This is a genomic window from Rhodoblastus acidophilus, assembly GCF_900187365.1.
In the GTDB taxonomy this organism is placed as follows: Bacteria; Pseudomonadota; Alphaproteobacteria; order Rhizobiales; family Beijerinckiaceae; genus Rhodoblastus; species Rhodoblastus acidophilus.
Genome location: NZ_FYDG01000012.1, coordinates 55340 through 102316 on the forward strand (window position 1 = coordinate 55340; position 46977 = coordinate 102316).

Below are 46977 nucleotides of genomic sequence, written 5' to 3' on the forward strand. Positions count from 1 at the left end.
CGAATGGCGTGCTCTCCTTGGCAGTAAACGGATCAGTCCGGATGGGGCCGGGGCGCCTAAAGCGAAAATCCCCGCGACCGAAACCACGAGGACCGAACCGGAAGGTTACATTGTGGCGATTTGCCAAGAAGTCAACGCGTTTTGCACGATGACCGAAATATTTTGACCTGGATCATGCTTGAGCGTCACACTGCGCCAAAATGACGCGCATAGGTCGCCAAGGTCAGCGCGCTCATGCGTTCCGAGGAAAAAGCCCGCGCATTTTCGGTGGCGCGCAGGGCCATGCGCTCGCGCCGCGTCGCACCGAGCCGCAGGGCCTCCTCGGCGGCGCGAGCGAGAGACGACGGCGAATCCGGGGCGATGATCCACCCGGTTCGCTTGGCCGGATCAACCTGTGGCGGCGCCAGTACGGTTTCCACGCTTTGGTCCGCCGCGCTTTGCAGAACCGCCGTCGGCGCGCCGAGCGCCTGCGTTTCAACGGCCACGCGGGGGTCGGCCGCAGGCGTGGCGACCAGAACGCTGGCGACGCACGCGACGGCTCTGTCGCCGCCGGCCACGCGCATCACATGTCGATCGAGCCCCATTTGACGCGCCTCGGCCTCAAATGGCCCGGACGTCAGGTCAGCGCCCTCGACGTCCCGCCAGACGAAGCGCGCTTCCTGCGCCTCGTTCTCGAAGACATTCCGCTTGGCCAATTGCTGGGCCGCCGCCAGGAAGAATTTTTGGCGGTCCCCGGGCAGGTCGAGTCCCACCACCAGCCGCTCATGCGGACGAACGCCCCAGCCCTCGCGCAGCTTTCTGACGCGTTCGGAATCGATCGCCTGCGCCGCGCAGGCGCGAAGATCGACGCCCCGCAGGCCGCGGACAAAGCGCCGGGCGAGATGCGGCCAAGCGGCCTCGGCCCCATCCAGCGCCTCCTGACTGAAGAATATGAGGGTGTCGGCTTCGATCGCGGCCGGGCCAAAATCCTCGGCGATCAAGGGAATTCGCAACCGACGCGCCGCATGCAGCGCCGCTGCGAAGCCAGCCTCGCCGCGCACGTGGATCAATTCCGCCCCTTCGCTTTGCGCCAGGGCCGTGAGACGGCTGCGGTTGAATGACAAGGTGAGAGGATTGCGGGGCGTGAGGTCGAACGGCAGGAAGACTCCGCCGCGCGCTTGCAATTCGCTGACCAGCGCGCCTTCGCCGCCGGCCACCAACGCCCGCGCGCCCGCCTCCTCAAGGGCCGCCGCGATTTCGATGCAGGCGGAGGCGTCCGGTCCGGGCTCGAGCGTGGCGATCAGTTGCAGGATCGTGCGCCCGGCCAGAAGCTGATGATCAGCGTTGTCCTCGTCGCCCCATGGCGTCATAAAGCCTCTCCGGCTAGACCCGAGCGCGACAAGGGATCGCCGCTGTCCGGGCTCCTGCGTAAACACACAAGGCTAACCATGAATTCGTTACCAACGCATTCATGGCCGGGGAAACACATCGGACGCACGGGATGACTCATGACACAAGCCCCGCAGTTCTTCTCTCCTGAACCTGGACAGCCGCGCCTGGCTTTTCTTTCGCGGGCGGGCGCCGTTGGACCCGGCCTGTTCTGGCTTGGCGGTTACCGCTCGGACATGCGGGGATCGAAAGCGACATTCGTCGACGGCTTTGCAGCGGAACGTGGCAAGCCCTGCCTGCGCTTCGATTATTCCGGCCATGGCGAATCGGACGGCGAATTCACCGATGGGACCATCGGGCTTTGGGCCGACCAAGCCTGCCAGATTTTTCGCGCTCTCACACAGGGGCCGCAAATCGTGATCGGCTCGTCCATGGGCGGGTGGATCGCGCTGTTGCTGGCGCGCGCGCTGGCGAGGCTGGGAGAGACCAGCCGCCTGGCGGGCATGATCCTGATCGCGCCGGCGCCGGATTTTTCCGAAGAACTGATCTGGCCCAATCTTCCGGATCCGGTGCGCCAGACCCTGGCGCGCGACGGCGTCTGGCGCGACGAGCAAAATGTCTTCACCAGAGAATTCTTCGAGGACGGGCGGCGAAACGCGGTTCTCGGCGGCGAAGTCCGCACAGGGTGCCCGGTCCGCATTCTCCAGGGCATGAAGGACGAATCCGTGCCGTGGCGCCATGGGCTGAAGCTGCTGGAGCACCTCGCCGCCGATCCCGCGACGCTGACCCTGATCCGTGACGGCGACCATCGCCTCTGCCGTGCTCAAGATCTGGAGTTGCTGCGGGAAGCGCTGGCGCAAATGGATGGCGGCGCGGCGCGATAAAGAGTTTGTTAAGGTAAAAATGTTGTCCTTGTAGCAACGGGGTGGCGCCGGACCGCGCCGCCGCCGAGCATGCGATCGATTTGGCGCAGCGAGGGACGACATGTTCATCGAAGGACAGTCGCAACGGGTCGTGCTCGAATGGAGTCTTCCCATCGTGCATGATTGTCTGAGGGAATTTTACGTCCAGTATGTCCCTCTGCGCTCGGCCAGCTTCAAGCAACTCACTCAGCTTCACTTCACGCTTTGGGCCTCGCTTGTGCGGGGCGACTTTGAAGCCGCCCGGGCGGACGAAGCGAAGCTGGCGACTACGGCGGCCAGCCTTGGGCTTGACGTCGCCGTTTGCGGGGCCGCCAATCGGTACGTCGCGGCCGAACTGCTCGATCTGTCGCTTCGCCGCTTCCGCCGCATGCCGGAAGAGTCGAAAACGAACAACCAGACTCTGCTCGCCATTCTCATGCATTTGAACCGGAACGCCGCGCCTTCCCACGCCTCCGCGACGGCCTTCAGGCAGGCGGCGTGACATTTTCTTGAAAAAGCCGCCCTTACGCTGTTGACATGAACCGCCGCCCCCCATAGAAGACGCCTCGGGCCCAGGTGGCGGAATTGGTAGACGCACCAGCTTCAGGTGCTGGCGTTCGCAAGGACGTGGAGGTTCGAGTCCTCTCCTGGGCACCAACTCTTTTTCATAGGGAGTTGGCGCCGCCCTCTCCTAAATCGATAACTTTGTCATTCTACCGCTGTTCTCGGCGGCGTTCGGGTTTGACCTTCGAGCCTCTTCAAACGGCCATCGCCAGTTCTGGCGCCGCATCAACGGATCGATGGGCCATGCCCAGACGAACGAGGGGCGCAACGACCATTGGCGCCAGCGACGGGCGATCCCCCGACGATCCTCCCGAGAATTCATGCGCTCTCCGCGAATCGCCCTGCGTCCATTGGTCGCTTGACCCTTTGATGACAGGAGCGTAATCGCCGCTGCGGGACACCTCGCCCCAACGCGAGGCGCCCATCTGTGAGGATGGCCCATGCAAAAACCCGCCGCTCTGCCGAAAAATCCGAATTTTTCCTCCGGTCCCTGCGCCAAACGCCCGGGATGGTCGTTCGAAGCGCTCAAGGACGCGCCGCTCGGCCGCTCGCACCGCGCCAAGGTCGGCAAGGCGAAGCTGAAGCTCGCCATTGAGCTCACCCGCGAGGTTCTGCAGGTTCCCGCTGATTATCGCATCGGCATCGTGCCGGCGTCCGACACCGGCGCCGTCGAAATGGCCATGTGGTCGCTGCTCGGTTCGCGCCCCGTGGACGCGCTCGCCTGGGAAAGCTTTGGCGAAGGCTGGGTTACCGACATCCTCAAGCAGCTCAAGCTCAAGGATACGCGCGTTCTCAAGGCGCCCTATGGCGAAATCTCCGATCTCGCCTCGGTGAATTTCGACAATGACGTGATCTTCACCTGGAACGGCACCACCTCCGGCGTGCGCGTCCCCAATGGCGATTGGATCGCGGCCGATCGCAAGGGTCTGACCTTCGCCGATTCGACCTCCGCCGCTTTTGCGCAGCGGCTCGACTGGCAAAAACTCGACGTCGTCACCTTCTCCTGGCAGAAGGCTCTGGGCGGCGAAGGCGCGCATGGCGTGCTGATCCTGTCGCCCCGCGCCGTCGAGCGTCTCGAATCCTATACGCCGGCCTGGCCGATGCCGAAAATCTTCCGCATGACCAAGGGCGGCAAGGTGATCGAGGGCATTTTCCAAGGCGAGACCATCAACACGCCCTCCATGCTCTGCGTCGAGGATTATATTGACGCGCTCAGCTGGGCCAAGGGCCTGGGCGGTCTCGACGGCCTCGTCGCCCGCGCCGACGCCAACACCAAGGTTCTGGCCGACTGGGTCGCCAAGAGCGGCTGGGCGGCCTTCCTCGCCAAGGATGCGTCAATCCGCTCCAACACGTCGGTCTGCCTGAAGGTGATCGATCCCGCGATCGCCTCCCGCTCGGCGGAAGATCAGGCGGCTTTCGCCAAGAAGCTGGCGGCGTTGCTGGAGAAGGAAAAGGCGGCTTACGACATCGGCGCCTATCGCGACGCCCCTCCCGGCCTGCGCGTCTGGTGCGGCGCGACGGTCGAGGCGTCGGACGTGGCGCTGCTCACGCAATGGCTGGATTGGGCCTTTGCGACCGCCAAGGCCGAACTCGCTGCCTGAGGGCCTCGCCCTCCCATGATCTGCCAGCCCCGCTTTGGATGACGCCCGGAGCGGGGCTTTTTGCTCAAGCATTCCCGATGATGAGGACTGTTCGATGGCCCCTCGCGTTCTGATTTCCGACGCTCTCTCTCCGGCTGCGCTGGCCATTTTCAAGGAGCGCGGCGTCGAGGTCGATTTCCAGCCGGCGCTCGGCAAGGACAAGGAAAAACTCGCCGCGATCATCGGCGACTATGACGGGCTGGCGATCCGCTCGGCGACCAAGGTCACGCCGAAAATTCTCGAAAACGCGAAGAATCTGAAAGTCGTGGGACGCGCGGGCATTGGCGTGGACAATGTCGACATTCCCGCCGCCACCGCGCGCGGCATCATCGTGATGAACACGCCCTTCGGCAATTCCATCACCACCGCCGAACATGCGATTTCCCTCATGCTGGCGCTCGCCCGGCAGATCCCCGCGGCCGACGCCTCCACGCAGGCGGGCAAATGGGAGAAGAATCGCTTCATGGGCGTCGAGATCACCGGCAAGGTGCTGGGCGTGATCGGCTGCGGCAACATCGGCGCCATCGTCGCCGACCGCGCGCTCGGCCTGAAAATGCGCGTGATCGCTTTCGACCCCTTTCTGTCGGCGGAGCGCGCCAAGAACATCGGCGTGGAAAAGGTCGAACTCGCCGATTTGCTGGCGCGGGCCGATTTCATCACGCTGCACACGCCGATGACGCCGCAGACGAAGAACATTCTTTCCGCCGAAAATCTCGCCAAGACCAAGAAGGGCGTGCGCATCATCAATTGCGCCCGCGGCGGTCTGGTGGACGAGGCGGCCCTGCGCGCAGCTCTGGACAGCGGCCATGTCGCCGGCGCGGCCTTCGACGTGTTCGTCGAGGAGCCCGCGACCAGCAATGTCCTGTTTGGCCATCCCAATATGATCTGCACGCCGCATCTCGGCGCCTCCACCAACGAGGCGCAGGAAAATGTCGCGCTGCAGGTGGCGGAGCAGATCGCCGATTATCTGACGCGCGGCGCCATCACCAACGCCATCAACTTCCCCAACATCACGGCGGAAGAGGCGCCCAAGCTGACGCCCTTCATCACGCTGGCGGAAAAGCTCGGCTCCTTCGCCGGGCAGATGACCGACGTCGGCGTGAAGAAACTGACCATCACCTATGAGGGCGCTGTCGGCGAACTCAAGACCAAGGCGTTGACCGCCGCCGCGCTGGCGGGATTCCTGCGTCCGATGCTGACCGACGTGAATGTCGTGTCCGCCCCGGCGGTCGCGCGCGAGCGCGGGATCGTGATTGACGAAACCGTCCGCGCGGCCGAAGGCGATTATGATTCGCTGCTCAGCCTGTCGGTCGAGAGCGAAGGCGGCGTGTTTTCGCTGTCCGGCGCCGTGTTCAATGACGGCAAGCCGCGTGTCGTCTCCATCTCCGGCATTCGCGCCGAGGCCGAGTTCGCGCCGTCCATGATCTTCGTCTCCAACGCCGACAAGCCCGGTTTCATCGGCCGGTTCGCCAGCCTGTTGGGCGAGGCCGGCGTCAATATCGCGACTTTTGCGCTCGGACGCGACGCCGAGGGCGGTTCGGCCATCGCTCTGGTGGCGATCGACGGCGGCGTGCCCGAAAAAGTCTTCGCCGGAATTTCGGAGCTTCCTGGCGTCAAGCTGACGCGGGCCCTGAAATTCTAAGGCGACCCCGCGGCGCCGTCACAACGCGCCTCACTTGACTTCCCGCGCGGAAATCGACAGGTTCCGCGCGCTTTCCGGCGCGGCGACGCCAGCGTTTCCGGGTCTCCCGCAAGGCTAAAAGGCAAATGGCTTCCTACCTCGATTTCGAAAAACCCGTCGCCGAACTCGAAGCTCGGGTCGAAGACCTGCGCGCCTTGTCCGAGAAGAAGGATTCGCCGAATATTGGCGAAGAACTCGCCAAACTCGAGGCCAAGGCCGCCAAGGCGCTCGCCGATCTCTACGCGACCCTGACGCCCTGGCAGAAGACGCAGGTGGCGCGGCATCCGCAACGCCCGCATTGCGTCGATTATGTCGCCGGGCTGATCGAAGATTTCACGCCGCTGGCGGGCGATCGGAAGTTCGCCGAGGACGAGGCCATCCTCTGCGGCCTCGGGCGCTTTCGCGGCCAGTCGGTCGCGGTGATCGGCCAGGAAAAGGGGTTCGACACCAGTTCGCGCCTCAAGCACAATTTCGGCATGGTCAAGCCGGAAGGCTACCGCAAGGCCGTGCGCATCATGGAACTGGCCGACCGGTTCGGGCTTCCCGTCGTGTCCTTTGTCGATACGGCCGGCGCCTTTCCCGGCGTCGAGGCTGAGGAGCGCGGACAGGCGGAGGCCATCGCCCGCGCCACCGAGGCCGCGTTGGTGCAGGGCACGCCCAATGTCGCCACCGTGATCGGCGAGGGCGGCTCGGGCGGCGCGCTGGGCATCGCCGCCTGCAACACGGTCCTGATGCTGGAGCACTCGATCTACACGGTGGCTTCGCCCGAAGCCTCGGCTTCGATTCTCTGGCGCGATTCGAGCCGTGCTCAGGACGCCGCGACCAGCATGAAAATCACGGCGCAGGATCTGATGAAATTCGGCATTATCGACGGCATCATCGCCGAACCGGTTGGCGGCGCCCATCGCGACCCCGCGGCGGCCATTCGCTCGGTCGGCGACGCCGTGGCCAGCGCCCTGGCGCGTTTCGCCGACATGACGCCCGATGAGGTGCGCGCGACCCGTCAGGAGAAGTTCCTGGCGATCGGGCGCAAGGTCTGATTCCCGCCGCATTGCCGTGTATGCTTACAAGCCGTTTGGCTTAAGGATTCCTTCACCATTTATGGGAATTCCCTCCCGGTCCGGTAAGGATGAGGTAAGTTTAAGAGCGGTAAACCTTCTGACGCGACGCGCCGCAACTGACCTTCGTCCAAAACGAAACAACCGATGGCGTACGAAGGACGTGACGGCGCGCGCGGGGATGGACTGAACATGAGCGCAGGATTTTTCCGTCTTTCCGGCCACCCGCCGATGTCGCGCGGCGCGGCCCTGTTTGGGCTGGGCGCGTTGAGCGCGCTGTCCGGCTGCAACACCGTCGGAGGCAACGACCGCGCCATGCAGGCGCTTTCGAGCGAGACCGTGGCGCTGCTGGCGGAAAAGGGCGTGTCCGCGGACGCGCCCATGCTGATTCGCGCCTACAAGAAAGAATCCGAGCTGGAAGTCTGGAAAATGCGGGGGGACGGGACTTATGTCCTGCTGAAAACATTTCCGATCTGCCGCTGGTCGGGCCAGCTCGGCCCGAAGCGCCGCGAAGGCGACCGGCAATCGCCGGAGGGATTCTATTCCATCACGCCGGGGCAAATGAATCCGAACTCGGCTTATTATCTGTCCTTCAACGTCGGCTATCCCAACGCCTATGATCGCGCGCATGGCGCGACGGGCGGGGCGGTGATGGTGCATGGCGTCTGTTCGTCCGCCGGCTGTTTCTCGATGACGGACAAGCAGATCGCCGAAATCTACGCGCTCGCGCGCGAAAGTTTTTCTGGGGGCCAGCGCGCCATCCAGATGCAGGCGCTGCCGTTCCATTTGAACGCGACCAATCTCGCCAAATTCCGGATGGATCCGAACATGCCATTCTGGAAGGAGCTGAAGAAAGGCGCCGATCATTTCGAAGCGACCCATCGCGAGGTGAGCGTCGGCGTCTGCGACGCGCATTACGTATTCGGGATGAAGCCCGCCAATGGTCAGCCGCTCGACGCCGAAGGACCTTGTCCCGCGCTGGCGGCGGCCGAACCTGAAGTCGAATCGCTTGTGGCCCAGCGCGAACGCGCCGACGAAATTCAAGTCGCGGCTTTGGTGAAACAGGGCGAACGCCCGGTGCGGCTCGTCTATAAGGATGGCGGGCAAAATCCGGTTTTCGCCAACATCGCCGAGCACGAAGTCAGCCGTCCCGATGCGCTGACCGAACCCGTGGAAGTGGCGCTCGACGCCGGCAAGGGCGACAAGGCGCGGGCCGCGCCTTCGGCCTTGACGATGAAGATTGCGCAGCAGACGCAAACGAGGATGGAGAGCGCCGCCAAGCCTGCGGTCGTTTCTCCTGTGGCCGCACACGCCAAAATGGCGACGGCGCCGGTCAAGCTCCCGTCCGAGAAAGCTGTGTCGGCACACCCGCAGGCGGTCAAGCCGATGATGAAGACGATCAGCGCAAAGTCCGAACCGACGAAGAAGATCGCCCGGATCGAAGCGCACGCCGAGACGCGTTGAGCCGAATGGCGCCGGAAAAACCCGACCTACGGCGCCTGCTCGCGGTCACGCCCAACCTGCACTGGCGCTATTCCGGCGTGACCTCCACCATTCTGGCGCTGGCGCCGCATGTGGCGCGCCTCGCGCCGGTGGCGTGCGTCGGCGCGCACCTTCCCCCGGAAACGCCCAAAATCTCCTTCTGGCAAATTTTGTCACGCGGATGGTCGCGGCCGCCGTGCGGCGGCCATCGGCTCTGGCACGCCCGCCGCAACGACGAAATCATCGTCGGCCTGCTGTTGAAACACGTCCTGCGCCAGCCGTGGAAAATCATTTTCACCTGGGCTGGCCAGCGTCGGCAGAGCCACTTCACACGTTGGATGCTGCGCCGCATCGACGGGGTGATCGCGACCTCGGAGGCTTCGGCTTCCTACTTGGAAGTCCCCTGCATCGTCATTCACCATGGCGTCGACATCGGGCGATTTCAGCCTTTGGCCGATCGCGCCGCCGAATGGCGCAAGGCCGGGCTTCCCGGACGCTTTGGCGTCGGCTGCTTCGGCCGCATCCGCGCGCAAAAGGGCACGGATGTGCTGGTGGAGGCGGCGCTGCGGCTGCTGCCGAAATATCCCGACGCGACGCTGCTGCTGACCGGCCTGATCACCCCCGAAAATGAAGACTTTGTCGCCGGACTGAAGGCGAAAATCGCCGCCGCCGGATTGGAGCCGCGCATTCTGTTCCTCGGCGAGCAGCCGCGCGAGAAGATGCCGCACTGGTTCGCGCTGGTTACGCTCTATGTCGCGCCCATGCGCTGGGAGGGTTTCGGTCTGACGCCGCTCGAAGCCATGGCCAGCGGGACGGCCGTAGTCGCCACGCGAACAGGCGCCGCGGCGCAGCTGGTGGCCGATGGCGACACCGGTTTTCTGGTTCCGCCGGACGATGTCGACGCGCTCGCGGCGGCCATGGAGCCCTTGCTCGCCGATCCCGATAAAGCCGCGGCGATGGGCGCGCGCGCGCGCGAAAAGGCGCAGGCGCGCCATGACATCGCGCAAGAGGCGGGAAAAATCGTCGCCTTTTACGCGCAAATCCTCGGCGTCAGGCTCACCGCCTGAATTTTACACTCAAAAAAATTGCGCTGAAACTCTCCCGTCAGGAGAATTTCAGCGCCAACATCAGCAAACCAGCAGACGCGCGTCCTGAATTATTCCTCGACGGCGGCGTCCCCGTTGATTTTTGCGATGAGGGTCGGCGAGGCCTTAAACGTCAGCACCCGTCGCGCCGTGATCTTGGCTTCGACGCCCGTGCGGGGATTGCGGCCGACGCGTTCGCGCTTGGAGCGCACCGCGAAGGCGCCGAAAGCGCGCAGCTTGACCGGATCGTCGCGCACCAGCGCGCCGACGATTTCATCGAGGGTCATCTCGAAAATTTCACGAGCCTGCGCGCGCGATAATGTCGGGCAAGCATTATAGACGGCGTCCAGCAATTCGACGCGGGTCACGGTCCGACTTTCTTCAGCCGGCGCCGAAACGGCGGCCTTCGTGGACGCGACAGACTTGGCGGAATTATATTGATCCATTGTTCCCTCCGGCCAGGACGTCGGCGGAGTCCCTTCCGGTTAACATCTGCGAAGCAGCTAACAAATCTGACCGTTAGTCCGCCTGCTGCGGATGCGAAAGTGGCGTTGGTCACTTGTGTTAAATGACATAGGTCAAGTTTCTTCCACCTCCGGAACGCGACCTTGTTCGCAAATGGTTTCCATTGCAAGCGCCCAAAGCAAAAGGCCGCCTGTTAAGGCGGCCTTTCTCAAAATTGAAAGCGAATGTCGCTCAGAAGTCCATGCCGCCCATGCCGCCGCCGGGAGGCAGAGCCGGACCGGCGTCTTTCTTCGGGGCCTCGACAATGATGGCTTCGGTGGTGATCAGCAGGCCGGAAACCGAAGCGGCGTCCTGGATCGCAGTGCGCACAACCTTGGTCGGGTCAATGATGCCCTTCTTGACCATATCGACATACTGACCCGACTGGGCGTCGAAGCCGAAGGCGTAGTCATTGGATTCCAGCAGCTTGCCGACAACCACTGCGCCATCGGCGCCGGCGTTGTCGACGATCTGGCGGGCCGGAGACTGGATCGCCTTGCGAACGATGTCCACGCCCGTCTTCTGGTCGGCATTGGTGGTCTGGACCGCGTCGAGCGCCTTGATGGCGCGCAGCAGGGCCACGCCGCCGCCCGGCAGCACGCCTTCTTCCACCGCGGCGCGGGTGGCGTTCAGCGCGTCTTCCACGCGGTCCTTCTTTTCCTTCACTTCGACTTCGGTCGCGCCGCCGACGCGGATGATGGCGACGCCGCCCGCGAGCTTGGCCAGACGCTCCTGCAGCTTCTCACGGTCGTAGTCCGAGGTGGTTTCCTCGACCTGCGCCTTGATCTGGGCGATGCGGGCCTCGATGTCCTTCTTCTCGCCGAGGCCGTCGACGATCGTGGTGTTCTCCTTGTCGAGGCGAACCTTTTTGGCGCGGCCGAGCAGGGCGAGGGTGACGTTCTCGAGCTTGATGCCAACGTCTTCCGAGATCACCGTGCCGGCGGTCAGGATGGCGATGTCTTCCAGCATGGCCTTGCGGCGGTCGCCGAAGCCCGGCGCCTTGACGGCGGCGATCTTGAGGCCGCCACGCAGCTTGTTGACGACCAGGGTGGCCAGAGCCTCGCCTTCGACGTCTTCAGCGACGATCAGGAGCGGCTTGCCGGTCTGGACGACGGCTTCGAGAACCGGCAGCAGCGGCTGCAGGGTCGAGAGCTTCTTCTCGTGGATGAGAATGTAGGGGTCTTCCAACTCCGCGATCATCTTCTCGGCGTTGGTGACGAAGTAGGGGCTGAGGTAGCCGCGGTCGAACTGCATGCCTTCGACGATGTCGGTCTCGGTCTCCAGGCTCTTGGCCTCTTCAACCGTGATCACGCCCTCGTTGCCGACCTTCTGCATCGCCTTGGCGATTTCCTGGCCGATGAAGGTGTCGCCATTGGCCGAGATGGTGCCGACCTGGGCGATCTCGTCGTTGGAGGTGACCTTCTTGGAGTTCTTCTTGAGGTCGGCGACGATGGCTTCCACAGCCAGGTCAACGCCGCGCTTCAGATCCATCGGATTGAGGCCGGCGGCCACAGCCTTGGCGCCTTCCTTGACGATGGCGGCGGCCAGCACGGTCGCGGTGGTGGTGCCGTCGCCGGCGATATCGTTCTGCTTGGAAGCGACTTCGCGGACCATCTGGGCACCGAGGTTCTCGAACTTGTCGGACAGTTCGATTTCCTTGGCGACGGTCACGCCGTCCTTGGTGATGCGCGGGGCGCCGAAGGATTTTTCGATCACGACATTACGGCCCTTCGGGCCGAGCGTGACCTTCACCGCATTGGCGAGGACTTCCACGCCGCGCAGCAGGCGGTCGCGGGCGTCGGTGGAAAAGCGGACGTCTTTAGCAGCCATGTTTAGCTCCAATAAGAATGATTGAGGGGAAGGATCAGCCGATCAAGCCGGGTGTAATCAGGCGATTACACCGAGGATGTCGGATTCCTTCATGATCAACAGGTCCTGGCCGTCGATCTTGACTTCGGTGCCCGACCACTTACCGAACAGCACGCGGTCGCCGGCCTTGACGTCGAGCGGAGAAAGCTTGCCAGCATCGTCACGGGCGCCGGGGCCGACGGCGACGATTTCGCCTTCCTGCGGCTTTTCCTTGGCGGTGTCCGGGATGATGATGCCGCCCTTGGTCTTCTCTTCGCCATCGAGGCGCTTGACAACGACGCGGTCATGGAGGGGACGGAAGGCCATGATAAGGTCCTTTGTTTGTTTGATCCGCCGGCCGACAGGCCGGGGTGAAAGGGAAGGCTTGTTAGCACTCACTTCGAACGAGTGCTAACAAGCGTCCTCTAAATAGGAGCGGGTCCGGGTGGAGTCAAGGCTGGGGCGCAGCGCTTTTTGACGACGTGCGCTCGCGGCGCTAGGACTGCAGGGCGACAGCGAGGGAGCAAGCCGTGGCCGCCGGGACACAACAACAAAAACAGGGCATTTTCGCGGCCCACCAGATTGCAGCCCTGGCGCGGGATGGCGCCATTCTGCCGTTAACCCCGTTCGCAGCCGATCAAATCCAGCCGGCGAGCCTGGATTTGCGCCTGGGGCGCCGCGCCTGGCGGATGCGCGCCTCTTTTCTGCCGGGCGGCAAAAGCCTCGGCGACGCGATCAAACGCCACGCGTTGCACGAGATCAATTTGAGCGCCGGCGCCGTGTTGGAGACGAATTGCGTCTATCTGGCGGAACTGTCGGAAAGCCTGGCGCTGCCCAAGGACATTTCGGCCGCCGCCAACCCCAAAAGCTCGACCGGCCGCATCGACGTCTTCACCCGGGTGATCGCCGACCGCGCCCGCGGCTTCGACACGATTGAGCCCGGCTATAGCGGCCCGCTGTATGCGGAAATCTCACCGCGCACCTTTCCCATCCTGGCGCGCGAAAATTCCCGCTTGTCGCAAATCCGGTTTCGGCGCGGCAACACAAAGCTGGACGGCGCCGGCCACGCCGCCTTGCACGCCCGCGAAAAACTGGTGTCCAACGCCAATCCCGATTTCGCCGGAGGCATTCCCGTCTCCATTGATCTCTCAGGGTTTGAGGGCGGACTGGTCGGCTATCGGGCCAAGCGCCACACGGGCCTGATCGACGTCGACCGGACCGCGTCCTGCGACGCCGCCGATTTCTGGGAGCCGATTTTTTCCCGCGGCGGCGGCGAACTGGTGTTGGACCCCGGCGAATTCTACATTCTCGCCTCCAAGGAGGCCGTGCGCGTGCCGCCGGACCATGCGGCGGAGATGACGCCGTTTGATCCGTTGGTTGGCGAGTTCCGTGTTCATTACGCGGGTTTCTTCGATCCGGGCTTTGGCGCCGAGGAAGCCGGCGGCGCCGGCGCCCGTGCGGTCTTGGAGGTCCGCTCGCACGACGTGCCGTTCATCCTCCAGGACGGACAGGCGGTCGGCTGGTTGGTTTATGAAAGAATGATGGAAACGCCCCACAATCTCTATGGCGCGCGTCTCGGCTCGAACTATCAAGCGCAGGGGCTGAAATTGTCTAAACATTTTCGCACACCCCGTTGAAGGACGGCGCGGAGCGGGTTAAGAGTGGGATTATTGCGGGCGTAGTTCAGTGGTAGAACGACAGCTTCCCAAGCTGTATGTCGTGGGTTCGATTCCCATCGCCCGCTCCAATCAAGCGAATAATTTCAATCGATTGTCGGCCTACCGCTGATCTATCCGGTCCTCCCGTTCCCCATTAATCGTTCGGCTTGCGATCCGCGCGATGCGCGGCCCTCAGATTCGCGACCTTCCGTAACGTCCCGATAGTCCCTCGAACGTATCGGGCCATCGTTGAAACTTGTGAATGCGCGGCCTGCGCCATGATGTCGTCTTGGTCCGCGTCGGCGTCATCATTGGCCGAAATGCCACTCGCGCGCGCGTCCATGTTCCAGACGCCCTTCATACCAATGACCCGCATGACCAGCGGGCAGAGCTTGAGGTCGTGCGCTGCGATCGCGCCGGTCTTTGTCGTCTGCTTGTACTCCTCGAAGTTGTCGCCCAGGCAGGCCATTGGACCGCCGCCGCCGGCCAAGGACGATACTGGCGACAAGGCCGGGCGCATTGCGCAACGGCACTCCCTTCAAGAACTGGCTTCGGCCGGGAGCCCTCGAGCAGATTCGGAAAACGCTCGCCCACTCCGACGACGGTTTGGCGGGGGTCGAAGCCGCCTGCGCCGAGGCGCCCGCCGATAACGTCCATTCCGCCGACGTCATTCTGAATTTGCTGGCGCGCCGCCGTCTCTGCTTACCATCGCCACGCCGGACGCGCTCACGCTCCAGCGCGCGCCGACTCGCCCGCCAGCTTTAGCAATGAGCTCCCGTGATCTGCACCACCCATCTCGCCTTCGGAGACGCCAAGATGACGACGCCCTTCTCGACCGCCTGACGCATCATTGCGACATCGTAGAAACCGGCAACGAGAGCTGGCGGTTCACGGATCACTCCTGACACCCCTACAGGCCCCGCGCGGGCGCGAGCTGTCGTTGAGCAACTGTGTGAACCCAGGAGCTCCCATTGCATGCAAACTGAGGTCCCGATTCCACGTTTATTGACAAGAAGCGCGTACGCCGTCGTGTTTGTTAGCATTGGAATCGAATGCCCGTCGGGCCGATATCGCCTCGTTTCGCATCGACGCCCTTGGCGGCTGGGTGCTTATCCACATGCACCGCCGTCTCATGTGATTAACTATCCATTAACCAACAGGAAGCGGGCGGGCGTGCATAGGCGCCATGATCTGTTCACACCCTCGCGCTTGTGCGTTGACTCCCGACCCTCTCAGGGAAGAGGGTTGGCAACTCGCCCAATCACAAAAGGGCAAATCCACAAAATATTGTTTTAGATAGATTAATTATGACTGTCTCGCGGCGTCGACTCTCTGGTCGGCGGGCGTATGCGCCCGGCCCGGTTGGGGATAGTTTGTGGACAGCGTTGGATGCCTCAAAACAGCCGCCATAAAAGAATTAACAAAATCTTAAAATCTTTCCTGAAGGATTTGTTAACCAAGCGGGATTGCGCCTCGCCTCCTTCGACCGGATCGTCGGATCCGCCGTCGTTTGGAAATTTTTTTCATCCTTCCGCCAAAAACGCTTGTGGTCGATGACCAGTGTCGTTATAGACGCCCTACCGGTGCTTCGCGGCGACGCGATAAACCCCAAGCCGGTACGGGGCCATAGCTCAGTTGGGAGAGCGCTTCAATGGCATTGAAGAGGTCGTCGGTTCGATTCCGTCTGGCTCCACCAAATTACTAAAATATCAATTGTCGTTTGTGAGTATGGTTGATTCCATCGTCGATTGATATTAAGTAGTCAGCCTCCCTCCTCATTGAGACGCCACTTCGCCGCTACAACCGATACGTTTAAAACTGATTGAACGTTACGGCGCGGGTGCAAGCGTCCATTCCTGAATATAGAGATATCTGTCGCATGCGCGAGATTAAACTTCACTCGTTGAAAGCCAAGTCGCCAACCGAGCTGCTCGCTTTTGCGGAGGAACATGAGGTCGAGAACGCCTCAATCATGCGCAAGCAGGAATTGATGTTTGCGATATTGAAGCAATTGGCTTCCCGAGAAATTGAAATTGTCGGAGAAGGCGTCGTCGAGGTTCTTTCAGACGGATTTGGCTTTTTGAGGTCATCCGATGCGAATTATCTCGCAGGGCCAGACGATATTTACATTTCTCCTTCGCAAATCCGGCGCTTCGGTCTTAGAACCGGCGACACCGTTGAAGGGCTGATCCGCAGTCCGAAGGAAGGTGAACGTTATTTCGCGCTCCTGAAGGTCAATTCGATTAATTTCGAAGATCCCGAGAAGGTGCGGCACAAGGTTCACTTCGACAATCTTACGCCGCTCTATCCGAATGAACGATTGAAGCTGGAACTTGAAGATCCCACACGGCGGGATCTGTCGGCCCGAATCATTGATATTGTCGCGCCGATTGGCAAGGGCCAGCGCGCATTGATCGTCGCTCCGCCTCGGACCGGCAAGACGGTGATTCTTCAGAATATCGCGCAGTCGATCACAACAAATCATCCCGAGTGCTACCTGATTGTTTTGTTGATTGACGAACGCCCGGAAGAAGTGACTGACATGCAGCGCTCGGTCAAAGGCGAGGTGATTTCCTCCACCTTCGATGAGCCGGCCGTTCGCCATGTGCAAGTCGCGGAAATGGTGATCGAAAAGGCCAAGCGTCTCGTCGAGCACAGACGCGATGTCGTCATTTTGCTCGATTCGATCACCCGTCTGGGCCGAGCCTACAACACGGTCGTTCCGTCGTCGGGCAAAGTCCTGACAGGTGGCGTCGATGCAAACGCGTTGCAGCGCCCGAAACGGTTTTTCGGCGCTGCGCGTAATATCGAAGAGGGCGGCTCTCTGACAATTATTGCGACCGCGCTGATCGAGACCGGGTCGAGAATGGACGAAGTGATCTTTGAGGAATTCAAAGGTACGGGCAATTCGGAAATTATTCTGGATCGCAAAGTGGCGGACAAGCGGGTGTTTCCGGCGATCGACATCACCAGGTCGGGCACGCGTAAGGAAGAATTGCTGGTCCCGACGGATCTCCTCAAGAAAACCTACGTCCTCCGGAGAATTCTCAACCCGATGGGCACGGTGGATGCTGCGGAGTTCTTGTTGGGTAAGCTCAGAGAAACGCCGAAGGGCAACAGCGCCTTCTTCGATTCGATGAACACCTAAAGAAGCAGAGAGATGCCGATGTTTCACGTGAAACATCGGCATCTCGTCCAAGGATCGGCATGGCCTCGACTGCGGCTGATGACACAATTTTCGCGCTCGCTACGCCGCCGGGCACCGCTGCGCTGGCCGTTATCCGTCTCTCCGGAATCCGCACCCAAGAAATCGTTTCTGCGTTAGCTGGCAGAGTGCCAGAACCGCGTAAGGCGACACTGCTTGCGCTCCGAGATCCCGTCTCGATAGAGGTTATCGACCGCGCTATCGTAACCTGGTTTCCATCGCCCAACAGTTTTACGGGCGAAGACTCCGCGGAATTTTCCATTCACGGCTCCAAGGCTGTGGTTGCGAGACTGATCGACGCGCTCGGCGCCTTTCCAGCGACGCGAATTTCGACCCGAGGCGAGTTCTCGCGGCGAGCGCTCGAAAACGGCAAGATGAACCTTATCGAAGTCGAGTCGTTAGCCGATCTCATTTCAGCCGAAACCGAGCAGCAGCGAAAATTAGGGATCGCCTCCCTCTCTGGAAAATTTCAGACTGTCGTCAATGGCTGGCGTGAGCAACTGCTTGCCATGGCTGTTGCAATTGAAGGCAGCTTGGATTTTTCTGACGAAGATGATGTCCTGCTTTATGAAAACGCTTTCATTGTTCAGACGACGGAACACCTCCTGTCTTCCATGTCTCGCTATATCGCAACCCACGCGCGCGGGGAGATATTGCGGAGCGGGTTGACCGTATTGATTTCTGGTCCGCCCAATGCGGGAAAATCAACTCTGCTCAATGAACTCTCGTGCCGGGAGATCGCGATTGTCTCCGACTTGCCTGGAACGACGCGAGACCTGATAGAAGTTCGTCTGGATCTGAATGGCTACCTCGTCAATCTCGTGGATAGCGCGGGGATTCGATCTTCTTCGGACAAGATTGAAGCTATTGGCGTCACGCGCGCCATCGAACGGTCGCGAACGGCCGATCTAATTCTTTGGCTTTGTGATCGTCGTGAAATCGTCCCTCCGCCTGCCGAATTTGCTGGCATGGCCGTTTGGAGGCTCTACACCAAGTGCGATAGCGGCCGCGAAGAATCTCTCGATGACCGTGCAGCGAAAGCGGACGACGTCACTCTGCCAATTTCGGTCCATTCCGGCTATCATGTGGACGAACTGCTCCGGCGCATGGAAAATTTCGTCGCAACCTCCTTCACGGCCGGCGACGATCATATTGCAGTAAACGAACGACAGCGGCTTGCTTTGCAAAGAGCGGTTGCCGCGCTCAAGGGACTTGGCGGCGCCGTTTCAATTCCCGAAGTCGTCGCAATGAGATTGCGGGAAGCGATATTTGAGTTGGAAGGACTCATCGGCAAGATTGGTGTCGAAGATGTTCTCGACGGAATATTCTCGCGCTTCTGCATAGGAAAATAGGTGGTCGATAGTGGCGGTTCGCGATTTCGATGTCATCGTCGTTGGGGGTGGGCACGCAGGCTGTGAGGCGGCGGCGGCAGCGGCTCGCGTTGGCGCGAACACAGCCATGTTCACCCAAAGGTTGACTGGCGTTGGTGAGTTGTCCTGCAACCCGGCAATCGGCGGGCTTGGCAAGGGGCATCTGGTGCGGGAAATCGACGCGCTCGACGGTTTGATGGCGCGGGCCGCTGACGCCGCTGGCATTCAGTTTCGTCTATTGAATCGTTCGCGTGGCCCAGCGGTCAGAGGTCCGCGCGCTCAGGTCGATCGCCGCCTCTACCGCGAAGCGATCATGGCGTTGTTGAATGACCAAGACAATCTGACAATTCACCAAGGCTCGGTTGTCGACTTCAAGCTTGTAGACAATCAGGATTTCCTCATCGTGCTCGAAGATGGCCGCAGCTTTTGTTGCGGCGCGCTTGTGATCACGACAGGCACGTTCTTGAACGGCAAAATTTTTATAGGCGAAAAGTCCTGGCCGGCCGGCCGCATGGGCGATTTGCCGTCGGTTTCCCTCGGCGAAAAATTGGTTCGGCTGGGCTTTAAGGTTGATCGTTTGAAGACTGGCACACCGGCCCGGTTGGATCGAGAGTCGATTGATTGGAACCGAGTCGGCGTCCAGCACGGCGACGAAGAACCCGAGCTCTTTTCCAGCCTGTCGAGCGGCGTCGCGAACCCGCAAGTTTCTTGTGGCGTCACTTACACCAATGCGGAAACTCACGAAATCATCAGACGCAACATTCACAGGGCGCCTATTTATTCAGGCCAGATCTCGGGGCGTGGACCCCGCTATTGCCCTTCGATCGAAGATAAAGTTGTTCGGTTCAGTGATCGCGAATCGCATCAGGTCTTCCTGGAGCCAGAAGGGCTAGATGATGGCGTCGTGTACCCGAATGGCATTTCGACCTCGCTGCCAGAGGACGTTCAAGCGGATTTTGTCCGAACCATACCGGGCCTTGAGCATGTGAGGATTTTGCGGCCGGGTTATGCCGTGGAATACGATTTCGTCGATCCCCGTGGTCTCAAGCCGACGCTTGAGACGAAATTGATCGGCAACCTGTACCTTGCCGGTCAGATCAACGGTACGACGGGATATGAGGAGGCCGGCGTGCAGGGGCTGGTCGCCGGTCTTAACGCCGCCTTGCGCGTCTTGAGGTCGGAACAGATCGTCTTCTCCCGGTCCGAGGGCTATCTTGGCGTCTTGATCGACGATCTGATCACGCAAGGGGTGACGGAGCCCTACCGGATGTTCACATCGCGGGCGGAGTTCAGGCTATGTCTTCGCTGCGATAATGCCGATGAACGGCTGACTCCCCGCGGAATGGAGATTGGGTGCGTTTCCGAAAAGAGGGCGGAGCATTTTCGTGCGGGTCAAGACCAGGGACGGCGACTCACGCAACTGCTGAAACAGCGAAGCCTATCGCCATCTGAAGCGAGGGCTGCCGGTTTGCCGATCAATCTGGATGGCGTCACCAGAACAGCCTTCTCGATTCTTTCGTATCCAGACGTACAATTTGGCCAATTGTGCGCCATTTGGCCCGAGTTGTGCGATTTCGACGCCAAGGTCGCCCAAAAGGTCGAAATTGACGCCAAATATTCAGTTTACCTTGAAAAGCAGAGCAATATGGCGGCGAGTTTGCGCCGTGACGAATCGGTTCAGTTGAGCGTGGATATGGACTACGACGCAATTCCTGGATTATCCAACGAGGTGCGTGCGAAGCTGCGGACCGTGCGCCCGGGCACGTTGGGGCAGGCGAGCCGCATCGAGGGCTTAACGCCAGCTGCGTTGGTGATCTTGCTTGCATGGACAAAGAGAAGCGAGCTTGCTGCGAAAGCGGCCGTGCAATGACGGTTTCGCATGCGCGGGCGTTGTCGCAGCTTGGGTTTGAGCTGGGTGCGGAGCAACTCGCGAAGCTTCGCATCTACGAAGACCTGTTAAAAAAGTGGCAAGGCACGTTGAATTTGGTGGGCCGCTCAACGCTCAATGAGATCTGGCCGCGCCATTTTATTGACTCTCTCCAATTGATTCCTTTGGCGGGAACCTGGGCTAACTGGATTGATATCGGAAGCGGCGCTGGCTTTCCGGGTCTTGTCATCGGCCTTGTGTCAGGAGAAAACGGAATAGTTCACCTCGTCGAATCGGATAAGCGAAAGGCTGCTTTTCTTGCCGAGGTTTCACGTGAAACCAATTCCGCGATCCAGATTCATGTTGGGCGCATTGAATGCGTTCTTCCGGAACTCGTTTCTTCCACGCATTTTGAAATCATTTCAGCGCGTGCGCTGGCTCCCATGAAGACTCTCTTGGATTATGCGCGACCGATCCTCATCAGGGGCGGCCGTGGTCTATTTTTCAAGGGGAAAGAACTGGCGAGCGAATTGACCAATCTGCCTGGGGACGATAGCTTCAGTTATGAAACGGTAAACAGCGTTACCGATCCAACTGCAAAAATCGTCATCGTACACAGCGTGAATAGCTGAACCGCGCCGCTTGGAGCGACAGATGGATAATCGAGACCGCATCCGAGTTATCGTGCTCGCCAATCAAAAGGGCGGCGTCGGAAAAACGACCACGGCGATCAATCTTGGCACCGCATTGGCCGCCATTGGCGAAACCGTTTTGATTCTGGATATGGACCCGCAGGGAAACGCATCTACGGGACTGGGAATCGACCCGTCGCAAAGGAAGGTGTCGACCTACGATGTGCTGACCGGGGTCAAAACGCTGGCGGACGCTATCCAGCCGACCGTGGTCCCGCGTCTTTTTATCGTGCCCTCCACGATGGATCTTCTGGGGCTGGAGTTGTCGATCGCCGATCAAGCTGACCGATCCTTCAAATTGAAGAATGCGTTGTCGGCTTTCTCGAATGGCGGCGGCAAGGCGATTTCGGAAAAAATCACATATGTTCTGATCGACTGTCCTCCCTCACTGAACTTGCTCACCATCAATGGACTAGCGGCAAGCGACAGTGTACTGGTGCCGTTGCAGTGCGAGTTTTTCGCCCTGGAGGGTCTTTCGCAGCTTTTGTCGACGGTTGAACACGTCAAGCGTAGCCTTAACCCGACTCTTACAATCCATGGCGTCGTTCTGACCATGTTTGACGGGCGAAACAATCTTGCGAGCCAAGTCGTCGCGGATGTGCGGTCTTTTCTGGGCAAGAAGGTCTACGATACCGTTATTCCGCGTAATGTGCGGGTCTCCGAGGCTCCGTCATATGGTAAGCCCGTACTGCTCTACGATTTAAAATGTAACGGATCGCAGGCTTATCTCAAGTTGGCCTCCGAGGTGATACAGAGAGAGCGCGAGTTGCGGGCCGCATGATCGGTCAATATGCGCCGCAAGACACCGACGAACTGAGGTGAAGTGATGATCGACGACGCGCGTCCTCGGTTGGGACGGGGGCTGGCAGCTCTTATTGGCGAAAATCTTCCCGTTGAGTCTGCGGCCGGACCTGTCGGTCAGCGAACCGCGCCTATAGAGTTTTTGCGCGCCAACCCTCGGAACCCGCGCCAGCATTTCTCGGACGAATCACTGCAGGAACTCTCAGAGTCGATCCGCGAGCGTGGGATCATTCAGCCGATCGTCGTTCGAGAGTTGGAAGCCGCAAAGAACATATTCGAGATCATCGCGGGTGAGCGTCGTTGGCGCGCGGCGCAGCGGATTGGGTTGCATGAAGTTCCCATCGTCGTGGTCGAGGCGGACGATCGTCTGTCACTCGAACTCGCGATTATCGAGAATGTGCAGCGAACCGACCTCAACGCCATCGAAGAAGCGGAAGGTTACGATCGTCTGATCGCCGAATTCGCCTATACCCAGGCCGATTTGGCGAAAATCCTGGGCAAAAGCAGAAGTTATGTGACCAACACGTTGCGGCTTCTGAAATTACCGGATTCCGTGCGGTCATATGTCGTCGATGGGCGAATTTCCGCAGGCCACGCCAGAGCGCTTCTGTCTTTGGACGATCCAACGGCCATGGTCGAACGGATCGTCAATGAGGGTCTGTCAGTCCGCGATGTGGAAAGGTTGGTTGCGGAGGGCGATGAAAAGAAGCCGCCGCGCCCCTCGGTTCCCAAGGCGCCCGATATCGTGCGGATAGAAAAAAACATTTCCGACGCCTTGGGCGTTGCGATCAATGTAAACGCACGAGGCGAATCCGGATCGATCAATATAAAATTCAAGTCGATTGAGCAGTTCGATTTAATCACCAAGAAACTTCTCGATTAGTACGGTATTTTTATGGCCGCGTCCGCTAAGTCGAAGCTCTGTAGTAGGAGCTTCGCAGGCATTCGCGGCTTTTGTTTTCGCAAAAATAATTACCGAGGCCTGAGGCTTGCCCTCAGGCCTGCATCTCGGCTCGGAGCCGCTATCCGGTCGTTGGGTGTGTCAAGCCAACGCTAATGCATGATTTCCTGCAGCGGTCGCAGTTCATTCCAACCAGAGCTTGATCGCGAGTGGCCAAGGCGCGTTTCGGCCATGCCACAGTTAGACCCGTCGGCTAACTTCTTGTGGCCTTATTAACCACTTAGCTCAATCAGCGAAAGTCACGAGCGCCTAGAGGCGCCGGCGACGGACGCCCATCGGCTCACCCTGGGGTGCCCGAAAGCGACTGGCGATGAGCGGGAGGTTCTTAAGCCGATGCAGTTCAGGTACAGGAAGAAAAAGCGTACGGACACAGGCACGGTCATTCTGCACTGGTTGTTGGCCGTTTCGCTTGCGCTTTCGGTGCTGACCGGATTGCGATTCGCCGTGGATATGCCCGACACCGGCTATCTGAGCATTGTCGCGCCCTATCTTCCGGTTTCGAAAATCTGGATCATTCACATCCTCGCCGGCGTCACGCTGATCGGCGTCGCCGTGGCTTATCTGCTCTATTTGCGAAACGCTGGTCTTTTCAGGCGAGTGGCTCTCGACCGCACGCGGCTCGCCGCGCTCAAATGTCCGGGTTCGGCGCGCTGGAGCACCGTCAACGTGCTGCTCTACTGGCTATTCTTCGCCAGCCTCGCCATCCAGATCGTCACCGGCGTGATCTTGCATCGCGGTTATGGCGGCGTGATCGTGACGCTGCATCTCTGGGCGACATGGGCAATTCTCTTCTACGCCGTCTCCCATGTGCTCGCGCATTTGGCGATGGGTGGATTGGGGCAGGTGCTGCGAATTGTGCGCCCTTCGCAGATCCCCGCCGCCGCCGACCACGGCTCGACCTCCTTGAGCGGCGTGGCCATGTTCGTCCTAAGCGCGTTGATTGGCGGCGCCGCAGCCATCGCTTATCTTTACGCCGACCACGCCTCTCGCGACGTGCTCTATGTCGGCCGCATAGACAAGCCCGCTGCGGCCGATCTCGGCCCCGATCTTTGGGGCCCAGCGTGGCGAGACGCGCCCGTTCTGCACGTTCACACCAACCAGGGCGTGAACCTCGACGGCTCCGGCGCCTCCTTGGTCGATATCCGCGCGCTGCATGATGAGGATACCGTCTATTTCGCCTTCACCTGGGAGGACCCGACCCGGTCAATGAAGCATGCGCCGCTGGTCAAGACACAGAATGGTTGGCGCGCTCTGTTCTCCGAATCACGCGACGAACGCGCGGCCCGGCGCCAAGCGGTCGTAGGCAAGTCGGAAGATATGCGCGCCGAGCAGACTAATTTCGAAGGCGCGCTCAATGAAGACAAGTTCGCTTTCATGCTCGCGAATGTGGAAAAGCCGTTCGGGCCCGGCGCGTTCCATCCGGGAACGCGCCCTCTGCCAGACAAGCCGCCGTCGGCGTCAGGACGCGGCATGCACTACACCGAGGACGGCAGCGCGGTGAACGTCTGGCTGTGGCGCGCGGGGGGCCTCGACTCCAGTCGTTGCGAAAACGACCGCGTCGGTCCCGCCACCCGGCCGACGGCAGCCGAACTCCACGGCGCCTCGCTGTACAAGGGCGGATTCGCGGCTAAGCCGGAACAGTCCGTCGCTTATGAAAATATCGCGCTGTCCTCGCCGCGCGACCCGCGCGCTCCGGCGCAGCCGCTGCGCCTGCCGCTCAACGTCGCCGCGACGCGCGTGGCGCTCGGGACGATTGATCTCGACCCGGACCACGGCGATGCGGAAAACGCGCGCTGGGCGATGCGCGAGGACGAGTCGGCGCCGTATTCGACCGAACTTGACGCCCGAATTCCGATTGGGACCATTGTTCCCGGCATGATCGCGATCGCGCCGCGCCCGTCGCAACCTACCGACGTCCTGTGCACGGCGCGTTGGGCCGCAGGCCGGTGGACGCTGCTGGCCCGACGCAAGCTCGACACCAAGCAGGGCGACGACGTCGTCATCGGCGACCAGACCTTCATGTGGGTCGGCGTGTTCGACCACACCCTCGCCAATCACACCCGCCATATCAGACCTTTCAAGCTGGAGATGAACTGATGAGCCGCCAGACATTTCAGGTCGAGATCGCCGACATGGGTTCGTTCCGCGCGCGCGCCGGAGAGACCCTGCTGGACGCCGCGCTGATGAGCGGGGTGGACATGCCGCACGATTGCCGCTCTGGAACCTGCGGCTCTTGCCGCTGCACCGTGTCCTCCGGTTCTGTCGAGGGTGGCGCGACCGATTCCCCCGGCGACGTGCTCGCATGCCAAGCCAAGGTCATGTCTGATCTTCAAATCGTCGTTGAGGAAACGCCGCCTGTCGAGAGTTTTTCCGCGACGGTGAAGGCGATCCGCGACCTGTCGGTCGACGTCGCCAAGGTCTCACTGGCCGTCAAGGGGCCTTTTGAAATGTTGCCGGGTCAGTATGTGCAGGTGAGGTTTGCCGGCTTTCCCGCGCGTTGCTACAGCCCGAGCGCGCCGCTTGAAGGTCCTCTCGAGCGCGGCGTGATTCGGCTGCAGATCAAGCGCGTCCGCAATGGCCGGGTGTCTTCGGCGCTCGGCCGCGAGATCCAGCCCGGCCACAAGGTCAAGGTGATCGGCCCCTATGGATCGGCGTGGCTGCGGCCGGGCCAAACCAACCGGCTGGTGCTGGTGGCGAGCGGCGCGGGCTTCGCGCCCATCTGGTCCATCGCCCATGCCGCCCTGTGTGAAATGCCGGATCGCGAGATTGTGGTGGTGGTCGGCGCCAACTCGGTCTCGGATTTTTACATGGCGCCGGCGCTGTGGCGCCTCGTCGCCTTCCCCAAGACGCAGGTGATTTCGGTGCTGCGCAACGCCGACCGGCGCCACCCTGACCTGCCCGTCGGTAGCCCGGTCGACCACTTGCCGGCGCTCAGGCCCGGCGACATCGTTTACGCCTGCGGCGCGCCGCGTATGGTCGAGGCGGTGGGCGCGGTCGCCCGCGCGGCCGGCGCGGCCTGCTATGCCGACCCATTTGTGCCCGGCCACGGTTCCGCTGCGGGGTTCTGGGAGCCGTTCGCGCGCGCCGTCGCGGCCCCGCTGCAAATGCTGCGCCGCTCTGGCGCGAGAGCCTCAACCACGGCCTGACAGAGGTGGACGTCGCGGCCGACCTCGGCTCCTCCGTCAGATAAATGACCGAACCCCGCCGCTCCGGCGGGGTTTTTCTTTAAGTGGAAATGGTTGGCGGTTTTTTCGGGCCAAAGACGTCGGCATCTATTCAGACCCGGGTGGGAGATTGGACGCCAGGATCACAACCGCATGGCGCCTGGTGCTTGCCACGGGCCGCGCGGCCTGGCTCTCCGATCCTTCTCCCGCGCGACGCGCCCCTTGCCGGGGTGGAGCGTTCGTCCGACGCGAAAAATGTCAACGCGAAAACTGCGTTTTCGAGACCAAATGTTCCGAAAAAGCGTGTGCGACATGCCGCGAAAAATCGAAAACCCCCTTGGCTCGCGCCAGGGGGGTCGCTGTCGCACCGCTTCCTGCGAAGCGGCTAGAGTTGTTTGAGGAAAGCGCGTCAGCCCCACATGTGGTGGAACGTGTGGTGCTGTCCCGGATCGAACGGGTGGAGAGCGTCGGCGATCGCAGGATGATGGGCGGCCGCCGGAGGGGTTCCAGCGCCTGCGCCGCCGGCGCCTACACCCGGGCCAGCGCCATGGCCGAACCCATGGCCGGCGCCCATTCCGCCAGCCGCCGCGCCCCCTGCCCCGGCGCCTCCTGCCGCCATTCCACCTCCTGCCGCCGCAGCGCCGCCATTGCCGGCGCCGCCCATGTCTGCGACAGCGGCCCCGGGGGCCGCGGTCAGGTCCGGCGAGGCGGCCATGTTGGCTGGAAGGCCCGTCGCTGTGCTCAACGCCTGGGCCGCGGTGGTCGCGTCGGTGTTGAATGTTCCACCGCCAACCGGAACATTGTTGCTGCTGACGTCCGCCGCATTGGCGGTCACCAGCGCCTTGTCTCCGGTCATCAGACCCTGGATCAGGGCGTTGACCTCGGCGCCGGTCGTGCTCTGGTTTCCCTTCAACTCGTTATCGAAACGGGCCGCGAAAATGCCGCCCTGTGAGGTGTCGAACGCCTGCGTATTGGTCTCGAAATTGTGCAACTGGCCGGTCAGCTTGGCGATGGCCGCCGCATTTCCCGAGCCGACGAGCGCCTCCGCCTGCTGGCCCAGCGAGTTGGACGCGGCGACGAAGCCCGCCCAGAAATTGGTCTGAGCGGCGTTGTCCTGATAAGGCGTCGTCGCCTTGGCCGCTTCGGGCGAGACCGACCAGACTTTGTCGGCCAGCGACAACAGAGCGTTGTCGCCCTGCACGATGTCGACGATGACGAGCAGATTGTCGTTCGGTCCGCGCGCGCGATCGAGCTGGAGCCGGCCTGGGAGTTATAGTTCTGCTCAAGACCAAGCTGGTTGGCGATGGTTTGGGCATGAACAGCCGTCAGCCCGTTGAAATCCTTCGCGTCATTTTGGATCAGCGTTTGCAGGCCGCTTTGAATGGTCGCGAGCTCGGCGTTGAGCGCGGGGGCGGTCGCCGCATTGACGCCGCCCAGCGATTTGCCGACGACATCGTTGAACAGCGCGCCGAGGTCGGCGAAGGTCGCGTGCGGCGCGGCGGCCGCGTTGTTCAGCGCGGTCGGGGCGGCGGTGACGCCGGCGTTGGCCAGCAGCGGATCCATCGCCGCTTGCGCGAGAATATCGAGATGCGCCGTCTGCGCCGCCGCGACGCCCGCCCCGTTGCCAATCGTGTTGGGCGCGGCGTTCAGGGCCGTGGCGATGTCATTTTGAATGGCCGTCGCTTGCGCGCTGTGGTCGTTGGCGAGGTCGGTCTTGATCGTGGCCAGATCGGCCTGGTAGCGCGCGAGCGATCCGGCGCCCTGGTTGCCTTCACTCGCGGTCTGCGACCAGAGACCGCCGTCGAGGGCGCGCGTGGCGTCGTTCAGGCTGGTGGCGAAAGCCGAAACGTCGATGTTCGTCGCAGGCATGGTGTTGGCTGCCAGATATCGAAGTCTCCACTTTATCGTTTGTTGCGCCAGAGCTTCGTGCGCGAGCCGAGCCCGCTGCGAGCATTGCGCTGGCTGAGGCGGACTCCGAACCGGGCCTGGCTCAAGGCGAAGTAATAGGCATAATTTCCATTCTGCATTACGAGCCATGTTTCATGGCTGTCGAATGATGAACGTTCATGCAGCGCTGATTAACGTTATATTATTTGCACAACGCATGTCTATTACATGCAGAAGACGCCACGCATGAGGACAACCGGAACACGCTTGGCACTTCAGAATCCTGCCTCTAGCGTGGCGTCGTTGTCTATATCTCAATGAAAATTAAGCCAAAATAACGGCGCAGCCGGTGGCGATTGCGGCGATATCCGGTTTGTTGCGCGGCTGTTCCGCGGCGGCGTCATTCGTAATTACGAAGCCGCCCGAAAACAATAAGGCAGTAAAGACAAATCAGACTTAATATCGCCGGTTTTTTCTTTGAATAGAGCCTCTGTTTCAATTGGGCGGGGGATGCGCATGTTCGACGGCGAAGCGGACGACCCGGTGGGCAATGGCCTGCGCGCCAGCGCGCGCCGCCTCGGCGGCGTCGCCGTCTTCAGCGGCGTGGTCAACCTGCTCACCTTGTCGGGGTCGATCTACATGCTTCAGGTTTACGATCGCGTGATCCCCAGCCGCAGCGTCGGCACGCTGGTCGGCCTGTCGGCGCTCGCGCTGGTCGCCTTCGCCGTGCAGGCCTATCTCGACGCGCTGCGCTCGCGCATGCTCGCCCGCGCCGCCGCTCTGTTCGACGTGTCTTTGCAGGAGCCGATCCACCTTGCGCTCGCGACGCTGCCGCTCCGGGGCGTGCGCCCGATCGTCACCCAGCAACCCCTGCGCGATCTCGACCAGATCCGCGCCTTTTTGTCGGGCATGGGGCCGACGGCCTTTCTCGACATGCCCTGGGCGCCGATTTTCTTGATCGCCTTGTTTGTCTTTCATCCCGTGATCGGCCTCGTCGCCACCCTCGGCGGCGCCGCGATCGTCGCCATGACCTGGGTGACAGAGCGTCAGAGCCGGGCGCCCTCGCTCGCCGCCACCGAGCGCAGCGCGCAGCGGCAGGTGCTTGCCGACGCCACCCGCATCAACGCCGACGTGATCCGCGCGCTCGGCATGACCCGTCGCCTCACCGCGCGATGGTCCGAGGTCAACGAGCGTTTCCTGCAGGAGAACCTGCGCGCCATGGACGTGCAGGCCAATCTTGGCTCCATCGCAAAAATGCTGCGCTTCGTGCTGCAATCGGCCATGCTCGGCGTCGGCGCCTATCTCGTCGTCAACGAACAGGCGTCGGGCGGAATCATGATCGCCTCCTCGATCATGATGGGACGCGCGCTGGCGCCGGTGGAAGTGGCGCTGGGCACATGGAAGCAGATGGTCGCGGCGCGTCAGGCGGTGAAGCGGCTGCGCGACGTCTTGCGTGTGGCGGCGACGCCGTCCGCCACCGTGTCCCTGCCGCGGCCGACGCGGGAGCTGACGGTCGAAATGCTCGCCGTCGCCCCGCCTGGAACCGACCGGCCGATCGTGTCGGACGTCTCGTTTTCGCTTTACGCCGGCATGGGGCTGGCGCTGGTCGGCCCGAGCGCCTCCGGCAAATCGACGCTCGCCAAGGCGCTGGTCGGGCTGTGGCCGCCGCGCGGCGGCGCCGTGCGGCTCGACGGCGCGGCGCTTGACCAATGGGCGCACGATGATCTCGGACGCTGCCTCGGCTATCTGCCGCAGGAGGTCGCGCTGTTCGACGGCACCGTGGCCGAAAACATCGCGCGCTTCGATGAAGCCGCGACGGCCGAGCAGGTCATCGACGCCGCCATGACCGCCGGGGCGCATGACCTGATCCTGCGCCTGCCGCAGGGCTACGCCACGCGAATCGGAGAGGGCGGCGCCGCGTTGTCCGGCGGCCAGCGCCAACGCATCGGGCTGGCGCGGGCGGTGTTCGGCGACCCTTTCCTGGTGGTTCTGGACGAGCCCAACGCCAATCTCGACGCCGCCGGCGAGGCGGCGCTGACCGGCGCGATCACTGCATTGCGCGCGCGCAACTGCATTGTCGTGGTCGTTTCGCATCGGCCCAACGCGCTGCAGGCGCTGGATATGGCCATGATCGTCATCGAAGGCCGGGTGCAGGCGTTTGGGCCGCGCGACGAAGTTTTCGGCGCGTTGCTGCGCGCGGCGAAGCCGGGGCCGAGCGCGGCCCAAACCATCAGGGGGGCGGCATGAACCAGATTTCGCGTTTGCCTCCACGGCCGTCCCTGCCGTTTGCGCCGCAGCCGACACGGCTGGAAATCGCCCGTCCCGTCGCGCCCCAGGCGCCTGCGAGCGGCCTCGCCTCGCAACTCGACGTCGCGTGCCGGCGGGAGCTGCGCGCCGGCATGCGCGTCATCGTCGCTGGAACGCTGATCGTCGGCCTGCTCGGCGGGTTCGCGCCGCTTGCGGGCGCCGTGATCCTCGCGGGCGCCCTGGTGTCGGAATCGCATGTGAAGAAGGTGCAGCACCCGACCGGCGGCGTCGTCGCGGGCGTCAGCGTCCGCGACGGCGACAAGGTCGAGGCGGGGGCTCCGCTGGTTCGCCTCGACGACACCTCCGCCCGGGCCAATTTGCAGGTCGTGGTCGGCCAGCTCGACGCGATGCGCGCGCGAGTCGCGCGCCTTGTCGCCGAGCGCGACGAGGCGGATATGCCCGAAACCATGGCGCCCGCCGACCGCGACGATCAGGAGGCGCCCGCGATCCTCGCGGCGGAGAAAAGTTTGTTTCGCGCGCGGCGGACTTCGCGCGTCGGCCAGAAGGATCTGCTGGTGGGCCGCATCGGCCAGCTGGAGGAGGAATTGCGCGGGCTCGACGCCCAGATGCAGTCGCAGATCGCGCAGAGGCAGTTGATCGACACCGAACTCAAGGGCGTTTCGACGCTTTATGAGAAGAAACTTGTGCCGCTGCCACGTCTCACCGCCTTGCAGCGCGAGGCGGCGCGCATCAATGGCGTGCAGGGGCAGCTGGTGTCGAATACGGCGGAGACGCGCGCAAAGGTCGATGAAGCCCGGCTGCAGGTGGCGCGACTCGACCAGGATTTCCGCACCGAGGTGATGAAGGACTTGCGCGAAAGCCAGGACAAGGAGGCTGAACTGGTCGAGCGCGCCGTGGCGGTTCGCGACCTGTTCGCGCGGCTGGATATTCGCGCGCCGGCGGCCGGGCGCGTGCATCAGCTCGCGCTCCACACCGTCGGCGGCGTGGCGGCGCCCGGCGAAGTTCTGCTGGAGATCGTGCCGGACCACGACGAGTTGCAGGTCGAGGCGAAACTGTCGCCGCGCGACATCGACCAGGTGCGGCTGGGACAAAACGCGCAAGCGCGCTTTCCGGCTTTCAATCAACGGACGACGCCGGAGCTTTCGGGCCAGGTCGTCTTCGTCTCCCCCGATGCGGCGCGCGATCCGCAAGGCGTGACATTCTATCAGGTGCGGATTGCGCTCTCCCACGAGGAAATCGAGCGGCTGGGCGGCCTGAAACTTGTGCCGGGCATGCCGGTGGAAGTTCTGGTTTCGACGGAGAGCCGCACCATGCTGAGCTATTTGTTCAAGCCGATCAGCGATCAATTGACCCGGGTTTTCCGCGAGCGCTGACGCGGACATAAAGAGTTCTTTATATGTTTATTGCCAATGGTTGCGCGCGCTGCTATATCCGAGCCGCAGCCGAAGGATTTTTCTTATGTCCCACCCAACTCACGATTATGTAGTTCGCGATATCGCGCTCGCCGACTGGGGTCGGAAGGAAATAGCGATCGCCGAAACCGAAATGCCCGGCCTGATGGCGACGCGCGCGGAATATGGCGCGGCGCAGCCGCTGAAGGGCGCCCGGATCGCCGGTTCGCTGCATATGACCATTCAGACGGCCGTGCTGATCGAAACCCTGCAGGCGCTGGGCGCCGACGTGCGCTGGGCCTCCTGCAACATCTATTCGACGCAGGATCACGCCGCCGCCGCCATTGCGGCGAAGGGCACGCCGGTGTTCGCCATCAAGGGCGAGAGCCTTGAGGAATATTGGGAATACACCCACAAGATCTTCGAATGGGCCGACGGCGGTCAGCCCAACATGATCCTCGATGACGGCGGCGACGCCACGCTGCTGATTCATCTCGGCTTGCGCGCCGAGCAGGGCGACGTCGCCTTCCTCGACACCGCGAGCAATGAAGAGGAAGAAGTCCTCTACGCCGCGATCAAGAAGCGGCTCAAGGCCAATCCGGGCTTCTACGGGCGCAACGCCGCGTCCATCAAGGGCGTGACGGAAGAGACGACGACGGGCGTTCATCGCCTTTACATCATGCAGAAGGAAGGCCGCCTGCTGTGGCCGGCCATCAACGTCAACGATTCCGTCACCAAGTCCAAGTTCGACAACCTCTATGGCTGCCGTGAGTCGCTCGTTGATGGCATCCGCCGCGGCACCGACGTCATGATGGCCGGCAAGGTCGCGATGGTCGCCGGCTTCGGCGACGTCGGCAAGGGTTCTGCCGCCTCGCTGCGCAACGCCGGCTGCCGGGTGCTGGTGTCCGAAATCGACCCGATCTGCGCGCTGCAGGCGGCGATGGAAGGCTATGAAGTCACCACGATGGACGACGCCGCGCCGCGCGCCGACATTTTCGTGACCGCGACGGGCAATGTCGACGTCATCACGGTCGACCACATGCGCGCCATGAAGGACCGCGCCATCGTCTGCAACATCGGCCACTTCGATTCCGAAATTCAGGTCGGCGGGCTGCGGAACTTCCAGTGGCACAACGTCAAGCCGCAGGTCGACGAGGTCGAGTTCTCCGATGGCAAGAGGATCATCCTCCTGTCCGAGGGACGCCTGGTCAATCTCGGCAACGCCACGGGCCATCCGTCCTTTGTCATGTCGGCAAGCTTCACCAACCAGACGCTCGCCCAGATTGAGTTGTATACCAAGGAAGGACAGTACGAGCGTAAGGTCTACACGCTGCCGAAGGTGCTCGACGAAAAAGTCGCAAAGCTGCACCTCGAAAAAATTGGCGTGAAATTGACCGAAATGACCAAGGCGCAATCGGATTATCTGTCCGTGCCGGCCCAAGGGCCTTTCAAGCCCGATCATTATCGCTACTGATCGCTGGGATTGACCGGTCTTTTGCTGACCAAGCCTCCGTGCCGATGACACGGAGGCTTTTTTGTGGCGTCTGAACGCAGTAAATTGGATTGATTCGTCGGGGTCGGGACCCTGCCAACTGCTGTTCGGAGAGAATCAGGGTCCATGAGGAAGCGGAAACGCCATTCAACTCCGCTTAAACGCGCCGCCTCCCGCGTGCTGCGTAGCGCATCCTTGGCGATGATCGCCATGCCCATGGCGGCGCGCGCCGAGTCATTGATTGATTTCGCCCAGGCGGAGGAAACGCATGGATTGATCCGGCTTTCGGCTGGCGCCGGCCTCGTCATTTTTTCCGCGATCACGATCTTCTTTCATCTGGCGGGTCGTCAGGCGTGGCGCAAACGCGAGCTGGAGCTTCAAGCGGAAGTCGACAGGCTGCGCCAGCAGGCGGATCGCGCGCGTTCCTTCAGCGCCTCCGACTCGCAATTTGTGGTGGTTTGGGCTGGGTCTTCGAACGAGCCGGAGATCGAAGGCGACATCAGTCTCGCGCTCGACGCGCCGTTGCCGCGACGCATCCTGGGGTTCAACACGTGGTTGTCCGCCGATCAGGCGAGCGCGATGGAGGCGAATGTCTCGCGCCTGCGCGAACGCGGCCAGGGGTTCCGCCTCGATCTCGTCAGCCACAATGGACGACATCTCGAAGCCGAGGGCCGCGCCATCGGCAGCCGCGCCGTGCTTCGCGTGCGCGATGTTTCCGGCGACCGGCTGGAGCTCATGCGCTTGCGCGCCCTTCATGCGGAGCAGACCTCGCAACTTGAAATCCTGCGCTCCCTGCTGGATGTTTCGAGCCATCCGATCTGGACCCGGAACGGCGCCGGCGTCCTCACCTGGGTGAACGACGCCTATTGTCGCGCGGTCGAAGCCAAGGACCGGCGGGACGTCGCCGCGCGAAACCTTGAACTGCTCGACAGCCAGTCGCGCGAGCAAGCCGCCCGTGCGCGCGAAGCGGGGCAGCCTTGGCGCGTCCGGCGGAACGTCGTGGTCGCCGGCGAACGCAAGCTCATGGAAGTTCTGGACGCGTCCCTTTCGGGCGGGTCCGGCGGCGTCGCCTATGACCTTTCCGAACTGGAGGGGCTCCGGGCCGATCATGCCCGCCAGATGGATTCCCACATCCGAACGCTCGATCAGATTGCAACGGCGATCGCGATCTTCGATCGCACCAAGAATCTGGTTTTCGCCAACGCCGCCTATCGCCAGTTGTGGGGGCTCGAACAAGCCTTTCTCGACCAGAAGCCAAGCGACTCGGAGATCCTTGAGCGCTTGCGCGCCGAGCGCCGCCTGCCGGAGCAGGCGGATTTTCGCAGCTGGAAAAACAGCCTTCTCTCGCTCTACCACAGCCTGGAGCCGGCGCCCCAGGTCTGGCACCTTCCTGACGGGCGCACGATTCGCGTCGGCTTCGACCCGAATCCTCAGGGTGGCCTGACCTATCTGTTCGACGACGTGACCGAACGCTTCACTCTGGAATCCCAATATAATTCACTCGCCCGCGTGCAGTCCGAGACGTTGGACGCGTTGCAGGAAGGCGTGGCTGTGTTCGGCGCCGATGGACGGTTGAAGTTCTACAATCCGTCGTTTGGACGCATGTGGCGCCTCCCCCTGAACCAGCTGACCAAGAAGCCCCATATTGATGTGATCGCGCAGGGATGCCGCAGTCTTGTTCCAGAGGACGCGGCATGGAACGATCTGCGGTCGATCGTCACCGGGCTTCACGCCGCACGCATGGGATTTGAACGGCGCATGCCGCGCACCGACGGTTCGATTGTCGATTGCGCCGCGGCGCCTCTGCCCGACGGCGGCACCCTTCTGACGTTCATTGACGTGACCGACGGCGTCAATGTCGAACGCGCCCTGACAGAGCGCAATCAGGCCCTTGAGGCGGCGGAACGGTTGCGCGACGATTTCGTCCACCATGTTTCGTATGAACTTCGCTCGCCGCTGACCAATATCATCGGCTTCATCCAGCTTCTGGGCGATTCGAGCGTGGGACCGCTGAACGAAAAGCAGCGCGAATACACCAACTATGTGCTGAAATCGTCGGCGGCGCTGCTCGCCATCATCAACGACATTCTGGATCTCGCGACGATTGATCGCGATGCGATGGAATTGCGCGCCGAGGACGTCGACATCGCCAAGACGATCCGGGAAGCCGCTGAAGGCGTGCAGGATCGTCTGGCGGAATGTCAGGTCGAACTGTCGCTGGTCATGCCGAAGGACATTGGCGTCTTCCGCGCCGATAGCAAACGCATCCGCCAGATTCTGTTCAACCTGCTCTCGAACGCGATCGGCTTCTCGGAACCGGGCCAGACGGTGACGCTCGCCGCCTTCCGCCGCGCCGACGACATCGTCTTCAAAGTGTCGGACAATGGCCGGGGCATCCCGCCCGATATCCTGGACAAGGTCTTCAATCGGTTTGAAAGCCACACGCTGAATTCGCGTCATCGCGGCGTGGGACTTGGCCTGTCGATCGTGCGCGCATTTGTTGAGGCGCATGGGGGAGAAGTTCTGATAGATTCGGCGCCAGGGGAAGGAACGGTGGTGACCTGCATTTTCCCTATCAGGGGCGTCCGTGAAAACGGGCGCCAGATCACCGGCGAGAAAGCTGAGGGACTGGCATGACGGGGCCAGTTTGGCGCGTTGATCTTGAGGATGAGGCGGCCACGCGCGCTCTTGCGGCGGAGGTGGCCGAATTTGTCGGCGCTGGCGACCTGATCACGCTTTCGGGCGATCTGGGCGCCGGGAAGACGACTTTCGTGCGCGCGCTGTTGCGCTTCCTCGCCAATGATCCCGAGCTGGAGACGCCGAGTCCGACCTTCACTTTGATGCAGGTTTACGAGACCGCGCGGTTTCCGATCGTGCATGCGGATCTCTACCGCGTGCAAGATCCCGGCGAACTGGTCGAACTCGGTTGGCATGAAGCGTCCGAAGGCGCTCTTGTGCTGGTTGAATGGGCCGAGCGCGCGGGCGGCGAACTTGCTGCGGATCGCCTCGATGTCGCGCTGTTTTCGGACGCTCATCGTGGCCCGAACTATCGGCGCGCCGAAATTTCCGGTCATGGCGCGATGGCGCAAAAACTGTTGCAAACCCGGGGCGCGCAATCGGTGCTGGAGCGCGCGGGTTGGCGTCGCGCCCAGCGCACGCGCCTGCAAGGCGACGCCTCCACCCGCGCCTACGATCTCCTGCGCCGCGACAATGGCGAGACGGCGATTCTCATGATCTCGCCGCCGCGCCCGGACGGGCCGGCGATCAAGAACGGCAAGTCCTACAGCGCCCTGGTTCATCTCGCCGAAAATATCGGGCCCTTTGTGGCTGTCGACGCAGGCCTGCGGTCGCTGGGGCTTTCCGCTCCAGCGATTTACGCCGCCGATCTTGAAACCGGATTCGCGGTTCTGGAAAATCTGGGAACCGAGGGCGTGGTCGATGCCGACGGCCCCATTCCCGAGCGTTATCTCGAGGCGGCGGCCGTTCTGGCGTTCTTGCACAGCCGCGATCTTTTGCACGAGCTTCCGCTGGGCGAAAGACATTACGCCCTGCCCAGCTATGACCTCGACGCGCTGGTGACCGAAACGGAACTGCTGCTCGAATGGTACGCGCCCCATATCGCGGGGCTGACCTTCGCATCCGGCCCCCGCGCGCAGCTTGAAAACGCCTGGCGCGCGGCGCTGGCCGCGCCGTTGGCCGAGAAAAAAACCTGGTGCCTGAGAGATTATCATTCGCCGAACCTGCTTTGGCTCGAAGATCGCCCGGGTCTGCGCCGGGTCGGGCTGCTGGATTTTCAGGACTGCGTCCTTGGTCCCGCCGCCTACGATCTCGTCTCCCTGGCGCAGGATGCGCGGGTCGACGTCGCCGATGACCTCGAACTGAAGCTCCTGAGCGCGTATGCCTTGGCGCGGAAACGGGTTGCGGCGGAGTTCGACATGGCCGCCTTTGCAGCGTCCTATGCGGTGATGGGCGCCCAGCGCGCCAGCAAGATCATCGGGATTTTCGCGCGGCTTGACCGCCGTGACAATAAACCCGCATATTTGCAACACCTTCCGCGTGTCGCTCGTTATTTGAACAAGAATTTGAGACATCCAGCGCTCGCGGAAATCAAACTCTGGTTCGAACAGAATATGCCGCAACTTCTGTCGGAGCCTTGAAATGAACGCGCGCCCGGAAAAGGCTTTTGTGTTCGCCGCCGGCCTGGGCACGCGTATGCGGCCGCTGACCATGACGCTGCCAAAGCCTCTGGTTCGCGTGGGCGGCAAGACGATGCTCGACCATATGCTGGATCGTCTGGACGAATCCGGCGTCGACGACGCGATCGTCAATGTGCATTGGCTCGCGGATCAGGTCGAGGAAACCGCCAAACTCCGCTGCCGCCCATCCATCGAAATTTCTGATGAACGATCGCTCCTGCTGGATCAGGCGGGCGGAATCATCAAGGTTTTGGACCGGTTTGAAGGCAAGCCTTTCTTCATCTGCAACACAGACGCTTTGTGGGTCGATGCGCCCTCGCCGCAAGTCGCGCGCCTGCGCGACCATTGGGACGCTGACAAGATGGACGTCCTGCTGCTGCTTGCGAACCGCGCCGAGAGCCTGGGGGCTGAGGGGCGCGGCGATTTCTTCATTGACGCAACCGGCGCGCTGTCGCGGCCTGGCCTGAATGAGGAAGCTCCTTTCACCTATGCCGGCGTCGGCGTGATCAAGTCCTCGCTTTTTGAGGGCCGCGACGTCGCGCCGCTCAAACTCGCGCCGTTCTTTTTTGAAGCGGCCGCGCGCGGCAGGCTTTATGGTCTGGTCTTGCAGGGACGATGGTTGCACGTCGGAACCATCGGCATGATCGAGCAGGCTGAGGCGGCGTTCTCGTTGCGGTTGGACGCGCACGGCTCGACCGCTTCCGCCGACGCGCCAGATTCGAGGGATCCGACTTGCGGCCCCGTGTATTCAACATAGCGCCAGGCTGCCCGTTTCTCGAAACATTCGTCGCAGCTCTCACCCAAGGCGAGGTGATTCCCGGGATCGGCCAGGGGTCGGATCCGCTCGCGCTCGCTGACCTAAAAATCTATGTGCCCACCCGTCGCGCCGCGCGCGCGCTGGCTTTGGAACTCCTGCGGCAGCGCGGACGCTCGCCGCTGTCCATGCCAAAGATTCTGCCGCTTGGCGCGCTGGAAGACGACGGGTCCGAACTTAACAGCCTGTTCCAGTCGCAACTGCCGCGCGCGGCCGGCGAACTTGAACGCCGTATGATCCTCGGCGAATTGATCCTCAATTGGTCGGCGCGGCTGAAACAGGCGATCGTTTCCATCGACGAGGATGGCGCGGTTCGGCATGCGCCCGAGACCATTCTGGTCGGAACCCAGCCCTCCGACGCCTGGCGGCTGTCGGGCGAACTGGCTCAATTGATCGACGAAATGATCATTGAGGACGTCGCCTGGAAAAATCTCGAAAATCTCAACGGCGATTTCGACGAATATTGGCGCGTCACGCTGCATTTTCTGAACATCGCCGTCGAAGCCTGGCCAAAGATCCAGCAGGAACGAGGCTTTGTCGATCCCGCGGCGCGGCAGAAAGCCGCCCTCGCCGTGGCTGTCGAAACCATAGGGCATACGGATCAACCGGTCGTGGCTCTCGGATCGACGGGTTCAAACGTCGTCACGGCGCAGCTCCTCGCCGCCATCGCCCATGCCAAACGCGGCGCCGTCGTCCTTCCCGGCCTCGACGTTCATCTCGACGCCGACGCCTTTGCGGCGCTGTATAGCCCATCCGCCCGGATACCAACCCATCCGCAAGCTTTTCTCGCGCGCCTCACCCGAATTCTGGGCGTCGCCCGCGAAGATGTCGTGTCCTTGGGCGCGCCGCCGGCCCAATTGGCGATGCGCGAAAAATTCCTGTCCGAGGCGTTTCGCCCGGCGGAAAGCACGCATCAATGGCGCGCATGGCGCGCCAGCCACGACGACAGCTTTCTCAAAGCGGCTTTGGACGATGTCGCGCTGATCGAAGCGGCCAACGAGCGCGAGGAAGCGTTGGCGATCGCCCTTTGCTTGCGCGAGGCGCTCGACAACCCTGACCGCGTCACCGCGCTCGTCACGCCGGACAGGGCGCTGGCCAGACGCGTGCGCGCCGAATTGCTGCGCTGGAACATCGAAATCGACGATTCGGGCGGCGTCTCCCTAGGTTCGACGCCCGCGGGCGTCGCGTCGCGGCTGATTTTGCAGGCTCTGTCTGGAGGCGCGGCGAACTGCGCCGCCTTTCTCGCCCATCCGCTCGCAAATTTCGGGTTGGGGCCGGAGGTCAGGAAGCTGGCGCGGCTGTTTGAACTCGGCGTTCTCCGCTCTGGCGTGCGACTCTCCGGAAGTTGGAGCGCGACCGCCGTAGCGGCGCGCGAGGCCGCGCAGCGGCGCGATGCGCATCCGCGCCAGAAAAGTCTTGGCGACGACGATTGGGCGGCGCTTGAAGATTTCGCGGGCAAGCTGGACGCCGCCTTCGAACCCTTGCGCGCCATCAAGGGCCGCGCGAGCTTGAGCCGGTGGATTGAGGCGCATCGCGCCGCGCTCGGCCTCGCCTGCTGCGACGACGCGACCCCTTCAATCGCAGGCGAGGAGGGCGAGGCGCTGGCGCTGTTCTTCGATGAACTGGCGCAGGCCGCGAGTCCCCGCTACATTTTCGATCATGACGCCTATGCGGCGTTTTTCGACGCCCTGATCGCCGACCGCGTGCTGCGTCGCGCCGAGAGCGGACACCCGCGTCTGCAAATTCTCGGCCTGCTCGAAGCGCGGCTCTATGGCGCCACCCGGTTCATTCTTTCCGGTCTGGACGAAACCGTCTGGCCGCCGGAGGCGAATAACGATTCACTGCTCAACCGGCCAATGCGCGAGGCGCTCGGTCTGTCGTCGGTGGACCGGCGCATCGGGCAAACCGCGCATGATTTCTGCCAGGCTCTCGGCGCCCGGGAAGTCGTCTTGACGCGCGCACGCAAGCGCGGCGGCGCTCCGACCCTACCCTCTCGCTTTCTTCAGCGCATGGAGGCCTTGGCGGGCGCGGAAGTGTTCAAGGAGCTGCGCGCGCGCGGCGCGCGCTGGCTCGACATGGCGCGCGGCCTGGACCTTTCAGAGCCGGCGCCGCCCTTGAAGCGCCCGGAGCCAAAGCCCGCGCTGGACTTGCGGCCGCAAGCGCTGTCGGTGACGAGAATTGAAACGCTGCGCCGCGATCCCTACGCCATCTATGCCCGGCACATCCTGCAGCTTGAGCGGCTGCCTTCGCTCGATGAGAAATCGGGCGCGCGCGAAATCGGCATCCAAATGCACGCCGCCCTGGAGCAGTTCTGCCGCGACCATCCTGTTGGACCCTTGCCGGCCGACGCGCGCGCAATCCTGCTCGATCTCGTCAGGAGCAAACTCGGCGCGGCGCTCGACGATCCTGAATTCACGACATTTCGGTGGCCGCGTCTCGAAAAGGGCCTCGACGTCTATCTGGCCTTCGAGGCCGAGCGCCGGCCGAATTTGAAAAGGCTGTGCGTCGAACAGAGCGGCGCCTTGTCGATTCCGTTGCGGGACGGCGCGAGCTTTCGGCTGACCTGCAAGGCTGACCGCATCGAGATCCTGTCGAACGGCGACATTGCGGTTTGCGACTACAAGACGGGGGAAGTCCCGACCATGGCCCAGATCCAGGCGGGCTTCTCGCCCCAGCTTACGCTGGAGGCGGCGATGATCGAGCGCGGCGCCTTCACGAAGATTCCCGCAAGTCCCGTAACCGCCGCTTTTTACATTCCGGTCGGCGGCGCCAAGGCCGCGGCCGTTGAAATCAAGCCCAGCGCGCGGTCCAAGGACAAGATGGAGTTTGCGGATCTCACGGCGGAACATTTTTGCGAACTTGTGAGCTTGCTCAACGATTTTCGCGATCCCGCCCGAGGCTATCCGGCGCGACCGTTTCCCCAATTCGCCTCGCGATTCAACGAATACGACCATCTGGCCCGAACGCGGGAGTGGTCGGTGGTTGGATCGAATGACTCATCGGACGACGCATGAGCGTCGAACGCCCGATCCCCGAAAAAACGCGAAGCGATCAGACGCGGGCGTCCAACCCGCGCAATTCGGCCTGGGTCGCCGCCAACGCCGGGTCGGGCAAGACGCATGTGCTGGCGCAGCGCGTGATTCGGCTCCTCCTGAACGGCAATCGGCCCAGTCGGATTCTTTGCCTGACCTTCACCAAAGCCGCCGCCGCCAATATGTCCGAGCGCGTGTTCCGCACCTTGGCCCATTGGTCGACGCTCTCGGATGCGGACTTGAGCGAGGCCATCGCCGCCACTGGAGAACCGAGACCGGAGCGGCCGGACGAGCTGGCGCGCGCGCGCATCCTGTTCGCGCGGGCGCTGGAAACGCCCGGCGGCTTGAAAATGCTGACGATCCACGCCTTTTGCGAGCGCCTTCTTCATATCGCGCCGTTCGAGGCGAATGTGCCCGCCAGTTTCTGCGTGCTCGAAGACGCCCGCAGGGATGCGCTGCTCGATCAGGCCCGCCGCGACGTCCTGACGGCCGCGCAAACCGACACCGCCTTGTCCTCGGCCATCGCCCGCATCACCGACGAGATCGGCGGCGTTTTCGACAAGTTCTTCAAGAGCGCTCTGGAAAAACGCGCCTTGTTCCGGGCGTTGAATTCGGACAAGGCCGAACGCGATCTGCGGGCCGCGCTGGGTTCGGAGCCGGGCGACACTGTCGACGCGGTGACGAAAGCGATCGTGACGGAGGGGCTGTCGCCGGACGAGTGGCTCGCCTTCGCGGACTTCATGGCGACGGGCGGCGCCAACGATCAAAAGCGCGCCCGCGCCTTGCGCGACGCCTATGAGCAATGGCGGTCCAACGATCTGGACGCCGCGGTTCAATCACTGGCGTCCGTCTATATGAAAAAGACAGACGGGGCGCCGGCGGTTCTGCTCACCAAGGCGCTCGCCAACGCCCGCCCGGATATTTTGGAAGCGTTGGCGGCGGACCAAATGCGCGTTCTGGCGCTTTGGGACCGGCTGGCCGCCGCGCGCATCGCCGAACGGACGATGGCCCTGAGCGTCGTCGTGAACGCCATCCAGGACCGCTACGAGCGCCTGAAGGCGACCCTGCAATGCGTCGATTTCGACGACATGATCGATCGCACCTTGAACTTGCTGTCTCGCTCCTCGTCCGCCTGGCTGCTCAGGAAGCTCGACGACGGCATCGACCATATTCTGCTCGATGAGGCGCAAGACACATCGGCGGCCCAGTGGGAAATCATCGAGCGAATTTCCGCCGATTTCTTCGTCGGCGAGGGACAGGCCCGACGCCCGCGCACGATTTTCGCCGTCGGCGACGAAAAGCAGTCGATTTTTTCCTTTCAGGGCGCGCAGCCCGACCTGTTCTCCGCCAAGCGTCGAGACCTCGCCCGCAGGATTCGCGAGGCCGAAGCCTGTTTTGAACCGGTTGAGTTGCACCTGTCCTTTCGGTCCGCGCCCGGAGTCCTCGACGCTGTCGACAAAGTCTTTGCGACGCCGGAAAGGAGCCGGGGCCTGTACGCCGGAGATGAGCATGTCCCGACCGTTCATGAGGCCTGGAAGCGCGACCTGCCGTCCATCATCGAACTCTGGGATGTCAAAGCGGCGCAGGACCGCGAGCCAAGCCGCAACTGGAAGCTGCCGCTCGACTACCGCGATGAAACCGATCCGGCTGTCGCATCGGCGCGACGAATCGCCGGCGTCATCGCGAAATGGTTGAAGGAGGGGGAAGTTGTCGGGACGGGCTTGCAAGCGCGGCCCGTTCAAGCCGGGGACATCATGATTCTGGTGCGGCGGCGCGACGCGTTTTTCGAGGCGATGATTCGCGCGCTGAAAGAAAAGGGCGTTCCAACAGGGGGGTCCGACCGCCTGCAACTGGCGCAACATATTGCGGTGATGGATCTGCTCGCCATCGCGCGCGCCGCCCTGCTCCCGGAAGACGACCTGAACCTCGCCACGGTCCTGAAGACCCCGCTGTTCGGCCTGAGCGACGAGGACTTGCTGATCTTGGCTCCGCGTCGCGAAGGCGCGCTGATTGACGAACTGAAAGCCTCGTCTGTGCTGGCGTATCAAGCGGCCTGCTCCAAGCTCGACCTCCTGAGCCAGATGGCCGAGGTTTTGACGCCGTTCGACTTTTTCGCGCGCATGTTGGGCCCGATGAGGGGACGCAAAGCGATCCTCGCCCGGCTTGGTCCTGAAGCCGGCGACGTTCTCGACGAATTGCTGAACCTGGCCCTTGCGCATGAGAGCGGCGCAGCGCCGAGCTTGCAGGCGTTCATCACCGAGATTGAATCGTCCAGCGGGACGATCAAGCGCGATTTGGACAGCAGCGAGGGGCAGGTGCGCGTGATGACCGTTCACGCCGCCAAGGGGCTTGAGGCGAAAATCGTTTTTCTCCCCGACGTCTGCTCGACGCCCACAACCCGGCTGGATCTGCCGATCTTCGCGGTGGACGGAGGGGCCAGCGGGCCGCTTCCCGTTTGGTCGCCGCGGAAGGAACAGGACTGCGCCCAGTTCTCCAGTCTGAGGGATGCGAGGAAGGACGCGAACCTGGCTGAGTATCGACGGTTGCTATATGTCGCGCTGACGCGGGCGGAAGAGCGAGTTTATATCGCCGGACACCGGGGCAAACTTGAAATGTCCGGAGAGAGTTGGCGCGCGATGATTGAACAGGCGCTGGCCGGAGACATGACCGAGGCGCCCGCGCACTGGGCGGATGACGAAAGCGTCTTGCGTCTCTGAAAGATGGGCCGCACCAAAGTTGCGGCGCGTTTCGCCGAGCCAATCCACTTTTATCCGGTTCGCATCAAGGCCGGCGCGCTGGGCGAAGGCGTTCCCAGCCGCGACCTGCCGCTGTCACCCGATCACGCCGTGCTGACCGACGACGTGCTGGTCCAGACCGGCGCGCGGGTCGATGGCGGTTCGATCCTGCGCGAGACGCATGTGCTGGAAACCTTCGTCTATGACCGGCAATCGTTTCCCGGAGAAACTTGTCTCCAGAAAATTTAAAGCCCTGAGTTCTGGATTATCCAGAGATCTCAGGGCTTTAGGAATGGTGGGCGCGACAGGGATCGAACCTGTGACCCCTACGATGTCAACGTAGTGCTCTCCCGCTGAGCTACGCGCCCAAACCGTTTCGGTTCGTCAAGGGTGACGGGTGTATATCGATTCGTGACAGTTAGCGCAAGCCTCAAGTCTGCAGAATTTTTGCTGAAGCTTCACGCGGCCAGCAGGCGCGTCACCTCATTGACCAAATCCTTGAGGTGGAATGGCTTTGACAAAATCTTGGCCTGCCTCGGCGCCTGGTTGTCCGGATTGAGCGCCACCGCCGCGAAGCCGGTGATGAACATCACCTTGATGTCCGGATCGAGTTCCGTCGCGCGGCGCGCCAGCTCGATACCGTCCATCTCCGGCATGACAATGTCTGTCAGCAGCAGTTCAAACGGCTCCTCACGCAGACGATTGTATGCGGACAAGCCATTGTCGAAGGAAACCACAGCATAGCCAGCGTTCTGCAGCGCCTTCACCAGGAAACGCCGCATGTCGGAATCGTCCTCAGCCAGCAGAATTTTGATGGATCCAGTCTCAATGCGGTCGTTCATGGCACCCTCGTTTTCTTAGGTCGATAAAGACCCACCGTGGTAAAAAACAAGTGAAAAGCGGGATTAAGGTTGCCATAAATTGCCGTGAAAGAAAGCGAGACACCTTATCGCGAGCTTTTGGGCAGGAAAACGGCAGGTGGACAAATTTCGTCTCAAGGCTCATTTATCCGGTGTGGCGATCCGTCGCGGGTCTCCCTGACAACATACAGCCGCGTTCGAGGCGACTCTTCCATGCAGGCGATTTCGCCGTGCGATGACAATCCTGTCCCGTCTCCGTGCGAAATCGCGGAGCCGGCGGCGCTGACCTCGCCGCTGGTGTTCTCGTCGCCCCACTCAGGTCGATTCTATCCGCCCGAGTTCCTCGCTGCGTCGCGATTATCCCCGCAGGCCTTGCGATCCTCTGAAGACATGGCCGTTGACCAATTGTTCGCCGCCGCCCCCATTCATGGGGCGCCGTTGCTTAAGGCCAATTACCCCCGCGCTTACCTTGACGTGAACCGGGAGGCTGGCGAACTCGATCCAAAACTGTTCGATCCGCCGCCGCCGGCGCATGCAAAATGCACCTTGCGCGTCGCCGCAGGCTTGGGCGTCGCCCCGCGCGTCGTCTCGGAGGGGCATGCGATTTACGCCGGAAAAATCCCATTGTCAGAGGGGCTCGCACGGATTGAGGCCGTTCATCGTCCCTATCATGCGCAACTCCGACATCTCATGGAGCGCGCCTGGGCGAAGTTTGGCGTCGCCATTCTCATCGATTGCCATTCGATGCCCTCGCGCATGCCGACGGGCAACGCTCATCGTCCCTATGAACCGGTCGCGGCGGATATTGTGATCGGTGACCGGTACGGCGCCAGTTGCGACCCCCAATTCGCACATCAGGTCCACGCGTTCTTCTCGGGGCTGGGTTATCGCGTCGCACGCAACAAGCCTTATGCCGGCGGGTTCATCACGGAACATTACGCGGCGCGTGCGCGGAACCATCACGCGCTGCAAATCGAGATCAACCGCGCGCTGTATATGGACGAGAAAACTTTTGAACTTTTGCCCGCCTTCGAACGGGTTAAAGCCGATATGGCCCATCTGGTCGCCACACTTGCCTCAACGCAACCACTTGCGCGCGCAACGCCCAGGCAGGCCGCGGAATAGGAAAAAGACCGTCGGTTCTCTCCTGCTCAGGTTTATAGGGGCAGACCGGGTCGCGGCGGGCATGGCGCATTGTCGAGCTTATGGGCCCCGAGCAAATTGCAATAAATTCGCATCTTTCAGATCGTCACGCTTCGTTAAATTTTCTGATTCGATTCGCACGCGCCGCGCCGCAAAAAGGCGCATCCAGGAATTCCAGTGCTGGCCTCAGGCCGCGGTTCATGGCATTTCTGATCGATCCAATCGGGAGAGCGGCATGACGGCGATTGATTTCATTCCTTTCGTGGAGCGACTGGCGACGGTATCCGGCGAAGCCATCATGCCGTTCTTCCGCACCGCCTTCGCGCTCGACGACAAGAACGTCGGCGGCGTGTTCGATCCGGTGACCGAGGCGGACCGCGCCGCCGAAACCGCCATGCGTCGCGTGATCGGGCAGACCTTTCCCAGCCACGGCCTGATCGGCGAGGAATTCGGCTCGCGCGAGGCCGAATCCGAATATGTCTGGGTGCTCGATCCGATCGACGGAACGAAAAGTTTCATATCGGGCCTGCCGCTTTGGGGGACCCTGATCGGGCTGCTTCACCAGGGCTCGCCCTGCTATGGACTGATGAATCAGCCCTTCACCCGCGAACGCTTCTACGGCGACGGACACGCTGCGTTCTGGTCGGGGTATAACGGCGGCAACGAAAAGACGATTCGAAAGCTGCGCGTGCGGCCCTGCCATGAACTGGAGCGCGCGACGCTGATGACGACCTCGCCGCAGCTCATTCCGGCAGAGTTGCGGCCGCGGTATGAGGCGTTAGAAAGCAAAGTGCGGCTCACGCGCTACGGCGGCGATTGTTACGCCTATTGCATGCTCGCCGCCGGCCAAATCGACCTCGTGGTCGAAGCCGGGCTCAACATTTACGATATCGTCGCGCTCATTCCGATCATCAAGGGCGCTGGCGGGATCGTCACCACCTGGGATGGAGGAGAACCTTCCAAGGGAGGCGCCATCGTCGCGGCGGGCGACAAACGCGTCCACGAGCTGGCCCTCCAAATCCTGAACGCCCCTGAGGCTGACAAATCCTGATGGGCGCTTCGGGCGCGCCCCCTGCCGTATCCTGTTGTTTTTATTACAATTTCAGATTTATTTCATTTTTTTGTCGTTTTGGAGTTGACGTTTTCGGTGGTCTCGCCTTATAAGCCGGACATCGACGGCGTCGCTGCCGGTCACTGGCGGCGGACGCTGACTTGTCTTCTCTAGACCTTCGTGGTTTGGCCGGCTAGGTCGCCGGGTGGGGACGTTTTCGGGTTTAGGGTAGGTTGACGCTTTCGGGTGTTTAGCCTA

At 62.2% G+C, this 46977-nt stretch carries 35 protein-coding genes, 4 tRNA genes and 2 pseudogenes; 33 read left to right on the forward strand and 8 right to left on the reverse strand.

The window, feature by feature from the left end; translation table 11 throughout:
- Positions 1 to 185 precede the first annotated feature (185 nt).
- Positions 186 to 1349, reverse strand: a complete 1164-nt coding sequence (locus CFB24_RS17435) for a glycosyltransferase family protein (protein ID WP_088521922.1) — start codon at positions 1347 to 1349, stop codon at positions 186 to 188.
- A gap of 138 nt (positions 1350 to 1487) precedes the next feature.
- On the opposite strand from CFB24_RS17435, the gene CFB24_RS17440 reads away from it, so the two are divergent.
- The 8 genes from CFB24_RS17440 to CFB24_RS17475 all read left to right on the forward strand — a co-directional run bounded on the left by CFB24_RS17440 (position 1488) and on the right by CFB24_RS17475 (position 9762).
- Positions 1488 to 2252, forward strand: a complete 765-nt coding sequence (locus CFB24_RS17440) for an alpha/beta hydrolase (protein WP_088521923.1) — start codon at positions 1488 to 1490, stop codon at positions 2250 to 2252.
- Between the two features lie 100 nt (positions 2253 to 2352).
- A complete protein-coding gene (locus tag CFB24_RS17445) occupies positions 2353 to 2772 on the forward strand; it encodes a hypothetical protein (protein ID WP_088521924.1) in 420 nt (139 codons plus the stop codon).
- A 68-nt stretch (positions 2773 to 2840) separates the two neighbouring features.
- Positions 2841 to 2927, forward strand: a tRNA-Leu gene (locus CFB24_RS17450).
- A 347-nt stretch (positions 2928 to 3274) separates the two neighbouring features.
- Positions 3275 to 4435 carry a phosphoserine transaminase gene (locus CFB24_RS17455; protein ID WP_088521925.1) on the forward strand — a complete coding sequence of 387 codons (1161 nt, stop codon included), beginning with the start codon at positions 3275 to 3277 and terminating at the stop codon, positions 4433 to 4435.
- Positions 4436 to 4529: 94 nt separating this feature from the next.
- A complete protein-coding gene (serA, locus tag CFB24_RS17460) occupies positions 4530 to 6116 on the forward strand; it encodes a phosphoglycerate dehydrogenase (protein ID WP_088521926.1) in 1587 nt (528 codons plus the stop codon).
- Between the two features lie 125 nt (positions 6117 to 6241).
- Positions 6242 to 7195 carry an acetyl-CoA carboxylase carboxyltransferase subunit alpha gene (locus CFB24_RS17465; protein WP_088521927.1) on the forward strand — a complete coding sequence of 318 codons (954 nt, stop codon included), beginning with the start codon at positions 6242 to 6244 and terminating at the stop codon, positions 7193 to 7195.
- Positions 7196 to 7405: 210 nt separating this feature from the next.
- A complete protein-coding gene (locus tag CFB24_RS17470) occupies positions 7406 to 8677 on the forward strand; it encodes a L,D-transpeptidase family protein (protein WP_141098482.1) in 1272 nt (423 codons plus the stop codon).
- A 5-nt stretch (positions 8678 to 8682) separates the two neighbouring features.
- Positions 8683 to 9762 carry a glycosyltransferase family 4 protein gene (locus CFB24_RS17475; protein ID WP_088521929.1) on the forward strand — a complete coding sequence of 360 codons (1080 nt, stop codon included), beginning with the start codon at positions 8683 to 8685 and terminating at the stop codon, positions 9760 to 9762.
- Positions 9763 to 9851: 89 nt separating this feature from the next.
- Here CFB24_RS17475 and CFB24_RS17480 read toward each other — a convergent pair whose 3' ends face one another.
- The 3 genes from CFB24_RS17480 to groES all read right to left on the reverse strand — a co-directional run bounded on the left by CFB24_RS17480 (position 9852) and on the right by groES (position 12459).
- A complete protein-coding gene (locus tag CFB24_RS17480) occupies positions 9852 to 10226 on the reverse strand; it encodes an integration host factor subunit alpha (protein WP_088521930.1) in 375 nt (124 codons plus the stop codon).
- A 250-nt stretch (positions 10227 to 10476) separates the two neighbouring features.
- On the reverse strand, positions 10477 to 12114 hold the full coding sequence (gene groL, locus CFB24_RS17485) for a chaperonin GroEL (protein WP_088521931.1): 1638 nt from the start codon (positions 12112 to 12114) through the stop codon (positions 10477 to 10479).
- Positions 12115 to 12171: 57 nt separating this feature from the next.
- Entirely contained in the window at positions 12172 to 12459 is a 288-nt protein-coding gene (gene groES / locus CFB24_RS17490; protein WP_088521932.1) for a co-chaperone GroES, read from the reverse strand.
- A 203-nt stretch (positions 12460 to 12662) separates the two neighbouring features.
- Between groES and CFB24_RS17495 the strand changes: the two genes are divergently transcribed.
- Both CFB24_RS17495 and CFB24_RS17500 read left to right on the forward strand, forming a co-directional pair.
- Complete coding sequence (locus CFB24_RS17495; RefSeq protein WP_088521933.1) at positions 12663 to 13769, forward strand: 2'-deoxycytidine 5'-triphosphate deaminase; 1107 nt, start codon at positions 12663 to 12665, stop codon at positions 13767 to 13769.
- 35 nt (positions 13770 to 13804) lie between these two features.
- Positions 13805 to 13879, forward strand: a tRNA-Gly gene (locus CFB24_RS17500).
- Positions 13880 to 13944: 65 nt separating this feature from the next.
- Here the strand turns inward: CFB24_RS17500 and CFB24_RS17505 are convergent.
- Complete coding sequence (locus CFB24_RS17505) at positions 13945 to 14259, reverse strand: hypothetical protein (protein ID WP_176440458.1); 315 nt, start codon at positions 14257 to 14259, stop codon at positions 13945 to 13947.
- 26 nt (positions 14260 to 14285) lie between these two features.
- On the opposite strand from CFB24_RS17505, the pseudogene CFB24_RS23655 reads away from it, so the two are divergent.
- The 11 genes and pseudogenes from CFB24_RS23655 to CFB24_RS17555 form a co-directional block, all read left to right on the forward strand.
- A pseudogene (locus CFB24_RS23655) lies at positions 14286 to 14486 on the forward strand (IS21 family transposase); the annotation flags it as partial.
- Between the two features lie 81 nt (positions 14487 to 14567).
- Positions 14568 to 14695, forward strand: a pseudogene (locus CFB24_RS17510) (ATP-binding protein); the annotation flags it as partial.
- 715 nt (positions 14696 to 15410) lie between these two features.
- Positions 15411 to 15486 (forward strand) — tRNA-Ala (locus tag CFB24_RS17515).
- Positions 15487 to 15669: 183 nt separating this feature from the next.
- Positions 15670 to 16938 carry a transcription termination factor Rho gene (gene rho / locus CFB24_RS17520; RefSeq protein WP_088521934.1) on the forward strand — a complete coding sequence of 423 codons (1269 nt, stop codon included), beginning with the start codon at positions 15670 to 15672 and terminating at the stop codon, positions 16936 to 16938.
- A gap of 59 nt (positions 16939 to 16997) precedes the next feature.
- The gene (gene mnmE / locus CFB24_RS17525) at positions 16998 to 18347 is read left to right on the forward strand and encodes a tRNA uridine-5-carboxymethylaminomethyl(34) synthesis GTPase MnmE (RefSeq protein ID WP_088521935.1); all 1350 of its coding nucleotides are present in this window, start codon (positions 16998 to 17000) and stop codon (positions 18345 to 18347) included.
- Between the two features lie 10 nt (positions 18348 to 18357).
- Positions 18358 to 20235 (forward strand): tRNA uridine-5-carboxymethylaminomethyl(34) synthesis enzyme MnmG, encoded by a 1878-nt coding sequence (gene mnmG / locus CFB24_RS17530; protein WP_088521936.1) that lies wholly within the window; start codon positions 18358 to 18360, stop codon positions 20233 to 20235.
- Complete coding sequence (rsmG, locus tag CFB24_RS17535; RefSeq protein WP_088521937.1) at positions 20232 to 20864, forward strand: 16S rRNA (guanine(527)-N(7))-methyltransferase RsmG; 633 nt, start codon at positions 20232 to 20234, stop codon at positions 20862 to 20864. Before mnmG ends, rsmG begins: the two co-directional genes overlap by 4 nt.
- Before the next feature lie 22 nt (positions 20865 to 20886).
- Positions 20887 to 21705, forward strand: coding sequence for a ParA family protein (locus CFB24_RS17540; RefSeq protein WP_088521958.1), 819 nt, complete (start codon positions 20887 to 20889; stop codon positions 21703 to 21705).
- Between the two features lie 45 nt (positions 21706 to 21750).
- Complete coding sequence (locus CFB24_RS17545) at positions 21751 to 22608, forward strand: ParB/RepB/Spo0J family partition protein (protein ID WP_088521938.1); 858 nt, start codon at positions 21751 to 21753, stop codon at positions 22606 to 22608.
- Positions 22609 to 23019: 411 nt separating this feature from the next.
- Positions 23020 to 24783, forward strand: coding sequence for an ethylbenzene dehydrogenase-related protein (locus tag CFB24_RS17550; RefSeq protein ID WP_088521939.1), 1764 nt, complete (start codon positions 23020 to 23022; stop codon positions 24781 to 24783).
- Complete coding sequence (locus CFB24_RS17555; RefSeq protein WP_088521940.1) at positions 24783 to 25832, forward strand: 2Fe-2S iron-sulfur cluster-binding protein; 1050 nt, start codon at positions 24783 to 24785, stop codon at positions 25830 to 25832. The genes CFB24_RS17550 and CFB24_RS17555 overlap by 1 nt, the downstream gene beginning before the upstream one ends.
- Positions 25833 to 26259: 427 nt before the next feature.
- Here CFB24_RS17555 and CFB24_RS23155 read toward each other — a convergent pair whose 3' ends face one another.
- Positions 26260 to 27051, reverse strand: coding sequence for a hypothetical protein (locus tag CFB24_RS23155; RefSeq protein WP_158255246.1), 792 nt, complete (start codon positions 27049 to 27051; stop codon positions 26260 to 26262).
- 113 nt (positions 27052 to 27164) lie between these two features.
- Between CFB24_RS23155 and CFB24_RS22645 the strand changes: the two genes are divergently transcribed.
- The 10 genes from CFB24_RS22645 to CFB24_RS17610 all read left to right on the forward strand — a co-directional run bounded on the left by CFB24_RS22645 (position 27165) and on the right by CFB24_RS17610 (position 43914).
- The gene (locus CFB24_RS22645; protein ID WP_141098483.1) at positions 27165 to 27854 is read left to right on the forward strand and encodes a hypothetical protein; all 690 of its coding nucleotides are present in this window, start codon (positions 27165 to 27167) and stop codon (positions 27852 to 27854) included.
- A 399-nt stretch (positions 27855 to 28253) separates the two neighbouring features.
- A complete protein-coding gene (locus tag CFB24_RS17570; RefSeq protein ID WP_088521959.1) occupies positions 28254 to 29984 on the forward strand; it encodes a type I secretion system permease/ATPase in 1731 nt (576 codons plus the stop codon).
- Positions 29981 to 31378: an HlyD family type I secretion periplasmic adaptor subunit gene (locus tag CFB24_RS17575; RefSeq protein WP_088521942.1), complete on the forward strand. Its 1398-nt coding sequence runs from the start codon at positions 29981 to 29983 to the stop codon at positions 31376 to 31378. Before CFB24_RS17570 ends, CFB24_RS17575 begins: the two co-directional genes overlap by 4 nt.
- An 85-nt stretch (positions 31379 to 31463) precedes the next feature.
- The gene (ahcY, locus tag CFB24_RS17580; protein WP_088521943.1) at positions 31464 to 32870 is read left to right on the forward strand and encodes an adenosylhomocysteinase; all 1407 of its coding nucleotides are present in this window, start codon (positions 31464 to 31466) and stop codon (positions 32868 to 32870) included.
- A 195-nt stretch (positions 32871 to 33065) separates the two neighbouring features.
- On the forward strand, positions 33066 to 35525 hold the full coding sequence (locus tag CFB24_RS17585; RefSeq protein WP_244593235.1) for a sensor histidine kinase: 2460 nt from the start codon (positions 33066 to 33068) through the stop codon (positions 35523 to 35525).
- Entirely contained in the window at positions 35522 to 37045 is a 1524-nt protein-coding gene (tsaE, locus tag CFB24_RS17590) for a tRNA (adenosine(37)-N6)-threonylcarbamoyltransferase complex ATPase subunit type 1 TsaE (RefSeq protein WP_088521945.1), read from the forward strand. The genes CFB24_RS17585 and tsaE overlap by 4 nt, the downstream gene beginning before the upstream one ends.
- A 1-nt stretch (position 37046) precedes the next feature.
- Positions 37047 to 37841, forward strand: a complete 795-nt coding sequence (locus CFB24_RS17595) for a nucleotidyltransferase family protein (protein WP_088521946.1) — start codon at positions 37047 to 37049, stop codon at positions 37839 to 37841.
- Entirely contained in the window at positions 37817 to 40912 is a 3096-nt protein-coding gene (gene addB, locus CFB24_RS17600) for a double-strand break repair protein AddB (protein WP_088521947.1), read from the forward strand. Before CFB24_RS17595 ends, addB begins: the two co-directional genes overlap by 25 nt.
- The gene (gene addA, locus CFB24_RS17605; RefSeq protein WP_088521948.1) at positions 40909 to 43647 is read left to right on the forward strand and encodes a double-strand break repair helicase AddA; all 2739 of its coding nucleotides are present in this window, start codon (positions 40909 to 40911) and stop codon (positions 43645 to 43647) included. The genes addB and addA overlap by 4 nt, the downstream gene beginning before the upstream one ends.
- Positions 43648 to 43650: 3 nt before the next feature.
- Positions 43651 to 43914, forward strand: a complete 264-nt coding sequence (locus CFB24_RS17610) for a Hint domain-containing protein (protein ID WP_088521949.1) — start codon at positions 43651 to 43653, stop codon at positions 43912 to 43914.
- 44 nt (positions 43915 to 43958) lie between these two features.
- On the opposite strand, the gene CFB24_RS17615 is transcribed toward CFB24_RS17610, so the two are convergent.
- Together CFB24_RS17615 and cpdR are read right to left on the reverse strand one after the other, a co-directional pair.
- A tRNA-Val gene (locus CFB24_RS17615) sits at positions 43959 to 44033 on the reverse strand.
- 90 nt (positions 44034 to 44123) lie between these two features.
- Positions 44124 to 44480 (reverse strand): cell cycle two-component system response regulator CpdR, encoded by a 357-nt coding sequence (gene cpdR, locus CFB24_RS17620; protein ID WP_088521960.1) that lies wholly within the window; start codon positions 44478 to 44480, stop codon positions 44124 to 44126.
- Positions 44481 to 44738: 258 nt separating this feature from the next.
- On the opposite strand from cpdR, the gene CFB24_RS17625 reads away from it, so the two are divergent.
- Both CFB24_RS17625 and hisN read left to right on the forward strand, forming a co-directional pair.
- Positions 44739 to 45650, forward strand: coding sequence for an N-formylglutamate amidohydrolase (locus CFB24_RS17625; RefSeq protein ID WP_088521950.1), 912 nt, complete (start codon positions 44739 to 44741; stop codon positions 45648 to 45650).
- Between the two features lie 253 nt (positions 45651 to 45903).
- Positions 45904 to 46719, forward strand: coding sequence for a histidinol-phosphatase (gene hisN / locus CFB24_RS17630; protein ID WP_088521951.1), 816 nt, complete (start codon positions 45904 to 45906; stop codon positions 46717 to 46719).
- The last annotated feature ends 258 nt before the right edge of the window (positions 46720 to 46977 follow it).

Excerpts from the sequence above, each read along its gene's own strand:
- hisN (WP_088521951.1), top strand. The coding sequence starts at position 45,904 with ATGACGGCGATTGATTTCATTCCTTTCGTGGAGCGACTGGCGACGGTA.
- CFB24_RS17625 (WP_088521950.1), top strand. The coding sequence starts at position 44,739 with ATGCAGGCGATTTCGCCGTGCGATGACAATCCTGTCCCGTCTCCGTGC.
- CFB24_RS22645 (WP_141098483.1), top strand. The coding sequence starts at position 27,165 with ATGAACAGCCGTCAGCCCGTTGAAATCCTTCGCGTCATTTTGGATCAG.
- CFB24_RS17455 (WP_088521925.1), top strand. The coding sequence starts at position 3,275 with ATGCAAAAACCCGCCGCTCTGCCGAAAAATCCGAATTTTTCCTCCGGT.
- groL (WP_088521931.1), bottom strand. The coding sequence starts at position 12,114 with ATGGCTGCTAAAGACGTCCGCTTTTCCACCGACGCCCGCGACCGCCTG.
- CFB24_RS17475 (WP_088521929.1), top strand. The coding sequence starts at position 8,683 with ATGGCGCCGGAAAAACCCGACCTACGGCGCCTGCTCGCGGTCACGCCC.
- serA (WP_088521926.1), top strand. The coding sequence starts at position 4,530 with ATGGCCCCTCGCGTTCTGATTTCCGACGCTCTCTCTCCGGCTGCGCTG.
- rsmG (WP_088521937.1), top strand. The coding sequence starts at position 20,232 with ATGACGGTTTCGCATGCGCGGGCGTTGTCGCAGCTTGGGTTTGAGCTG.
- CFB24_RS17540 (WP_088521958.1), top strand. The coding sequence starts at position 20,887 with ATGGATAATCGAGACCGCATCCGAGTTATCGTGCTCGCCAATCAAAAG.
- addA (WP_088521948.1), top strand. The coding sequence starts at position 40,909 with ATGAGCGTCGAACGCCCGATCCCCGAAAAAACGCGAAGCGATCAGACG.
- CFB24_RS17505 (WP_176440458.1), bottom strand. The coding sequence starts at position 14,259 with ATGGCCTGCCTGGGCGACAACTTCGAGGAGTACAAGCAGACGACAAAG.
- CFB24_RS17570 (WP_088521959.1), top strand. The coding sequence starts at position 28,254 with ATGTTCGACGGCGAAGCGGACGACCCGGTGGGCAATGGCCTGCGCGCC.
- CFB24_RS17555 (WP_088521940.1), top strand. The coding sequence starts at position 24,783 with ATGAGCCGCCAGACATTTCAGGTCGAGATCGCCGACATGGGTTCGTTC.
- mnmE (WP_088521935.1), top strand. The coding sequence starts at position 16,998 with ATGGCCTCGACTGCGGCTGATGACACAATTTTCGCGCTCGCTACGCCG.
- rho (WP_088521934.1), top strand. The coding sequence starts at position 15,670 with ATGCGCGAGATTAAACTTCACTCGTTGAAAGCCAAGTCGCCAACCGAG.
- CFB24_RS17440 (WP_088521923.1), top strand. The coding sequence starts at position 1,488 with ATGACACAAGCCCCGCAGTTCTTCTCTCCTGAACCTGGACAGCCGCGC.
- CFB24_RS17610 (WP_088521949.1), top strand. The coding sequence starts at position 43,651 with ATGGGCCGCACCAAAGTTGCGGCGCGTTTCGCCGAGCCAATCCACTTT.
- CFB24_RS17480 (WP_088521930.1), bottom strand. The coding sequence starts at position 10,226 with ATGGATCAATATAATTCCGCCAAGTCTGTCGCGTCCACGAAGGCCGCC.
- CFB24_RS17545 (WP_088521938.1), top strand. The coding sequence starts at position 21,751 with ATGATCGACGACGCGCGTCCTCGGTTGGGACGGGGGCTGGCAGCTCTT.
- CFB24_RS17575 (WP_088521942.1), top strand. The coding sequence starts at position 29,981 with ATGAACCAGATTTCGCGTTTGCCTCCACGGCCGTCCCTGCCGTTTGCG.
- CFB24_RS17595 (WP_088521946.1), top strand. The coding sequence starts at position 37,047 with ATGAACGCGCGCCCGGAAAAGGCTTTTGTGTTCGCCGCCGGCCTGGGC.
- tsaE (WP_088521945.1), top strand. The coding sequence starts at position 35,522 with ATGACGGGGCCAGTTTGGCGCGTTGATCTTGAGGATGAGGCGGCCACG.
- CFB24_RS17435 (WP_088521922.1), bottom strand. The coding sequence starts at position 1,349 with ATGACGCCATGGGGCGACGAGGACAACGCTGATCATCAGCTTCTGGCC.
- groES (WP_088521932.1), bottom strand. The coding sequence starts at position 12,459 with ATGGCCTTCCGTCCCCTCCATGACCGCGTCGTTGTCAAGCGCCTCGAT.
- CFB24_RS17470 (WP_141098482.1), top strand. The coding sequence starts at position 7,406 with ATGAGCGCAGGATTTTTCCGTCTTTCCGGCCACCCGCCGATGTCGCGC.
- CFB24_RS17465 (WP_088521927.1), top strand. The coding sequence starts at position 6,242 with ATGGCTTCCTACCTCGATTTCGAAAAACCCGTCGCCGAACTCGAAGCT.
- ahcY (WP_088521943.1), top strand. The coding sequence starts at position 31,464 with ATGTCCCACCCAACTCACGATTATGTAGTTCGCGATATCGCGCTCGCC.
- CFB24_RS17445 (WP_088521924.1), top strand. The coding sequence starts at position 2,353 with ATGTTCATCGAAGGACAGTCGCAACGGGTCGTGCTCGAATGGAGTCTT.
- CFB24_RS17550 (WP_088521939.1), top strand. The coding sequence starts at position 23,020 with ATGCAGTTCAGGTACAGGAAGAAAAAGCGTACGGACACAGGCACGGTC.